The sequence below is a fragment of the Aquimarina litoralis genome, from assembly GCF_019295435.1.
Classification (GTDB): Bacteria; Bacteroidota; Bacteroidia; order Flavobacteriales; family Flavobacteriaceae; genus Aquimarina; species Aquimarina litoralis_A.
In genome coordinates this window covers 1-53,344 of record NZ_WEKL01000033.1, presented here as the reverse complement: position 1 = coordinate 53,344, position 53,344 = coordinate 1, and the positions used below count along the sequence as shown (strand labels likewise).

Below are 53,344 nucleotides of genomic sequence, written 5' to 3'. Positions count from 1 at the left end.
CTCAATGAACTAACAAAACTTATCCCGTTTTGCGGGTGCAAACATACAACCCTTTTTCTTTTCAACAACAAAAAAAAACAACTTTTTTTTAACCTTTTTGTAAAACCCTCTAAACATTAACTTTACACATCAAAAAAAATTACAAAAGAATTCAAATAACCAAAACAGCATAAACAAAATCTAAAAAACCATTAGAAAATTTGTCAAATTATCCTCCGAATCTAAGTGGAGTTTTTTACGAAGTTTATGTCTATTTACATCAACACTCTGAGGACTAATACCTAAAAGAGGTGCTATTTCCTTTGAAGATAAGTTCATTTTAAGATAAGCACACAATCTTAGATCTTTTGAAGTTAAGCTTGGATACTCTTTAGAAAGCCTTTCATAAAATTCCTGATGCGACTTGTCAAAGTTAATTTTAAATATCCTACTTTCTTTATCTGTTATATAATACTCTACAAGTCTCCGGAGGTCCATATAGTTACCTTCATGTGATCTTGAATTTGATGGTGACTCCTGAATCTTTATAATCTTATCTCTAATCTTCTTTAAAATTTTATTTTTATTGAGATTCACATAAGCTACTTGAGTGAGCTCTCTACTTTTCGCCTTTATTTCATCTTCTAACTTAGAATTCTTGAGCTCAACAATTTTTCGTTCTTGCTCAATTTTCTGTGCTTTGTACTCCTCTTGTTGTTTCAGAAGTTTTTCTTCTTTCAACTTTAGTAGTTTATTTTTCTGCTTTTTCATTTTATACCTACTGATAGTGATCCCTATAAGAACCATACTTAGAAAAAGTAAAACATATAGTACATACGCTAATGATGTTCTATAAATCGGTGGATTAATTTTAAAGGAGAAAGAAGACTCTTTCGTAAGGTCGTCATATTTTGCTCTCACACTAAACTCATAATCTCCTTCAATTAAATTATACAATGTTCTTTCCTTTGACACTGTCCATTCACTCCAATCCTCATTATTAATTTTAGACTGATATAACACCTTTTTACCATATAGCGGTAATGCATATTTTACTTTAAGATCATTATCTTTAAAAGGAATTTCTGAATTTTTAGCATAAGAAACACCATTATTTACAGATTCAAAGTCTCTAATAATAACTTCATTTCTAGAATTTTTTACAGAAACTTCATTATTTCTAACATATGCCGAAAAACCGCTATATATTGGAATGATCTCCTTGTCTTTATCTAATTCAAAAATATTCAGGACATCTGGAACAAGTTGATTTTGGAGTTCTTCCAGATTTACCAACTCTTTTCCATTATCAAGAACTACGCTTTCATTATCAACATACCAAGTCTCTTCATCTCTCTCTATGATCTTAGGAGCATATCCTTTATCTAACCCTAATTCTTCTTTTGAAAAGGAATTATTTTTTGAATTATAGGTATATGAATAAAAACCAGATGTGATAACAATACCTTTACTTGTTTTTGATAATGACAATACAGCACCTTCAAAATCATTAAGTGGAAAAAAAGCTTGTTGGATCAAACTCTTATTTCCCAAATCTAGTTTGAATTTAAACACTCCCTCTGATCGTAACGCCAGCCATATATAACCCTGTTTATCAACTTCTAAATACCTGACCGATTTAGCAAACCCCTTTAACTTATATTCTTTCCAAGTATCAACTTCTTTTTGGTATAATGCAACTCCATTATAATTTGGTGACAATACAAACTCTTTTTCTTCGAATTCAAATTTCCTAAAATCCCAAGCTCCTTTCGTTACTCCTATTTTCAAAAGATCTCTATCTTTAACAAGATAAGCTCCGTTATCATGGCCTACCCATATCTCATCATCGATAGTCGATAAATTCCATACCTGTCCATTTAACAAAAGTTCAAAATCTTCTTCCTCCTCTGAAACCTCTTCTTCTAACAAGTATAATCCTTGATTAGTTCCTATATAATAGAAATCTTCATCTTTAACTGCGGCATATGTAGTTCCCAACAATCCATAGTAATCGTAGTAATACTTTAAAGAGGAATTAAGTTTAATATGATCAATACCATAATCTAATGCCAACCACAGATTATGCTCGTCATCTTGAAAAATGGAAAGTATCGTATTATTCTGAAGCCCTTTTAATTTATTAATATTCTCTACCTGTCCTGAATCCAGATCAACAATATATAATCCGTTAGTTACTGTACCCAATGCTATTCTACCGTCATCCAATTTTAGAAAGGAAAAAATCTGAGCTTTATTTATTTCAGTGGATCTAGAAAATTCGAGCAAAGTAGTTTCTCCATCTTTTAGAAGATATAAACCTTTTGTATCCGTAATAAGCACTAAACTATCTTTCCAATTAAAAACACCTATAATATTTCCATTCAATTCGTCATTATCATACACTTTAGAAAGACTGGTTTCCGAAAGCTTAAAAACACCTTCTTCATAGTCATTTACATACAGTTCTTTATCAACCATATAACTCCATCTAAAACAGCAGGGCGCAGGTATTTTAGTAATCACATTACCTTGATTAATATAGAAATTACTGAAGGTTTGGAAAATTATTTCATTATTCACTTCATGTATTCTCCAGTACTCTTCAGCTCCATCTGAGAGGGATTTATTAGTATTATTTAATAGGGAAATTTCAAACTTATCGTATCCATTATTTTCATTTTTCAACAATCCAAAACGACCATCTGCTCCGAAATAAATCGAATCCTTATTTTTAACAAATAGACTTCTATTTGCCATTGCATTATTTGTTTCAACAGAATTCCATTCACTTCCATCGTATATCAAAACCTGATTTTCATTAGCTATATAAATAATTCCATTTTCATCTTGTTCTATATCCCAAGATTGCGCTCCAAAACCTAGATTTTTGGTATCATAATGGGTGATTTGATACAAAATTTTGTTTTCAATTGATTGGGAGAACGAAAAAAAATGTAGTAAAAAAAATAAAATGCAAGTACGATTCATTAAACGCTGTATTTACGCTAAAAGGTAGTATCTCAAATATACTAAAAATCCTTGAAAAACCCTTTAAAAAACTATGATAATCGAGTATAAACTGATCTATTATTTTAATATATCAAAATCTAGAAAAAAAACCTGCAAATTATGGTAATTCACTTGCTAAAACCTTATTTTTAAATATACTGAAAACACAAGTTTTTTAAACGAATGAAAAGATCAAAAACTACCATTTTATGGTACCTAAGCTCATTGTTATTATTTCTAAATTGTGGACAACAAAAACAACAAAAATTATTTATACTCAAAGATCCGAATTATACCTCTGTAGACTTCTCAAATAAATTAACGAATACTTCAGAATGGAATGCTCTTAATTACTTGTATTTTTACATAGGAGCTGGAGTAACTAGTGCCGACTTTAACAATGATGGATTACAAGATTTATATTTTGTTGCCAATATGGAGAGTGATAAATTATATCTAAACAAAGGAAACTTCAAGTTCGATGACATTACAGAAATATCCAGAATAAGAAACAATGATGGCTGGTCATCTGGAGTCACTAATGTTGACATCAATAATGATGGATGGTTGGATATTTATGTTTCAAAGCTTGGGAAACATAGAAATAAAAAAGGTAAAAATCTTTTATTCGTAAACCAAGGAGTTGACAAAAATGGCATTCCAATCTTCAAAGAAGAAGCTAAAAAATACGGTCTGGATATTATTGGATTTTCTAACCAAGCAGCTTTTCTGGATTATGACCTTGACGGAGATCTTGATTTATATGTGTTACATTATTCCGTATATCCCAAAAGAACTTATGGTGATGCTAAAAAACGATTGGTAAAAGATTCTTTAGCTGGTGACAAATTTTTCATAAATGATAATGGTTTCTATAGAGATGCTACTACAGAGACTAATATTTTTAGCAGTATCATTGGCTATGGATTGGGTGTTGGTGTTAGTGATATCAATAATGATGGCTATCCAGATATTTATGTGGGTAATGATTTTTTTGAAAACGATTATCTATACATCAATCAAAAAAACGGAACTTTTAAAGATATTTTATCTCAAGACTTCAAAAAACTAGGACATACAACCAATTTTTCAATGGGTAATGATATCGCCGATTTTAATAATGATGGGCGAATGGATATCCTCTCTTTAGACATGCTTTCTGATGATTTGTTAAGTTTAAAAACTACTGAAAGTGATATGAACTATCAAAATTTCCATCAATATATGAGAAAAGGATATCACCCACAGTTTATCCGAAACACTTTACAAGTTAATATTGGAAATTTAAATTTTAGTGATATTTCATTTCAAGCAGGTATATCTGGAACAGAATGGTCTTGGGCCGGACTTTTTGCCGATTTGGACAATGATGGGCTTAAAGATATTTATGTAACCAACGGAATTTATGGTGCTACTAATGACAAAGATTTTGTAAGTTTTATTTCTAACGGGATTATTTCTAATCAGATTAGCACAAAAATGTCTGAAAATGATTTAAAGTTAGTAGACAAACTTCCTAAAAAACATACTGCTAACTATTTATTTAAAAATAAAGATGGTTTTAATTTTGAAAATGCTACAGAAGATTGGTTTGAAAAAAAACCATCTTACAGCAATGGAGCTGTATATGCGGATCTCGACAATGACGGAGATCTAGATTTAGTCACTAACAATGTTAATGAATCTGCTATGATTCTGGAAAATAAATCAGATGAGTTATATCCAGAACGCGCTTTCTTAACTCTTGAATTGAAAGGTTCAAAAAACAATAGATTTGGAATTGGCACTAAGGTAATTGCCTATGCTAAAAATCAAACAATCACTCAAGAATTGTATCCCTCTCGAGGATATATCTCTGGTGTAGCTCCTACTATGCATTTAGGTTTAGGCAATGCGACTTCGGTAGATTCGCTTTTTATTATTTGGCCTGGAGGAAATTTCCAGAAAATGCAAAATGTTGCTACCAACCAACATCTAAAAATAGATAAAAACCAATCGGGCGGAAACTTTTATAACTCGCACCTATCTCCTAATTCTAAATCTAATTTATCAAATTCTACTTTAAAAATTCCTTATCGCCACAATGACAATAACTATAATGAATTTAATCATGAAATTTTGATCCCGTATATGAATACCAATCAGGGACCAGAAATTACAGTCGGTGATATCAACAATGATTCGAAGGAAGATTTTTTTGTCGGAGCGGCAAAAGGGAAACCAGCCAAATTATTTATACAGGAAGACGATGGAACTTTTGTTTCTGCTACTATACCTGAAATTAATGGAACCTATGATTCTGAAAACACTGATAATATTTTTATAGATACTGATAATGATAATGACCTGGATCTAATTATTGTAAATGGTGGTAATGAGGTTGGTACATTGTCCAAAAATCTTTCAATTCTTTACTTTAAAAATAACAACGGAATTTTTGAAAAAGATAGGAATAGCTTTCAAAACATTTCGCTAAATGCTTCCGTTGTCAAATCTATTGATTTTGATGGTGATCAAGATCAAGATATTATTGTCGGATCGAATAGTATTCCAGGTGCATTTGGTATGAATCCTCAAAATTATGTATTTGAAAATGATGGCTTTGGTAATTATACTGATGTTACTAACACAGTAGCACCAGAATTTAAGTCAATTGGTTTGGTGCAGGATATTTCATGTTCAGATATTAACAATGACGGAACTCCAGATCTTATTGTCGCTGGATATTGGATGCCCATCCAAATATTTATTAATCAAAATAAAAGTTTCAAGTTAGATCCAAATTATACCATAAAAAACACCTTGGGTTTTTGGAATTCTGTGAAGACTAGTGATATTGACAAGGATGGAGATTTGGATATTATTGCTGGAAACTGGGGGCTTAACACTAGACTAACCGCTAGTCCAGAAGAACCTATAACTTTATTATTAAATGATTTTGACGATAATGGAAAAATGGATCCTATAATGACTCACTTTTATCAAGGAACAGAAACTGTTTTTAATAATAAAGATGAGCTTAGCAAGCAGATGCCGGTAATTAACAAAAAGCACTTGTCTTATACGAAGTTTGCAAAAGCAAAATTCTCAGAATATTTACCTCAACAAAAAATCAATACTGCCATCAAGAAAAGAGTTACTGAATTACAAAGTTGTTATTTCATTAATGATGGAAAAGGGAATTTTGAAAAGAAATACCTTCCCAAAGAAGCTCAAATTTCATGTATCAATACCATGTACATTGATGATTTTAATAATGACTCTTATCTGGACATATTGATATCAGGGAATAATTATGAGCTTAACACACAACTTTCCAGATTGGACGCTTTTCATGGTTTACTATTGATAAATGATCAAAAAGGAAATTTTGCACCAGACAAAAACAGCACATTTGAAATTCAAGGTCCAGCTAGAGATATAGAAAAAATTGTCATTAAAAATCAAGAGCATTATTTGACAACTATTAATAACGATAGCATCACCGTACTTACAAAGCACTAGAAATTCATCTCTATTGTTGATTTTTTCTAATTCAAAACATTTGATTTCTAAAACTTCAATTTCGTAAAACTCCTTTTTAGCATGAGTAAGATCTAGTATTAGGATCTCGTTACATTCTTCGAATGAATTAAAATCAAATGGAGAATGGAGTAATTGAAGTCTTCAAAATTTAATCAAAAAACAATTTTAAATTTATAAAAGCTTTTAAATAAAGGGAAGAAAAAATGCCGGAGGAATATAAAACATATTCTCTCCAGCATTTTAAAACAACTAATCTAATTTATTGAAACTCTTAACTTTTAAGTTTTATTGATATACTCTCACATAATCCACTTCCATTGTGGCTTCTGTAAAATCTGGTGAAACAGCACCTCCAAAGTCACCACCCATAGCTACATTAAGAATAAAGAAAAAGTCATCTCTAAATGGCAATCCATCTTCAATTGTGAATGTATTATATTCTACACCATCAACTTTAAAAACAATTTTATTGGTATCCCACTCTGCTCTAAAAATGTGAAACCCTTCATCAAGACCTTCAACATCCAAAAATCTGGAAGTTGTATTATCCGCACCAGTATTACCAGGAAAGAAAACATTAGAATACGTTCGTATTGGATTTCTTCCAACATATTCCATGATATCGATTTCTCCACAGGTCGGCCATCCCACCTCATCAATATTTGCACCAAGCATCCAAAAAGCTGGCCAAGTTCCTTGTCCTAAAGCTAATTTAATTCTAGCTTCCATGGTTCCGAATCTGAATTCGCGTTGTCCTTGAGTTTTAATTCTTGCCGAAGTATAGGCGTTTCCATCTAACTGCTCTGCTTTTGCAGTTATTTTAAGTAATCCATCTTCTACGACTAGGTTATCGCTTCTATCAGTATAACGTTGCAACTCATTATTTACTCCTAAATCACCAGTTTCATAAACCCAATTAGAGGTATTCAAACTAGTCCCTTCAAACTCATCTGACCAAACTAATGATTGCCCTGGAAGTGGACCCGAAATTATAAGATCTCCATCGGTTGTTTCCTCTTCTTTAAAAACACTCACACTTCTAGTGTTTTCAGAAATTCCTCCAGAAGCGGCAATGGCTTCCACTCTAATATCATTTTGATTTACACCAACTGCGTCAAAAGTATGAGTATATTTCCCATCTAATGTAGAAGCTCTTCTTGTATTATTAATGTAAAAATCATATTTCACAGCTCCTGAAGCAGTTGCCGTAATATTTACTATTCCAGATCCATCACCATCGGGCATCTCTGTGGTCTGACCAACCACCTCAATAGTCACGGATAAACTGCTAGGACCTGTTACCTGAAAAACTTCATTATCTTCATTGCAAGACACAAAGGATAATGAAATCCAAACGAATATATAATTTACAACTTTTTTCATATTTAATTTTTTATGCAATTTTTTAATTAGGTAATGTAATTCCGCAGTCGGTAGCATCTTCTACCGCTCTAAATCTTAAATACCAAGCGTTTTCCCTGTTCTCATCATCATCAAAAAAGAATATCCTTAGTGCAACTAGATTGCAGTCTATGGATAATATTTCGTATCTACGTGCTGCGTTTCCAATATACAATCCCATAAAACCATCTCCTCCAAGTTCGATTGCCTTATCTGTAGTAAATTCGGGTAACAATTCAGAGTTTGCATTTACGATTGCGGCAGAAATAGCAGGAGGCATATTCTCTATACATTCAGCAGTATCACTTCCGCCAGGAATTCCTGGTGTATAATCATCATGATACCAAGTATCTCCCATACTGTCGGTAGACATGGATAACGTAAAGTTTTCTAAATTGAAGTGAAAGGTTAATTCATCATTAAACAAGCAATCTTCATTGAAATCTGCAGATGTTGGTGCCCACCAAAATACCAGATCACCTTCGTTTACAGGAACATTACTACCACCAGGTCCAACTCCGTAAAATCCAGGTTCATCACCTGCATCTAACTTCCAAACTTTAGAAGAATCAGCAGTGGTACTTCCTGCCAACAATCCAAAAATAGCTTTGGTGGTATCATCTAAATCCGTAAAAACAGTTACTTCTCCGGTTGTGGAAGAAGTAGTTCCAGCAATTCCGACAGCAATTATCGTATAGGTATATGTATTAATTCCTGGTGCAGCATAATTAATCATTGCTTGTGAATTTCCATCAAATCTGAAAGTTTCAGATCTTCCATCTCCAGTATATACGATATACGTTATAATATCTTCCCCTTGCAAATCAAAAAACACATTTCCCGTTCCATAATCTGGATCTCCCTGACTCGCTACATTCGCAGTAACTGAGTTAATTTTAGGAGCGCTTAACTCTCCAAATTCAAATTCCTCTTCTTGACAACTCCAAATGGTAAAAAGAAGTGAAAGGACACCAATGCTATATATATATTTAAAATTTTTCATTTTCATAAATTGCATTAAAATTATTGTCTGATATTATCAAAGTAGAACACCTCTCCCATTCCGGCTGTTCCGAAATCAAAGAATAAGTCCACTTGTGTATACTCTATAGAACTATTAAAACCTGGAGCATTATTTAAATCATATGTTAAGGTATGCCAAGTATTCGCGGCTGTTGTCATTACGGATATTTCAGCAGCATCTCCAGCAGCATTTTCTACTTTAAACAATACAGGAATTCCTGCTCTAGGAGACCATACATCTACACTTATCAATGTAGAACTCGAAAAATCAATGGAATAATTATCTCTTAAAGGTATTGCTACTCCAGACCATACTTCTGATCCAACAGGCTTGTTCAAAGAGGCTACTCTCGAAGAAGTATTGATACCTGACATATCTGGATTATCTATAACTTGACCAACAGCATCTTCGGTGGGAGAACCTCCAAATCCAAATAGATTAAATGTACCTGCACTACTCTCAAAATCCATTGGTAAAATAGGCAATACTACATCCAAGGATTGATCTCCTTGTATGATATTATCAATAAAGTAAGTAATATCACCTCCATCAGTTCCAAAATTGGGAAATATCACTAAATTATTTGCAGGATTATTGGCAAACTGCGTTGCATAATCTGTAGCTGCAAAATCGTATGTTAGAACTTCCCAGGCATTTGTTGTAGTTGTAAAAGCATCTAACTCAACAGCAAGATTGGCATCATCCAGACTTTCTATTTTAATCCTAAAAGGAATTCCTGCATTTGGAGACCAAACTTTCATAGTAAAGATGGTACCTTCTCCAAAATTTATGCTATTCTCGAGACTCATCGCTGCTCCTGCCCATACTTCGCTTGGGCTTCCATCAATCCACTGTACAGCTTTCGGGCTTAGATTACCTACCACATCAGGATTATCTATTACTGTTACTGTTTGGTTTCCTCCAAAAGTATTAAAGGTGTACATACCATTAGGATCATCAAAAGTAATTTCTAATTCTTGAGGAGCAAAAACATCGATAGTTCCCATATCTTGCGTAATAGCTGCTCCTCCGCTATACGCTATAATAGTTAAGTTGTAAGACCCTTCTGCTTGGTAGGTATAAGTAGCAGTATCTCCTGGAGCTATTTGGATAAATTCATTGGTAAATTCTCCAAAATACACTTCTATATATGTTGCAAAGTCTGCATTTGCTTGTACGGAATAGGTAAGAAAATCCGTATTATCCGGAATTACCTGGAAAGTAAGATTCTCTGGTGCTCTAAAAAACACATCTAGACTCTCCTTATATTCCGTGATTTGCCCTATTGTATTGTATGCCAAAACTGTTATTTCATATGTTCCTTCGGTATACGTATGTTTTGCACTTTCACCATTGGTAAGAAATACAGAGTTCGTATCATCATCTCCAAAAAACAATTCAAAAGATGTTACATTAGACCCCAAAGGAGTAATTGTTACTTCACCAGAATTATCATCTGCAATAGAAAACAACACGTCAGAAACTGAAGCTTCTTCCGCATTTTCTATAAATGCGGTGTTACTATCATCTTGCTGACAACTAATAAACAAGGTCAACAACATAAGGGCTAAAACTAATTTATTTTTTTTCATTTTCATTTCTTAATTAATTTATTACCAACCAGGATTTTGTCCCCAATTTCCTTGAGAGAATAGAATTTCATCTTCTGGTATCGGAAATAACTCATGCTTTCCTGTTTCAAAACCTGGAAGCCTACTGGTCGCTTGTCCTGTTCTCACTAAATCATAGAATCTATCTCCTTCTCCAGCAAATTCCAATCTTCTTTCTTCCCAAATTCTTTCTGTAAGTTGTACTCCTGATTCTGGAATACTTACTACTCCACTTCCATGTGCTCTATCCACCACCTGACGAAGAAAACTTTTAGCTAAATTCTCATTTGACGTAGCACTTCTATTATGTGCTTCGGCTAACATCAATAATACATCTGCATATCGTATATATCTATGATTGTAAGGAGATCTTGCGAATTGATTACCTCCATCTATCTCACCAGTTCTTGGAATAATTTTATTATAATACACTCCTGTATCTGTCCCACAACCAGGCGTATATTCCACAGCGCTATCAATAAGTTCTTGTTCAGTGGTTACTCCTAAATATTCAAATAGATTCAAAATAGTTGCTGATTTTCTGGTATCGGTAAGCTCATAAAGATCTACAAGATCAGCTTGAGGAATATTAAAACTAAAGCCTGCATCATATATCGGATCACCACTTAATCGAGGTCCTGAAAAGAATGCTGCTATATTCCCTTCGCTTTGTGCATTTTCTTGCCAATTGTTCCAATTACCAGCTTCGGCATTAGAGTATTGTATTTCAAAAACTGATTCTACGCCATTCTCTCCTTCTGTGGTAAAAACATCTCCAAAATTAGGTAAGAGTGCAAATCCCATTGAAGTAACTGGAGTTAGTGCTTCAATAGCTCCATCCCAGTCTTCTTGATATAATTTTACTTTTCCTAATAAAGCCATGGCTCCTGCTTTCGTCACTCGACCTATTTCTGCTTGTGACATTGGCAAATCTGGAATAGCTGCATTTAAATCATTTTCAATAAAATCATAAGTCTCTTCGATAGAACTTCTAGGGATTGAAGTTTCGTCACCTGGCAAAAAACGGGATTCTTTTAAAGGTACGCCTCCAAAATTACGTACTAACTCAAAATAAAAAAGGGCTCTTAAAAAACGTGCTTCGGCAATAAAAACATCTTTATTCTCAAATTCTCTCGTCTGTGCATTATCAAGAAAAAAAGAAGCTCTAAAGACTCCACCAAAAAGAGAATCCCATAATCTTGCTACGGCAATATTTGTGGTTGTAAACGTTAAGGTACCTAACCTTTGAAACTCAGGTATATCTTGGCAGCCATCCTCTCCAGCAACTATGGAGTTATCCGACATAAATTCTCCAAAAAGTTGAGTTTGCCAACTAAAAGATAATGGGTCGTAGGCACTTATTAGTAGTTCGAAAAAGGCTTCATCTTCGAGAAAAAATTCATCTACACCAACTTCAAATTCTTGTTCGACATTTGTAAAATCTTCACTACAAGATAATGGTATCAGGGCAAAGCCAATGAACAAAGTCAAAGCTAAATATGTGTTTCTTGTTTTCTTTATAGTTATCATTTGCTACTCTTTTTTTTTAAAAATTAACATTAAGGCCCATCGTATAAGTACTTACCGCTGGATAAAAACCATTATCGACTCCTCTTGTTATAATGTTTCCTGATTGTGCTGCTGGATCGTACCCACGATACTCAGTAAAAGTAAATGGATTGGTAGCTAACACATATATTCTTAATTTTTCTAAATTGATTGCCTTAAAACTGTCTACTGGAATACTATAGCCTAATTGAATATTGTTTATTCTAAAATAAGAAGCATCTTCTACGAAAAAGGTCGATAGCAATCCATTATTAGTGGTCTCTGTTGTTAATCTTGGTATTTCATTACTAGTTCCTGGACCTGTCCATCTACCTAGTACATAATCCAGTTGGTTTACGAATGGATTATCTCTTTCATATGATCTTAATAACTCATTCCCTTGAGATCCGAATCCTCGTATAGAAAAGTCAATTCCTTTGTAGTTCAAAGACAAATTAAGACCATAGGTAAAATCTCCCAGTGGATCTCCCAAATATGTTCTATCATCATTATCTACTACTCCATCGTTATTAGTGTCAACAAAAATCAAATCTCCTGGAGCAGGAGTTGCTCCTAAGTTATATGTAGCGTGGTTATCAATTTCTTCTTGGGTTTGAAATATTCCTGCGGTTTGCAATCCATAAAATGAACCTACTGGCAATCCTTCTTGAAATCTTGCAGCTGCTTGTCCAAGTCTAAAACCATTTTGTTCAATAAATTCTCCTCCGATTACTCTAGTAACTTCATTTTCGATGATAGTAAGATTTCCTCCTAATCCAATTTCTAAATTTCCAATATTGAATGAATAATCTGCCGAGAATTCAAAACCTTCGTTACGAATGTCCCCTACATTTTGGGGTGCAACAACCGCTCCTGCCGTACCACCACCTAAAATACCAGAAACATCAACATCTACAATTTGATTTTCTGTATCCTTGATAAAATAATCGAATATGAAATTAAACTTACCGTCTAAAAGTTGCAGATCAAAACCTACATCAAACTGTTTTGCTACTTCCCATTTTAGAAAAGGATTTCCAAGAGATCCTGGAGCTGCACCTCTTATAATCGTGTTACCACCATTTATTGGAAACTCTCCTTCACCTTGTAAGTCAAAGTTAAAAACTCCTTGTCTTGTTTCTAACGCTTTATCATTTCCTAACTCTCCATAACTTCCTCTAAGTTTTAAAAGAGTAACACCTGTATTTTCCATAAACGGTTCATCAGAAACCACCCATCCTGCAGTAACACCAAAGAAATCTGCGGACTCAAAACCTGGAGCAAATAAGGAAGACCTATCGTTTCTGAATACTGCAGATACTAAATATCTATCTTTGAAACCGTATTGAAACCTTCCGAATAATGAAGAACGTGTATTTGCATATTCAAATCTCCCGAATAAATTATCTGGATTAGGACGCTCATCATCTTCTATAGATGGAGAAAAAGGACGTCCATTACTTAGGATTGCAAACTCAAATGAATTAAAAGGAATATCAAATGCTACTCCATTAAACCCAAATCCCCAGAAGCGTTGGGCACTTCCTCCTGCAGTTAATGTAACATCATGATCCTCAAAAAATGTATTGCTATAGGTAGCAAAATAATCAAACACATAATTATTATTAGTATCTACTTGTTCAAAAACAGTATTTTCTTGAGGATCTACATTGGCAGTCTTTCCTGGACCGTAGAAAAATGAAGGCGTAAAAGATCGTTGCTTTCCAGATTGATTGGTAATATTTAATCTTCCTACAACCTCTAGATTATCTAAAACTTTGTACTCTAAATTAAGGAAACCGGAAAAACGATTTTGGCTGAATTCATTAAATGTATTTTCAATCTGTGTTAATGGATTATATACTTCGTTAGAACTTTCTGCTGATCCTAAACTAAGTACACCATTTTGATCTCTTACAGGAATTGTGGGTTCAGAATTTAATGCATTAAAGGTTACAGAACCTAAACCGTTTGCAAAAATCCCTCCATTCTCAGTATACAAATAATTAATATCAGTACTCACTTTAAATCTATCCGAAAAAAACAGATCAGATTTTAAACGTACATTATCTCTTTGATATCTTGCTTTATCTCCACCAACTGCTCCTTCTTGTTCTAAATGAGCACCACTTAAAAGATAGGTATACTTATCACCGCCGCCTCTAACACTCAATGAATGATTAAAAACAGCCGCAGTATTAAAAATCTCTTCTTGCCAATCCGTTCCTCTTCCTAAAGCTGCGACATTTGGAAATCTTATCGGATCACCACCATTCACAAATTTTTCATTTTGAACTAAAGCGTACTCTGTTGCATTGAGCACATTGATTTTTTTGGTTACTTGTTGAAATCCATAGTAATTACTGTAGGAAACTTTGGGCTTCTGACCTCTCCTTCCTGCTTTTGTAGTGATAAGAATTACACCATTTGCAGCAGTACTACCATAGATTGCTGCTTGCGCATCTTTGAGTACCGTAAAAGTTTCTATATCATCTGGATTGATATTATTAAAATCTGTCAATGCTCCATCAACATAGATATCTGGTCTATTGTTACTGTTAGATGAGATACCCCTGATATTAATATTAAAAGCAGCTCCAGGATTTCCTCCTTGTTGAGATACTTCAACTCCAGCTACAGTACCTCTTAATGCTTCTGTAGCTATTTGGGGTTGTAGTTCACTAACTACATCATCCCCAACAATACTTACTGCACCTGTTATCTCCTTCTTTCTTTGAGATCCATAACCAATCACAACAACCGATTCTAGCTCGGCAACATCTTCTTCCATTTGAATATCCAAAGTTGCTGTATCACTAACTACTATCGTTATTGTTTTAAAACCTATCGAGGTGAACTCTAGTGTTTCTCCTTTCTCTGCTTCAATAGAAAAAACACCATCGAAATCGGAAGTTGTTCCGGTGTTTTTTGATTTATTGATAATGTTTACAAAAGGCAATGGTGTTCCAGTCCTTGAATCTACAGTTTTTCCCGACACTGTATTTTCCTGTGCAATGGACAATTGTGTAAAAAAAATTAATACAAAAAATAAAATATTCCTCATTAGGTTAAAACTATTAGCTGAAAAGACAAATAAATATTTAATCGTTTTTTCACATTTATTTTGTCAAAGCTACAATAAACTTAACCTTAATTTAGCGATTTATCAATCTTAACTTTATATATACAAACGAGATATTATTCTTAAATTTTCAAAAATCCAAAAAAAATCAAAACACTGATAACCAATAAATTAAACTACAATCTTTATCCGTAAACACCTTAAATACTCATACAAACACTTTAACTACGCATTATAGATTTTTTCAATACATATATCATGTTAAATATTATTTTTTCTTAACGTTTTTTAGCAAAAAAATACTTTTAATGGATTTTTTAATACAACGTTTTCGTAAGTATTAATTTTAATATGGAGAATATTCCCCTAAACTAAGTTTTGCTGTGTCAATTATTGGCAATTGACTATTAGAGGAGTGGAAGAACAAGAATTAGCTTTAATAATTCATCAAAAATATCTCAAAATCTTATTTTGGTGTAATTATGAGGCCATGGAAAGATTACATTACGTTATGTTTATTATATCCATCATAACAGTATTATTCACAAAATGCATGTAAAAGCCTAGTATATTGAAGAATATTTTGATTTGATCTTGTAGTAAATAATCTAAGATTTTATTTCTAAAAACTTAAATACATTAGAGAAAGAAGTTCCATACTAAACCGAAACGAATCACAGCATCTCTTGGAGCATATCCAGGCGCAGAAAACTCATTATTCTGCTGAAAGGCTTCACCAAAGTTTTCCACTTTGAAATAAATCCTTGTCTGTCTTATTCTAGCGTTGAAAAAGATATCAAATTGGGGAAAACCACCAAAAGTCTGCGCAGTGTCTCCTGCAGCATCACTTTTATCTGTGTCATCAAAAAATCGAATCTCATTAGGACTTTGTACATAAAACTCTGAAAGTACTGGATCGTATCCATCTGCGTCATATTCAGAATAATATTTAAAAGTAACTCCTGTTTGCAAGTACAATGCTCTTTTAAACCAATAATCCTGATAGTACAAAGAATTTCTAGTTACAATATTAGGCACATTATAAACCTCAAAAGTTCTTTGTGTGCCTGCACCAGTAATATCATCTACCACATTTGTAGCATTACTCACATTTTGATAAACAATAGAGTTATCTAAACCTAACCAACCGAAGAAACTCAAGCTGTTACTCAGTTTAAGTTTTAGAAGATTCAAATTCCCATTGTATTGCTCAGGAATTGTAATAGAATCATTGTTTTTAGTGAAATAGGTATAATTATTAATTGTAGAATAACTTGCGTCTAAGTTTGCCCAATTTTTGATTTGGACGTTAGCATGAATTTTTTGTGTTTCTACATTCTTAAAATTGTTAGTTTCATTGGCATTATTGTAATTCTGCCAATTATAACTAACATAATCGCTTTGGTATAATAGAAAATTATAATTTGGAGCAGAAGAACTAGAACTTAGTCCTAGTCTCAATCCATAATCACCAAGTTGATATCCAGCAGAAGCATTCAGGTAATTGCCATCAAAATCCCCTGATAGGATTGACCTTGCATCAGCAGCTAGCTGAAAACCTTTATAGTTTTTCTGATAGGATCCTCCAACAGAAAACATATTCCCTTTAATTCTATTGGTAATATCTGTACCATCTTCTAAAGTAAGGATAGTATTATATCCGTAATTATAGTCAGAGAAACCTGCATTTACCGTTAAACTACCCAACCAATTATTGGTAACATTTACAAATAACTGATTACTAAAATCTTCTAAAGCTGCTTTATCCACTAAAGCACCAGAATCATACGATTCTCCAAAGAGATCACTCGGAGCAGCTTGATCAAACTGAAAAGATTTATCAGTAATATCTAAAATATGTCCAACATCAACACTTGTATTTGTACTATCTGTCTTTTTTATAAGAGCATATTTGTGATTCAGATAAAATCTTTTGCCCAATAAGATACTTTCTGCATTTTCAAAATTAACCTCTATGGATGCTCTATCGGCAAATTCATCAGCTTCATTTGCAAATTCTGTAGTATTATTTAGGTATTGATTTAAACCTCTTGCAGAAAGTCCTCCATTTTCTTCGTTTAACAGGTCTTGTGAAACAAAATGTGTTCTTATGCTATATCTATCATTCTTTGTTCTGTAATTTGCTGTAGCTCTAAAATTACCGGTACTAGTCAACGCATGCTGATACTTTCCTAATGATCTATTTCCTTTGTAAGCAATTGAAAGATTGAGTCTAGGAGAAGTATTTACGGTTAGAAATGCATCCAATTGTTGTCCTTGCTCAAAAGTAGTTTTAAAATACAACTCAGTTAGTGGAGTCGGAACATTATAGTACATAATATCTTCTGCTTCCATGAAGTTAAAATGCCTTGCTCTCGCTCCAAAAAGAGGTAGTAAATGATCTCTTTCTTCTACTTTAATTAAACTATTGTAGGTTTGACCAACATTATTGATTGGTTGCAAACCAAAATCATCTCTTCTTAAATAATTGAAGTTATAATCTCTTTGTATGGTTAAGGTAGTATCTACAAAAGTTGTATCGTTCTTGATACTTATAATCTTATAATCTGTAATAGGTGGTTTACTTTTTGCTTTATTAGCAGCGAAGGACTTCCTGTTTTTTGGGGCAACATCAGAGGATTGCAGTGTATTTGCTCCTTCTTTATCTAACTTTTTTCCATTTCCTTCTTGAGCAAATGCTGTGGATCCAATAAGAAGTATGATTATAAATACTAAATTCTTTTTCATCTATATCGTAAACTGTTGGCAAAAATATACTTTTTTAACGAAAGTCAATGGTAATGAATTGTTCGTTTTACTACTAAGTTTTTTTCCGGATTCTTAAAAATAGTTTTTTGATGTTCTGTTCTTACATTATCTTCGTAACATGCTCAAATTAAAATTAAAACCTGAACTCATTGAATGTGGTACAGACGAAGCTGGACGTGGCTGCCTTGCAGGACCTGTAACCGCCGCAGCAATTATTTTACCAGATGATTTCAGTAATTCCGTCTTAAACGATTCTAAACAGCTTAGCGAAGCCAAACGAAAACAGTTAAGACCACTATTAGAAGACTGTTCTATTACCTATGGTGTGACACATATTTATATGGAAGAGATTGATAAGATCAATATTTTAAATGCATCTATACTGGGAATGCAAAGATCTATTGCTCAATTAACACCTCAACCCGAACATATTTCTGTAGATGGAAATAAATTCAAACCGTATCATAATATACCTCATACATGCGTTATTAAAGGAGATGGTAAATATTTAAATATTGCTGCTGCATCTGTTCTGGCAAAAACGTATAGAGATGAATATATGGAGAAGATACATGAAGAATTTCCCATGTATAATTGGAAAAAAAATAAAGGATATCCGACCGCGGAGCATAGAGAAGCAATCCGAAAATATGGGGTTACAAAATACCACAGAAAAAGTTTTAGATTATTACCTGAACAACTATCACTAGAGTTCAAATAATTATCTTTGACACCAAAATACAATTAGTTAGGCTACACAGAAACAACCAAACTGTTATAAACCAAGAACAAAAAAAGGAAAACAAACACATGAAAAAAATAGTTGTAATTCTACTATCCACAATTGTTTTAGCTTGTAATACTACTACCGAAAAACCAAACACACTTATTGATTACATCMCTAAAGATGCGCAGGTAATTATAAAAATCAATGATCTAGAGCAAACAAAAAACATGCTGAGGGATAATGATTTTTTCAAAAAGAACAAAAATCTTGATTTGTTTACCTATTTTAAGAAGTTACCAATTTTAGACCAAATTAATGAATCCAAAGGTTTATTATGTTTTTCTCCTATTGGTAAAAATGATTTTGAATACACCTTTATTTCTAAGTACGATCCAACGATTATAAACAAGGACTCATTAGCTAACAAAACAATAGAAAACATTAGTTATTCCAATAAGACTATACACAAAGTCACTTCTGGAAATGATACCTTTTTTGCTACCAAACAAGATAGTTTACTAATTGCCTCATCTTCTCAAATACTTGTTGAAAATGCGATTCGACAACAAGAAAATAAAATTCCGGTTAGTGATGACCTTATAAAGGCTTATGATGTTTCTGACGCTAAAAATCCTGTCTCGGTTCTAGCCAATGGAAAACAATTAAAAGAAATTCATAATTCTTTACTACCAAACAAAGACTTGACCGCACTTTCAAATTTTAGTGGATGGATTTCTGTAGATACCAAACTGGATCAAAATGCATTGTACATTGATGGAATTGCTATAGAAAAGGATTCTCTATCTACTACTATTGGTATTTTTGACAACACTATTGCCCAAGAAAACCGCATTGCTAATATCACACCAACTACTGCTAGTGGTTTTGTTTCATATACATATGATGATTTTTACACCCTAAAAAAGAATCTAGCTTTAGCACAGGAACGAGAAATAGAAAATATTCCAGATGATTTAGATGAGCTCTTCTCTGGAATCTCTGAAATTGGAATGATCTTTTTAGAAAATGATCAAGTGCTAACTTTTACTTCGTTAGCACCAGAAAATACTTTAGAACAATTAGCGGGTAGTCCTTCTGGAACTTATAGAGATATAAACATATTCAGTTATGAAGAAAGCACCACATTTTCAGGCTTATTAAAACCTTTAATACCTGAATTCGATCCTAAATTTTATTTTGTATCCGAAAACCAATTTGTCTTTGGTTCATCTAAAAATGCACTACAAACGATTATTGCCAATATCCTTAATAAGACTGTATTACAAGAACAACCCTATTATTCAAATACACTGGAAAAACTTTCTGATGAGTCTTCAATATTATTAGTCGGAACTGTTAAGCACTTAAAAGAATATATTAGCTTGAATGCAGAAGAGTCGAAACAGAAACAATGGAATGAATCAAAAACTAAAGGATATCAAATTGGTGCGTTACAACTGATCAAAGAAAATAATTTCGCACATATTCATGGTGTTTTACAGAAAAACATTTCTAAAGGATCCGCTACTTCGGTAACGCAATCCACATCAACTACTTTAGAAAATAAAATTCTGAACACGCCAATTTTAGTTAAAAATCATCGAACTAAAGGAATGGATATTGCTGTTCAGGATGTGGACAACAACCTATATTTAATTTCTGACAAAGGAAGTATTTTCTGGAAAAAGCAGATTAACGGAGCTATAATGGGTGACATTCAACAAATTGATATTTATAAAAATGGAAGGTATCAATTATTGTTTAACACAGAAACAACCTTGTATTTAGTTGATAGAGACGGTAAAGATGTAACCTCACACCCTAAAAAGTTTGAAGAAGCCATTACACAACCTATTTCTTTATTTGATTACGATAAAAACAAACGTTATCGCATTGTAGTTACGCAAGGAAACAAAGTTAGTATGCTGGATGCAGAAGGAAAAGTAGTAACTGGCTTTGGGTTTAAAGGAACTGAAAGTAATTTGATATTACCACCAAAACATATTAGAATAGGCAGCAAGGATTATATTATAATTTCTGAAGAAAATGGAAAAATCAATATTTTAGATCGTTTAGGAAGAACTCGTGTGGATGTAAAGCAAAACATCGATTTTTCTCAAAATCAGTGGCAGCAGTATCAAAATAAATTTACATCCACCACTAAAGATGGAAAATTAATTCAGATTCAATCAGATGGCTCAGTTACTATTATTGATAAAGAGCTGAATGCTGATTGCTCATTAGTATCTACCAATAAAACTTTGGTTACTTTTTCAGAGAATAAATTATCTATTAAAGAGAATACGTTAGAGCTTGATTATGGAGTTTATACAAAACCACAAATATTTTACATTAATAATAAGATTTATGTAGCCATAACGGATGTTCAGTCTAAAAAAGTGTATTTATATGATAGCAATGCTGAACTATTCCCTAATTTCCCAGTATATGGGAACTCTATTATTAGTCTAGGAAATATGGATAAAGATCAAAATCTGGAATTTGCTGTACAAGGTGAAGAAAATAGCATTCTAATTTATCAAATCAATTAAACAACTAGTTTTTTCGCCGTTTTCATGTTTACTTTTTAATTATAGGTTACACTAAAATGTGAAACCAAGTAATTAAAATATCATGAAAACTCTGAAAACTCTGAAAATTTTATCGGTATTATCGCTCTCCTTGTTGTTGTGCGGTTGTCCGGACGACTCCATTGAGAATGAAAAAATAGATCCTGAAGCAACGAGTATTACATTCTCTATTGTAAAAGATGACGATTTTACTGGGACTGCTACGATCACAGGAACGATCACTAATATTGGAGATGCCTCTTTTAGCTCATCTTCTGGACAACAAGCGTTACGTTTATACCAAAGAAATCTTGGAGCGCCAGCACCTGGAGAATTAGTTGGCACAGTAGGTTTCAGAATCCTCTCTCCTGGCGAAACTATAACTATTAGTTATTCCAGGCCTTGGAATTCATCATCCCCTGCAGAAGGTGAATTTCCACCAGATTATAGTATTGTTATAGATTATGATCCTGATATTTTTATAGATGGTAATGATGCTAATAACGATGAAGATTTAACAAATAATAGCCTAACGGTTAGCGGATCAGAAATCAACGACCTTTTCGATAATTAAAAAACAACCTCAACCTATTTGATTTGTTTAGTTTTTAGTCATTAAAAACCAAGGTATAGTACTATGTCTTGGTTTTTAAAATATCATTTCCTTTTACTTTAATTCACTTTTAATGGATTCATAGATATCGTCGATAGACTTGTTTCCGTCAATTTCAATAGTTTCAATTCCAGAATCTCTCATAAAATTTATTGCTGGAACCGTTGAATTACCAAATTCATTAATTCGGGTTATTACAATTTCACTATCTCTATCATCATTTCTATTTTCGTCTTCGGCTCTTTTTATTGCTCTTTTTAAAAGTTCTTCTTTTGGTACTTTTAAAAATATAACCTTATCAATTTTACCTCCATCACCTTCAATTACATTCATCAGATGTTTAGCTTGATCAATATTTCTTGGGTATCCATCGAATAATATCCCCTTATTAGATTTGTTATTGTGATAGAATTTTTCAACAATTTCTGCCACTAAATCATCAGGTGCTAATAACCCTTTACTACTATATTCAGAAGCTTTTATTCCTAATTCTGTTTTTTGAGATTTTTCTGCTCGAAGTACATCTCCTGTAGAGAGGTGAGTTAGTCCAAAATCTTTAATAATTCTTTTACTTTGGGTTCCTTTACCAGCAAGAGGAGGACCAAAAATAATAATGTACATCTTTTTATTCTACTTTTTTATAATGAAAACCATTATATTCATTTTACCTATCAAATGGAACGACACATAACTTATTAAGAAGTATCAACCTTAATTAATTACCTTAGATAGTCAGCCTCAAATAAGGCTTTAAAATGCTTTAATAATTTTTCTTTTACTTCTAAAACATCCACTTTTTCAACTCCTAATTCAACATGTAAAGAAGTTACCGCTTTGTCATTAATACCACAAGGAATAATATTATCAAAGTATCCTAAATCGGAATTGACATTAAGAGCAAACCCATGCATGGTTACCCATCTGCTTGCTCTAACGCCCATGGCGCAAATTTTACGTGCAAATGGAGTCCCTACATCTAGCCAAACTCCAGTTTCTCCATCACTACGTACTCCTTTGATTCCATATTCATCTAAAGTAAGAATCACCATTTCTTCCAAAAATCGAAGATATTTGTGGATATCGGTAAAAAAATTATCCAAATCCAAAATTGGGTAGCCTACGATTTGTCCTGGTCCATGATAAGTAATATCGCCACCGCGATTTATCTTATAAAAAGTAGCTCCTTTTTGTTGTAGTTGTTCTTCGTTTAACAACAAATTACTAATATCCCCACTCTTACCTAACGTATATACATGTGGATGCTCTACAAAAAGAAAGTAGTTGTTCGTTTCTAGATTAGCTTCTTCTCTTCGGTTCTTTATTTTAGTATCTAGAATACCTTTAAAAAGTTTTTCTTGATAATCCCAGGTTTCTTTAAAATCTTTTAAACCYAGTTCTTGTATTTCTATCTTCTTATTCATTCTATTCATCTACAACAGTCTCCTACAAGAAGGCTTTCTATTTTTCTAATTCTACTTCAACATCAAGTATCTTAGGATTTTCCATATAGTCAATAAAACCAACTTCTAATGTAAAACTTTTCCCATCTTGGCTAAACAGTGCTTCTTTAGAAGATATCTTCTTTATTTTTCTCGGGAAATGATACTTGATTTTATATTTAGAACTAGCTAAAAACATTTTCATCTGTTCTAAACTATCTAACCCTTGTTTCAATTGTTTTTCATCAAGAATTTCAGTTACCCTCTTGAATTTATTATCCTTAAAAGTATAAGAAACTCTAGTCGGATCGTCTCCTTCTGTACTGGATAATGGATCTTTTGGTGCTCCAACAGCACTATTTGCATTTTTACTACCTAATGAAGAGGCTGTTTTAAAATCATTAAAAATATTCCCTAAATCAGATACATTTTTAAATTCAGAATACAAATCAAATTTCATTTCCATTGTTTTCGGATCCATAAACATATGCATTCTGAAATCTTCTAATTTTTTCAAACGATCCTGTTCTGCTTGCGGTAATTGAGCAATACTATCCTTTTTTTCTTCAAGGAAATCCTTAAAAACCATCAAAGTATCTATGACCTTCTCTTCTTTACCTTCTTTTCCTTCTTCTCCTAAACCTTCTCCTAGCTTATCTCCAGCCATTTTTAGTAACTCAGAACCATCAAAGTTGAATGATATTTTTCCACTTCCATCTTCGTTGATATGTAAATCTTCAGAAAACTGGCATCCAACTAAAAGAATTGCCATTAAAAATACTTGTACCAATAGGGATACCTTTTTCATATAGTCATTTTTCAATTTGGTGAATGGCAACTAACTATTTATTAGGATTATTTATAATCACCAGTGCTGCAATTACACCAGGAACCCATCCACACAAGGTTAATAAAAGTACGATTATAATTGATCCACAACCTTTGTCTAAAACAGCAAGTGGTGGAAAAAAAATCGATAATAAAACTCTCCAAATACTCATAAGCAAAAATAGATTAAATAATATAATTATAGGTAGTCTTATCTCTTATTATGTTACACCACAATCTTAAAATTATTTTTATCTTCGACTAGTTTCTAATACACTGAATATTTTCTATGAAATGGATACGTGGTATTTTATGGATCTTCCTGATAACTTTCTTTCCTGAAGTTTATGGTCAATATGAATTTTCTGGATATGTTGATCATGAAAACACGGAGAGCAATATATACTTATCGCTTATAGAAGATTATAGAAAAATGTCTGGTATTTATCCAGAACAGATCATTCAAAAAGTTCGTCCGGACTCTACAGGGTATTTTGTTTTTACAGAAAATAATTTACCCATACAAAATCGGATGTACCGTATTCATACGGATAATTGTTCTGATGAAGACGCTACAGTTCATTTTAATGGGATTTGCTTGAATAGTCAGGAAATTCTATTCATTGCTAAAAATGATGATCATATTTCCTTACCGTTTACAAAAGAACAAGAAGCATTCTGTGAAATCATTTCTACAAACGAACGAAGTAACACTTTTCTAAAAGTAGACTCTATTATTGAAAACATGAGATATGCATTTAGTTCATACAGAAGTGAGGCCAATCGAAAAGTAAATTCCATCAAGTGGTTCAAAACCCTTCAGGAATTTGGAAAAAACCAGCAAGAACCTCTTACAGAATTATACATTTACGCCTTCCTATCTAATAAGTCCAATAATTTATATGCTTATTATCTTCAGGACTTAAAACAAAATGAGTATTATGACAATTTATTAGAAAGATTACAAAAACAATATCCTAATAGTCCATATACCAACCAATATTCAACTGAATTAGCTGCGGATAAATTTTCTGTAGCTATCAAAAAAGAAACTACATCTTATTGGACATGGATCATAGCACTGCTATTAGTTTTATCAGGAACAGTAAACATTCTACTGTTTATGAAATTAAAGAAACAGCAAAAACCCAGTACTTCTTTCGAGAAAAGACTTACACAACAGGAGAAAAAAATTTTAGACCTTATCCTGCAGGAGAAAACCAATAAAGAGATTGCATCTTTATTATTTTTGAGTGTAAGCACCATTAAAACCCATATCAATAATCTCTACAAAAAAATTGAAGTTGATAGTCGGGAAGAAGTAAAAGCTTTATATAAAAAAAGGTGATTTAACTACCAATTCTAAAATTCCAACGGGGGTCTAGTCCCCATTTCCACCCTAATTTCATAGGATTTTAGCGCATATGTCTAGAGTTTTGATTCGAAATCATAATTCAAATAATAATCCATTAAAATTATTTAAGACATGAAAATTAAAATTACCACCTTAATAACCTTATCGCTGCTTTGCATTACGATAACTTCTTGTTCTACTTCATCCAAAAATAATGTTGACAATACAATAGCGATGAAAGCGGAAGTAAATACAACAACAAGCAAAGCTGTTCCTATGATGAGTTTTACAGAAACTGAGTTTGATTTCGGAACCGTTAATGAAGGAGATATACTAACACACAATTTCACCTTTACGAATACTGGAAATGCACCATTAGTAATTGTAAACGCAAAAGGAAGTTGCGGCTGTACTGTTTCTAACTGGTCTAAAGAACCGATTGCTCCAGGAGCAACAAGTGAAATGCTCGTAAGCTTCAATACTAATGGAAAACCGAATCTACAAAACAAGCAAGTCACAATTACTACAAATACCGATAAAGGGAAACATATTTTAAAGGTAAAAGCTATGGTAACGCCAAAGATCAAAAATTCTGTTAGCGGAATTCCTTTAAGCAAATAATCTAAACACCTAGGTTTTATAAAATTTCAAATAAACCATTATAGAACCTAGGCATTTTTTGGTATCACTTTCAACCATACCTAACATCATCAATCTTATGAAAACAACTATACAGTTATTATTTATAGTATTACTCGGATCTTCTTGCTATTCGCAAACATTTAATCAAGAAACAGTAAACGAAAAAGGCGTACAAAATCTTACTGGAAAGATCAATTTCGAAAGATTAAACAGTTCGCCTTATAACACCTGGTTTTCGGCCAATTATGAATCTTACACTCCAAATGAAAAGGTATTGCAAACCGTAAAAAAGAATTTACATGAATACACTATAAAGATCTTTATGGGAACGTGGTGTGGAGATAGTAAAAGAGAAGTGCCACGATTTTACAAGATCTTAAATACTGTAGATTTCCCATTAGATCGATTGACTTGTGTTGCAGTACAATCAGATCGTGAGCACTATAAACAAAGTATTGGAGGCGAACATGAAGGGCTAAATATCCATAGAGTACCGACTTTTATTTTTTACAAAGACGGAAAAGAAATAAATAGAATCGTAGAAGAACCTAAAAACACTTTGGAAGAAGATATTAAAGCAATTATATCGGATAAGTATACTCCAAACTATTCGAGTGTCAGTAAAATACACGCTCTGCTATCTACTGAAGGATCGGATGCCTTATCTAAAAACCAAAAAAAACTGATTCGTGAACTTAGTAAAATCACCGAAAGTATGTATGAATTAAACACTTTTGCTAATGTTCTATTTTTTGATGGAAAACAAAAAGAAGCTATCTCAGTGCTAAAACTTAATACCCTATTATTTCCAAAAGAAGCAAACACTTATGTTAGTCTTGCAAACAAATTCTTAATAATGAACAATATTACGGAAGCTATCGATTATTACGAACGTTCTATAGCCTTAAAAAAGAATACAGAAATAAGTAATAAAATTATGGAATTAAAGAAATCTCTTTAGCAGCTTCTCCTTTAAAAATGAATTTATAAATATAAAAGTCAAAGCGAATAAGTTTCGCTTTGACTTTCTTTTTACTAACTGTACTTTTTTCTAATTACTATTTTCTAGCCAAAAAATAACTAATTTATAATCAATAACTAAGCGTTTCATTTAGAATGATGAAATTTCTTCGGAAATAGGTTTTAATTCCATGTGTCTTTTGATTTTACTCTTTATTTCTGGCACATACTGTTTGTATTGTTCCAAAGAAATCATCTGTCTAAAACCATAGATATCGTCTCCTCCTTTTCCGCCATCTCTATTACTAGCAAAATATCCCATTTTATTTTTTTCATCAATGATAAAAGTAAAATCATCTTTTGCACTATTGATAGGTTTTCCCATATTATATACCTTCCAACCTGAATTTTTATTTGGCAATACCATAAAAATATCCAATCCACCATATCCTAAATGCCCATCACTTGCAAAGAACAGCTTTCCTTTATCACTTATATACGGAAAAGTTTCACGACCTTCAGAATTTATTAGACTGCCTAAATTTTCCGGATCTCCATAACTTCCATCTTCATGTATTTCAACTACATAAATATCAGATTGTCCATAGCTTCCTGGCATATCACTTGCAAAATACAAGAACTTCCCATCTGGAGATAATGCTGGATGCGCAGTGGAGTATTCATCACTATTAAATGGTAATTCCTCTACATTTTTCCATTTCCCATTCTCATTTGTTGCCTTATATATTTTTAGCAATACACAGCCTTTTACATTACTCTTAATTTTCCTCTTAGAATAATTATTTCTGGTAAAGTAAACCGTTTTCCCATCAGGGCTAAACACAGCAGAAGATTCATGAAATTTAGTATTTATAGCACCTTTTAATCGAGTTATTCCTTTATCCGGAATATTCTTATTGGTTCGATATAAATCTAAAAAAGGTTCATTGGTATGTTCCTGAATAATTCTAGATACCGATTTTGTGTTTCTAGAAGAAGCAAATACGACTTCTCCTATGTAAAAACTTGGTGCATAATCTGAGTTTACAGAATTAAATGGCAAGGTTTTTACTTCAAAATTAGAGGAAGGAACCTTCGRACTACGAATACTTAACGAAAAATCATCATTCGAAAATGATTCCTGATCTTCTTTACTAACTAAAGAAGAATTACTACTTAGATTGGCTGTTTCTACAAAAGTATCACCTCCATATTTGTAAATTATAGATGTTAATCGCTTTTGTTGAGAAAATGTTGAATTCATTAAACAGAAAAAAACCAGCCCCAAAAGGTTTTTTTGCAATGTCATTAAATTACTTTTTTGTTGGTTATGTACAACCTTATACCCTAATTATTATAAAATAAGTGGTACCTTAAAAAATCTTAGCTCATCTAAGAATAATAAAGGAATGATTCGTTTTTATAAGAATATGGTGCTGCTATCCCCATAGCATTAAGTTGCACACACTATGTGTTACTCACAGCAATGTACTGATACTTAACAAAATAAACTATTAAAAAAAGAAGAAAAATGAAATTACACCTATAATTTAACAGGTGTAGGAAATTACTTTTTACAATAATTTATGAGACTCGCAAGGGGTAAAATACCTGTTTTTTAGATCCAGGATTACCAAAATGAAAGAAATTTTTCTCTTTTCTATTATAACCAACATACAAACAAAATTGCACTTTCTTTTCCTAAGAATACTGAGTACCATAATCCTCAAAAATCAATTGAAAGATTATATCATACTTTGTATCTTTGCAGGCTTAAAACGGCAGCATTATGCAATTATCAGAACAAGAACTTGTAAGAAGAGAAAAATTAAAATCTCTACGTGATTTAGGTATCAATCCATATCCTGCAGCATTATTTCCTGTGGATCATACTTCAGAAGATATAAAACAGAAGTTTGAAGAAGGGAAAAAAGTTATCGTTGCTGGAAGATTAATGTCTAGACGTATACAAGGGAAAGCTTCTTTTGCAGAGCTCCAAGATTCTAATGGTAGAATTCAGGTGTATTTCAATAGAGATGAAATATGTACTGGAGAAGATAAAACCAAGTATAATGATATCTATAAAAGATTATTAGATATCGGAGACTTTATAGGTATCGAAGGAGAGTTATTCACCACACAGGTTGGTGAAAAAACCGTGATGGTTAAAGATTTCAAATTATTAAGCAAAACTTTAAAGCCATTACCTCAGCCTAGAACTGATGCTGATGGAAAAGTATATGATGCTTTTACAGATCCTGAATTAAGATATCGCCAGCGTTATGTAGATCTAGTAGTAAACCCTCATGTTAAAGACGTTTTTATAAAAAGAACAAAACTCTTTAGTGCTATGCGAGAGTTTTTTAATTCTAAAGGATATTTTGAAGTAGAAACTCCAATATTACAGCCAATTCCTGGTGGTGCTTCTGCACGTCCTTTTATAACACATCATAATTCTTTAGATATTCCTTTATATATGCGTATTGCTAATGAGCTATATCTAAAGCGACTAATTGTTGGTGGTTTTGAAGGTGTATACGAGTTTTCTAAAAACTTTAGAAATGAAGGAATGGATCGTACGCATAATCCTGAGTTTACGGCTATGGAAATTTATGTAGCTTATAAAGACTACAATTGGATGATGGAGTTTACTGAAAATTTAGTAGAGCATTGTGCAATCGCAGTGAACGGTACTACAGATGCTACTTTTGGAGAACACAAAATAAACTTCAAAACTCCGTATGCTCGAGTTACGATGACTGATTCTATCAAACATTTTACAGGATTTGATATTACAGGAAAAACTGAGGAAGAAATTCGAGAAGCTGCTAAAGGTATGGGTATCGAGGTAGATGATACGATGGGTAAAGGGAAATTGATTGATGAGATTTTTGGTGAAAAATGTGAAGGAAACTATATCCAACCAACATTTATTACAGATTATCCAAAAGAAATGAGTCCACTATGTAAAGAGCATAGAGATAATCCTGATCTTACAGAACGTTTTGAACTAATGGTTTGTGGTAAAGAAATTGCGAATGCGTATTCTGAGCTTAATGATCCTATTGATCAACGTGAACGTTTTGAAGCGCAACTAAAACTTAGTGAAAAAGGAGATGATGAAGCTATGTTTATCGATAACGACTTTATCAGAGCTTTAGAATATGGAATGCCTCCAACTTCTGGAATGGGAATAGGAATGGACAGATTGATTATGTATTTAACAAACAATCAATCCATACAAGAAGTACTATTCTTCCCGCAAATGAAACCAGAAAAAAAGGCTATTCCTCTGACCGATGAAGAAAAGGCAGTATTAGCCATTTTAAAAGATACTTCTCCTATTGATTTGAGCGAATTAAAATCAAAATCAGGATTAAGTAATAAAAAATGGGATAAAACCATTAAGGGATTAACGAAAAACAAGTTAGCTAGTGTAGACAAAACCGAAGAAGGATTAGTTGTCGAGCTACTATAGATAATCCTTTCTAGAATAAAGTAAAATATAGCTTTGGTGTTCTCGTATCAAAGCTATTTTTATTTTTTAGTAGATACTAAAACATCTGCTTCCCAAACACCTTCTTCTGTAAGCTTACCTTCGTTATCAAATAATTTCCCTTTACCATTTCTGGAATTATTTTTCCATTTTCCACTATACTTGGTACCATCTGCCCAATACATGGTTCCTTTACCATGTCGCATATTATTTTTGAAAGATCCTTCATACCGATCGCCGTTTGGCCAGGTATATGTTCCTCTTCCATAAATTTTATCATTTCTAAAACTCCCAGAATAGGTAGCTTCATCAAACCAAGTGATATTACCCTTCACCAAATATCCTTGAAGAATTTCTACATCATAATATGCGCCTGCACTAATAAATTTGTGCCAACCATCTGGCAACTTACTGTTTGCAACTGGATAATTTAATTCTTGTGCTTTACCAGCAAATACGACTGTAAGGAATAATCCTATTACTATTAATTTTCTTCCCATTTGTATTTTCTTTTTAAAATGGGTCGATAGATATAGGACTCTACTTACAATAATGAGCCTATTTTTTTTATGGTTTAACCCTACTAAAAAGAAAAACTATCTAAAAACAAAACTGGAGATAGCTTGATTATAGAAGTTATTGAATAAACTCTAACTGATTGTAATTTTATACCTACCATTTGTCAATCATATTTGTATAAAACTCTAAATAGCACTACTTTCCTTATTAAATTTAAAACCCAACTATTTTAAATTCTTTATATCAATTTGAATTATGAAAAAAATAGTAATAGTATTACTTCTTTTTTCCATTACAACTGTAACTTCACAAAAAGGAAACGTTAAAGTATATTTTAAAAATGGAGAAGTAGCGATAGGAAAAGGAAAGTTAAAAGGAGATAAATACATCAATTTTAAAGAAAAGTCTTCAAAAAAAAGTAAGAAATTAAATTTTGAAGAATTAAATAAGGTAGAAATGACATTAAAAGATAGTGTTGTTATGACCTTCAAGCTTCATCCTATAATTAAGAAAAATAAAACCAGAAAAAAACCTGTTGTTATAGGGAAACTGGTTTCTGGAAAAGTGAATTTATACATAAAAGGAGACATTAATGCAGTAAGAAATTCTGAAGTATATCATAATGGACAGGATTTTACTTATACTGGTGTTAGGGCAACGGGACTCATACATTATTTTATGAAAAAAGAAGGAGAAATAGATGCTATTCATTTAAACTCCAATCAATATACCCTCAAATATCTATTAAAATTTACCGGTAAAACTTTTGATGCATGTCCGGATTTATTTTCCAAATTATACAAAAATCTAACATATGAAGATACGTTAGAGGATTTCATCAAGCAGTATAATTCTCAATGTAAATAGAAAAAAACGCAACCTATTTATTTAGGTCGCGTTTTAAATTCTAATAAGTAAAAACTAGTTATACGAAACTGTCTCCCCAACAGTAACCGTATAATTTTCCTGGGCAATGGTATTTATAAAATTCCATTCCGCTTGGCTACTACCTGCGGTAAAGGTCACTTTTAAGAAACCTCTTTGCGTAGCATCCATATATTGTAAATCATCGATTAATATTTGTAAAGCTTGTTGAAAACCAACCGCTTGATTTGCATCTACTCCCAAAAACCCTTCAAATCCAGGAGAAGTAACTGAAGATGTAGCAAACTCTACTCCTATTTCTTTTCCAGTTGCATCTTTTAATTCACTATACCAAGCATTATGAGTATCTCCTGCTAAACAAACCGTTTTCTTATCTCCTAATATTGCAAAAAGTTGTTCTCTTTCCATAAAATATCCATCCCAAGCATCCAAGTTATAGGGAACAACTGTTTGAACTCTTGCAATTTCTGCTGCAGTAAGCGTAGTATCTCCCGCTAATAATCTGGATTTAATAGCAATTAACTCACTTAGAGAAGTCTGAAACGCTGCAGCAGTTTCTGGTGTAGCGCTTCCTAAAGCTCCTATTTCTGCTACAAGAGTACCAATAAGTATTAGCAATTCTGCTGGCATAAACATTTTCCCCATTAACACCTGCTGGCCTAATACTTGCCAACTAGCACTACTTGCTGAAACAGCTCCTGACAACCAACTTAATTGTTCAGCACCTAATAAAGCTCTACTTGGATCTTGCAATGCTGTCTGAAACGCCACTGCATCAAGTCCAGTAGTGGGATCAAAGAAATCATTATACGACAATTGCTTATCTCTTCCAATAATTCGAGTATCCAGCATATGCAAACTCAAAATGCTCCCAAAATCAAACGTTCTATAGATTTTTGCTGGATCAGTAGATCTAAGTGGTAAAAACTCACTGTACACCTGAATAGCTATTTGTTTTCTAGTCTCATAGGACCCTTCGGAATCCTGATGGTTTTCTGCTCCATCCATGTAGGCATCATTTGTGATTTCATGATCATCCCAGACACAAATAAAAGGCTTTTTTTGATGAGCTAATTGTAGTTGTGCGTCACTTCTATATTGCTTGTACCGAGCTCTATAATCATTTAGAGATACAATTTCATTTGCAGGACTATGAACTCTATCTAGAGCTACTGTATTTTCATTAGTTCCATATTCTCCTTCTCCATATTCATAGATATAATCACCTAAATGCACAATAACATCCACATCAGAGTTAGCCATAGCACCGTATACATTAAACAAACCGGCAGCAAAATTAGCACAAGAGCAAGCTGCTAACTTTATATCACTTACCGCATCCCCTACTTTGGGCAATGTTATTGTTTCTCCAATTACCGAAGATGTTTGCGTTTCTAAATCAAAAAAACGGTAATAGAATTTACTATTTGAAGGCAACTCCTGAACATCAATAGCAATAGTATAATCTCGATCTTCTCCCGTAATAAACTCTCCATTACGCAGCACATTTTCAAAATTCTGATCTGTGGCTACTTGCCAATTAATAGTCACATTTGCTACTCCAGAATCTGGTGTAAATCGTGTCCATATGATAACTTTAGAATCTGTAGGATCGAAGCTGGCTACTCCTTCAAAAAAGTTGTCTGTACTAAGATCTGGAATACTAATATCCATATCGTCGTCATTGTTACAACTTATATACATAGGAGCGATCATAAAACCTCCTGCAGCTAACAAAGATTTTTCAAAAAAGTTTCTTCTATTCATTGTGTCTATTTTCTTTCAAAAATATTTTACCACAATAAACCTGATGTTATCCCTTCTTTAAAAAAAGATCAAAACAATTAGACATTACTAGAAGAATAGTAATCTTAAGATAACATGAAATTGAAACCTTATAGAAACCAATATTTTACTCTACCCAAGGACAGTAACAGGCATATTTCTTTTCTCTACATGAAAAGTCAATTCCTAATGTAATTTGATGAAAACCTCCATTATTAAAAGTAACTGGATTAGACTGATAAGAGTATGTGTATGCAAACATATACTTTCCAAAATTCACACCGATAAAAGGAGTTACGAAATTTAGCGTTTGACTTCTTATTTCATTCCCTTCCACAAAATCTATAGAATCAAAACTTCTTCTATAAGACAATCCTCCCCAAAGTTTTCCAAAATTGAGATCACTATACACTTTCATGTTGAAATCTATAGTCGATTGGGAAACTCCCTCTCTATGCGAAAACAAAATTGAAGGTTCATACGAGAATGTTTTTCCAGGGCGATCAATTACATATCCGACAGATACCAAATAATTCCTCAAGTTATTGGTTATCTGCAAATCGTTATTCACTCCTGAATTTTTCAAAAGATTTTTGACCGTTACGTGGGTATAAAAATTATATAGATTATAGGAAAATCCAGCATCTATATTAAATTCACTTTCGCTAATAGATCCAGGTCCTACCAAGGGGTCAGTAGGATCAAATCTTGTTTGATCTAATCTATATTGTATAATACCTGCACTTAATCCAAAAGATAATTGATTAAGATCTACTTCACTTCTAGAAAACATCAAATGATGGGCATATGTTACATACCCACCTGTTTGAGAAGAAAATCCGTTTTTATCGTTATATACAATCGCTCCGATACCCGATTGAGATTCTCCAATTCTACCATTATAAGCTGCCGTGTACAATCCTGGACTATCTTCTTCTCCTAGCCAATTTCTACGTCCTGTTAATCGAACCTGCGAACAATTTGCTGCTCCTGCCATAGATGGATGTATCAGATAATAATTATCTGTAAGATAATCTGAATATATGGATAACCCTTCCTGAGCTATTCCAAACTTCATAAACAATAAAAGTACGGTTACTAAATATATCTTTGTAAGTTTCATTTTTTTATTTTGAAATAGGATAAGCTCCTGTTATCGTTTTAATGTAAAGTGTCTTCTAAAGGTTGCCGAGCCATCTCTAAACTCTGCAACAAACCAATAATCCGTAGCTGGTAATGGCCTTCCTGCATAAGTTCCATCCCATTGATTATCCTTATTTAATTGTTGGAGAAGTCTTCCGAATCGATCAAAAATATAGATATCCATCTCTGGAGTATCAGCATTACCAATAACTCCCCATTGATCATTTATTCCGTCATTATTTGGTGTAAAGAAGGTCGGAAAACCTACTACAAAAATTGAAGCTGTTATAGCCCCACATCCATTAACATCTATTGCAGTTACCTCATGTAATCCTGGAAAAACATTTGTAAACACATTACTACTTTGTGGACTTCCATTATCTAAAATATATTCATAGGTACTATCTCCTTCAACTATAGCGGTAATATTCGTATTATCTGAAAAATTGCCTGCAGATAGTTGTAAATCTAGACTTTGAGGATCATTTATCCCTGTTATTACTATTTCTGTAGTATCAGTACACATGGATACTACATCTGTATAGGTTACGGTATATGTTCCTGCTTGAGTAGCTTCATATGCTGAGTCGGTAGCTCCAGGAATTATTGCCCCCTCAAAACTCCATTCAAATGAAAAATCAAGATCACTTAATTCTGTATCTATAAAAAATGGAGTGAATGTAATCGGACCTGCACAAATAATCCCAGGTTCTAATTCTAATTGTTCAAGATCAACGATTTCTACAAAGAATGCTACTTCATTTTCACAGCCATTGCTATCTACTTCTCTTAAGAAGATGGTTTGACTTTGTTGTATCACATCTCCAGCATTCAGCTGTGTTCCACTTCCTGTACTTCCAGTATAATAAGCCTGACCACTTTGTAATGCTGGCAACACATAACTATCACAAAAACGATCTCCAGCATTTACAGGAGCAATTGGATTTGGTAATGGGTTTATGGTGATATCCAATACTTCCTCATCAAAACAATTTGGAGTAGTTGCTGTTTCTGCATAAACATAGATTACTTGACTTGTTGTAATAACATCTCCAGCAGTAAGCTGTGTTCCTCCTCCATTCATTGCTGTAAAATAATTTCCAACAGTTAACGATGGTAACTCGTAAGATTCACAAGCATTAACAGGATCGATAGGATCTATTACAGGAATATCAAGAATTACAAAGGACACCTCAATTTGACTACTTACACAATTTTCTGCAATATCTAATGCTTCTACACGATAGATATAATTTCCTGCAGCAGTATCTGTTGGTGTATAGGTTGTACTATTAGTAATTAAAGGATTTCCATTTGTATCATACCAATTAGCAGTTTGACCTGCTAATACATCCACAGATAATATTGGAGCTGGAGAACCTACACATATAGTTTCATTTGTTGGATTGGTTGGCTCGGTAATTGTTGGACAGCTACAATCTGGAGCTGTAACGACTAAGGTTTCTTCGCAAGCAGTATTTGCTGGATTCATTGCAATAATTATCAGATCAACTCCTGCGGTTACACCTGTGATCATTGAATTAGCCTCATCGACTACTCCTTCATTAGGTGGATCCGTAGAAATATCCCAAGTACCGTTAGTAGTAAATGAAATATTGTACGTAGCTCTATCAGCAGCACATATTGTTGTTCCTAATGCCAATGTAGGCACTTCACTTATCGTTACTGTAACGATCGCGGTATCTGTACACCCATTACTGGATACCGTATAGGTATAATCTCCTGCAATATTAGTATCTGCAGATATAGTTCCTCCAGGAATTACTGTTGCCATTGGATCCGTCCAAACACCTCCAGTATCTTCTCCTGTTAATTCATCAAATAAATTGATTACAGTAGTATCTCCTTCACATAATGCCACTGGTACTGGTGGCATGTCATTAGGTTCGCCAGCTTCAGGAGGAGCAGTAACCGTGATTATAACGTCTACAAGATCACTAGTACACATAGCTACCGGTTCATAGGCCTCTACTCTAAATGTATTATCTCCTATAACTAATTCTGCTTGTTCCGGAGTAAAGGTATCTGTATTTTGAGCTCTAGCAATCGGAGTTCCATCTGCTAAATACCATCTTCCTTCCAAACCAGGGCCAAGTGTTACCGTCACTGATGGTAAAGGAGTAGCATCAATACAGGTAATTATTGGAGTTGTAGGTACGATAGGCTCATCTATATCCGGACATTGACAAGAACTATCAATAGTAACGTCAATCAAATATCGTACTGGCGGACAACTTGCGGATAATACTGGAAGCGTATATATGTAAACTCCATCCAAAATACCCGCAATTGTCGGATCTAGAGTTCCTAAATGTCCTCCTGTTAATGCAGTTCCAGTAGCTGGAACACTCCAAGTTCCTGTAGTTAAAGTTCCAGCAGGCAATTCATCAAACAAATTTGTTGGATCACAAACGGTTATTGCTAAACTTCCTACATCTACATCTCCGATTTCTTCTCTCCAATCTCTTTCATCTGTTAGTGGATTATGATTATTTGGGAAATCGGCAGGAACTGTACCTCCATTACTGGGGTTCGTCTCTGCTGTCAATCTATCCAAAACTACGGTATCAAAAACATCATCTAATCCATCACCATCACCATCAGATCCACCAGGAACTACATCTGAAACCCCATCTTGATCAATATCATAAGCTTCAATAAGATCTTCCAAACAATCTCCTGTTACAGGATCCGAATTTGTATCTATATAATCAGGATCTGCTGTAGTATTCGTATTAACCGGTATATTCACTGTTCCATTGGTATCATAGCTATCATCCACACCGTTAAAATCTCCATCGACACCACTAGGAGCTATATAAGAAGCTGTTAGCTGTGCTTCGATATTATCAATAATACCATCTCCATCTGAATCGATATCTAAAAAGTTCTGATTAGCATCGCTATCGGAATTAATGACATTATGAACGACCGTTGTTGAAGCTCCATTAGCATTGATAGGACCATCAAAACGACCATCTCCATTAGCATCTGCTGCTGCATTGCCAGTTTCTACAATATCATAGATTCCATCATTATCAGCATCCAAATCTTGAGAATTCGGAATACCATCTCTATCAAAATCACAACCTGTTGTAGACAGGAAAATATTATCAATACCTATATCATTCCCATTTCCATCAGTTCCCTGTCTATTGATTACTCGAATAGTCACTACGTTTACGGTAGGATCTGGTATAAATGAATTTTGTACTAAAATCCAGTTATCTGTTCCATTGGGTATTTCTCCAGAATCCTGAGAAAAAATAGCCGTCCCAGTAACTTGATCTACAACCTCTATAGTAAGATTCGCTGGTAATTCACCTACATTGTTATTTAAACCAGCGATAGACATACTAAAATCATATTCAATTCCTGGAGTAACTGGAAGGTTTTCTGCAACAAAAACTGGCCGATCAGCAAACACACTTGATCTCATATTAATTGCGAGATATCTTCCATCCACATCTCCATTAGCATCTACTTCCCCAATAAGATCTGTGGAGAGAAACGTAGCATCAAAACCTCCAGCAGTTCTAAGGTAGGTAGAAGTAGCTACATTATATTCTCCATCATTGCTAATATCTTGGGGTAGGTTTGGATTATAAGTCAAACCTAACCCTTCAGAATACCTACTCCTTGTTGGGCCTCCGAAACCAAAATCTTCTTCTAGAATAAAAATGGGAGTCGTTGTAGTGGCAGTACAGAATCCATCCTCGACAGTATCCGGAATTCCGTCATTATCATCATCATCATCAGTAGGATTAGGAATTCCATCATTATCTGCATCATTATCTCCACAAGGTCTTACAGTGATAATAGCACTAACAGCCGGACAAGCACCACCATTATCTATAGTATATGTAAAAGATCCTCCATTAGGATCTGCCGTATCATAGGTACCCGTACCATTACTCCAAGTACCTCCTGGATCAGGACCGCCATCCAATTCATCAAAAAGATTAATAATTCCGGTTCTTCCACATAAAAACATGGTAGTATTAAGACCTGGATTAGGAACATCTTCTACAGTAACAACCACATTAGCTGTTACAGTACCACTAGGTCCTCCATTTACTCTAACCGTATATGTAGTCGTGACTTGTGGAGTATCTCTATGAAATGAACAAGAGCCATCAGCACTAGGAAATGGACAGTTTTTAATAAATGTTGGATTGGTACTTTTTTCCCATTGAACATTATAAGTACTACCTCCTCCTGATGGTGTTGGAGGGTCAATTTCTAAATTTAGCTGTAATTCGGTCCCTTGGCATATCGTTTGAGCGGTTAAGCCAGCATCCGTTTGAAAAGTTACTGTCTGAGCGTAACTAAACACACATAAAAAAAGCGCTACACCATTAAAAAGTAGCTTACGTATCATAATTGAAGGCATTTATTGAGTTGGTTAGAATAAAAGCATCATTAACCAATACGTTTCGTAATCCACAATAAATGTTATTCCTAAAAAGTATAGCAATAGTATTGAAAAACACTAAAAGGTCTATATGTAAATATATCCTTGTATTCACGTTGGTTAAGTTTAATATATAGCAAATATGACTGTATTCTATTTTCGACTTAGGGTGGGTGGATTGTAAAAATAGAATACCGAAAAAAGGATAACGCTTCAATACTTATAATATTTCCAGATTTTACAAGTATTCGATATGATGTAATTAAATATCGGTATGCGCATCATAAACTTAAAAATTACACTTTCTTTAAAAGAAAAAATCTTACAGTTTTGACAAGTTTCAACGAAATTTTTATCGATCATTTTCTTTGTTTACGCGAGCTACGCTCTATTTCAAACGCATGTAACATAAACTGCTGATTACGGTTTATCAGTAATTTAATTTTTGGATAAAACAATAAACACCTATATTTGAAGACATTAAAACCACGACTCATGCCTTATATCAGTGATGATGAACTACTAGACTTTCAGGTTCAGATAGACGATGCTAAAGAAGAAAAAAGAGTAACTAACTTTGCTCATACTAAAGCCCTTAGAGAAGAACAGGAGAATACCCGAAAGTTCAAAATTGCCACTATAATCCTAGGAATTGTAGCGCTTTTAGGAGTAGCTGGAACTATTTATTTTATGAAGTTCAATACTTCTGATAACGTTATTGCCAAAAGCGAAGCAAAAGCGCAAACAGATATTCTTAATAATAAAATCTCTGAATTGGAAGAAACCATTAAAAATCTTTCGATGGATCAAGAGATCAATGGTTCAGAAAATATTTCTGATGATCAAGAGGTGCAGGAAAAGGCTTCATTAAAAGATCAATTGGTATATGCTGTTCAAATTGGCGCTTTTGAACAAAAAGATCTATCGATGTATTCGGATAAGTTTGTAAATTTCAGAGAAATAAAAGCAGGTAACTTTAATAAGTATGCCCTTGGTAATTTTGCTTCCTTATCTGAGGCTAAGAAGTTTAGACGAGAATTAGTTCGTCTAGGTTTTAGAGGAGCATTTATTGCTTCATACCAAAATGGTGAACGTATTAAAATTGAAGAAGCTTGGTAATAAAAAAACCTTGAGGTTTCATACAAAACCCCAAGGAATTTTACTTAACTAAACTAACCAACTCAACTTCTCTAACTTACTATACGTTTACTACTACATAGTTCCTACCGGTTCTTTTGTAGTATACACCTTTGTATTTATAATATTTTACACCTCTTACTTTTACCACTCTATACCCAGTAGGTAATGTTTTTACTCTTACACCAACAGGAGCAGCAACGGTAACAAATCTTCTATTCTTTTTTATATACCAAACACCACCACTTCTGTAATACTTTACATTTCTATGAACCACAACTCTTGGGTTATGTACTTTGGTTACTACTACTTTGTTTGCCGGACGTACTCGTACAGTTGTTGCGCAAGATGTTGTGAATACCGATAATAAAAGCCCTAATACCAATGTTTTTAATAATGTCTTCATAGTTCTCTACTTTTTTGTTTTCAATACTATGACTACCATTCTGTAAAAAGGTTTAATTACTTCTAAAAAAATTATTTTTCTACATACTCCTGAATAGGAATATCATTTATGTACACATCTTTAAGAACAGCTTGATCTTCTTTTACATAAACCAATGCATATACATTGGCAGGTAGACTATCCCTATTTGCTTCAGTATAGGCAACTTCTGCATCATACGCTTTTGTTTCTTCCATATAGAAGGTGTTAAAAGGCAAATAAAAATTCACTTTATTATTATAATAATAACTCACTCTTGCAGTAACATAGTCATTGGATATTTCTAAAGGCTCTTTGCTAATCTGTGAAATTTCGGCAAAACCTTGTTCATCATTTTTAAGATAGATATAGATTTCCTCACCTACTGCATATGTTGAATCTTTTGTTACAAAATGATCCATTTCATATTGTAGTGTAATGTACTTACCTCTAAATGGATCTGTAGGATCGATAGGTCTCGTCTTAAATTTATAAGCAACGCCCGATACTAATGTATCTTCTTTGTCCACAATCATATGCAGAGGTACAAAGATCTGAGCCAATGCTACTATTATAAATAGTATAAATAAATAAATGATTTTCATGTGTTTAAATTTTAAAATTGTTATGTAAAACACACCAAGACTACATCAACATCTTTTCTAAAGTGTATTTCACGAAATCTTAGTTTATATAATTTGTTTTCTACGTTGTTTTTTGAACATGATGTAATTCGTAAAGAAAAAACCAGCTCCTACGATCACAAATAATAATCCTCTAACCACAAAACTCATATCAGTGTCGAAGAATCTGCAGATAATAAGGATCGAAACAATTAGTAATCCGTAGTTTAGAATACCAAAATTCAACTTATCTGATCCGATTTTTATGGCAGTTATTCCTAAGGTAAATACCAAAACATTAGCACATATCATCGCTATAAAAGGATTCACTGCCACCAAAAAGAATAAGACCCAAAACAGTATAAATGATACTTGAAAGAGATTTATAGACTTGATTCCATTTTTACCAACACGATATAATAAAGCTGAAATTGCTATTACCCCAAATACACAAGAGATGTAGAATTCTTGAGAATGATATACCCATTTATCAAAAAGCTCTTCCCAAGGCCATTTAAATGTAAATATCATTAATAGAATTGTTGTTCCTAAAGATCCTAAGATTAAAAATCCGTTTCTAAGGGTTCTTATTTTTTCAAAAACCGGAAGTTTCCCAATATTATAGTATACTCCGAATAAGGTGATATACATAATAAACCCTAATTCACTACTATCAAGGATAAATCCTCCCAAACCAACAGCAATACTTGCAGGCAAAATCCAATTAAGAATAGTTGTGGTATTGGCTGAAATATGTTCTTTAACCTGTAACCAATAATGAGGCAAAAGAGCAGCCACAAAAAGAATATAAAACCATGGTGTATTATTGCTTCTATAACTCCATATACCAACTTCTGCAGCGTAGTACGTTCCAACAAGAATTGATAATAATGCAACTGCGTTAGATCTAAGTAGATATACTAACGGAATGCAAAGCAATGTCCAGGTTTTCAAAAAATCTCCTAAGTCTCCAGAAATATTATATATCTGACTTACTAGCGATATACTTGCTCCTACAGCAAAAAACAAAAAAGTTCCAGAAGCTTCTTTCCACACACGGCTTTTATCTTTTAGAAGTGAATATCCAGCCACAATTTGTCCTATTATTAGCGGTACAAATGCCAATATCGTTTTAGTCATTCTGGAAAAATCATCCCAATTATGAGCAAGCATCAGGATAATCCCTGCTCCTATTAATAAGGAACCAAAGATTCCAAATATGGTCATTAATTTATTAGGTTGCTTTTGTTTTTTCAAATCGTAATATGCTGATATCTTATTCGATATTTCTTCAGAAATTACCTGATCTGCAACCAATAGTTGTAATTCTTTTTGAAATTTTAGACTCATGATTATTAGTTATTATGATATTGTAAAATTGCTTTTATCCTATGTTGATTATTTTGGTAAAAACTGTTTTGGCAAAGAATATGAACCGGAAGATGCTTTAAAATTCTTTACTTCCAATTCATCACTTCTTTTCTTGTAAAAATGTAATAAGACATATAAACCCATAGCCGCCAAAATATGCTTTAATGAATGACCACTTATAAATCCTAAAAATTCATAAACTTCACTATCGAAATGTTCTAAAATTTTAGCAGCTATATAAAAGGCTAACAACATCCAATATTCCAAACCACTGGTATATTTAGATGTAAAAAAAATAAGAATGATTGGAATTGCTACCATTGGATAAAACTGAACTAAACCGTAAAGTCTTAAATCACCTGATTCTCCATAAACCCAATAAAGTACAGAACTTAAACCTATTAGAATCAGAGGCAATAGCATTAATCTCCCAAGTTTTACCGATATAAACTCCCTAACTATTATTGAAAATAGTGTCATAAACACTATAGTCATCGGTAATCTATCCCAAATTAATGAATGTGAACTTGGAAATAAATGATAATAACCTGAACCAATTGCTACCAATATCACTCCCAAAAAAAGCAACAAATAAGACATTTGTAACTTGTTATTTCTAGTAAAATAAATAACACCTAAACCTCCAACAATCACAAAAGGATAATTAGAAATTACATTCCAACAATTAGGAATATTCATAAAACTTCTTCTATCACTAAACGTGTGATACGCTTCATTCTGCGAAATAGGATCAATATAAAATAGTACTACAGCTGCTATTACTCCTAATGCAAATAATAAAACAGTCCCTATATTTTCTTTCTTCAAAATAGTTTGATTTTGTGGTTAGGTAGAAAATTTCATATTGTTCCTTTTATTTTACGTTTACTCATCAAAGGAACATATGCGTTATATTCTGTTATTATTATCACCAAAACAGAAACCTACGATGTCTTTTAGTTCGTATTAAAGTTCCGTTTTTATCATAATATTTAAACTCTCCGACTTTCTTTCCTTTTTTATAGTTTCCTTCTTCTTTTATAATATGATTTGGATAATATTCTTTCCAATATCCATTTTTTACACTTTTGTAACTAGATTCTCCACCAATATTAATATAGTAAAACCCACCTTTATGTTTTTCAACATAACAATTTCTGTGCATCTCATTTTTGGGTGCGTATAATGGCATACAGCAATTCTTTTCAAAATCGATAAACATGCGATTTCTAATAGGATTTAACAGAATCAGCTTTATTAGTCGGTTTTCAATTTCAATATGTTCGATTGGATAATTATTGTCCGTTGATAGCCTAGTAACTAAAAATGAAGTATAATCATTTTGAATAATCCAATAGTTTTTTCCGTTAGTTGAAGTAAGTTTTGAATTTGGATAACTTTTATAAATATCTTTAACTGTTGTTTTTCCTAATTCGATTTTTGTTAAATCATCAATTTTACCCTTAAATGGAAAATACAAACGGATTTGTCTTATTAATTCATCATTATAATTTCCCTGAAAAACTATTCCCAATTTCTTTATATAAATAGAATTCATTTTGCCATAAGCTTTCCCACATTTATCGGTATGTGGACAACTATAAGTTATAGTATCAGTAATAGTTTCAGAAGCATATTTTTCCTTCACATCTACGAGAGTTGAATATCCAAATTCTATTTCATCAAAAGATTTTCCAGTTTCAATCAAGTGTTCTTGACCAAAACAGATTAAGGGAAGATTAAATAAGATTATAGTAAAGAATTTCATTGATTTAGTCAAATTACAATTAATATTTTAGTAAAAAAGGCAGCCACAGCTTCGTAGCTGCCTTCTCTAATCATCAAAACAAGGAACCACATGAAAGTGATCCCTCCTTTTGATTGAATTTCCAATTATAACTCCCTGTTTTCTATGAATTTCTTATCTCGTGTATTCTTTTGCACTGCGATCGCAGCAAACAAACTTAGGGTAAATGACATTCCATAGAATCCCTTTTCACTAAGATCTAAATCTGCATTCCACAACCCAATAATTAATAATACAATCGAAGCCAAAGCAGCAAACCAACTGATTCCATAATAAATTTCAGTTACCTGTACTCCCTCTAACTTATCTCGTACGTTTTTCTGTACCGATACTGCAGAGAACAGACCAAATAGTAGGATTGTAAAGTAGTATCCTTTTTCGTTAAGCATCATTTCTGCATTCCACAGGCCAGTGCAAAAAGATACCATTCCCGCCAATAAAGCTGTCCATGAAGCTCCAATAAAAGCAGGAGTCGGTTTTTGGTCATATACTTTTGTTTCGTTCTTTTCGATGTTTTCGTTTACAATTTCTTCTGTTACATCGTTACTAAACTTGTAGTCCATAATAATTGATTTTGATGATTAATTATTTTCAATTGTTTGTTTTGAACAGGACAAATTTGCAACGACTTTCTCAACTTCTCAATTCAATTTTCACAAAAAACTTACGATATATTTGTGATTTTTAAGTAAAAAAATCAATATTTACAATATTTTTACATCATTATTACTTACGATATAATGAATACATTATCCTCTATAATTGCAACATTATCCAAAGAAGACAAGCATAGTTTTGTCAACCATCTTAAAAATAAAAACAAGAGAAACGACACTAAAAACATCCAATTATTCAAACTACTGGATAAAGAAGCTGATCAAAAAGATTTAGATGTGCAGTTATATGGTAAAAGTGCTAAAGGTGCTTTTCATGCACTTTGCAAAAGATTGCATGACAATTTGATCGACTTTATCGCCTCAAAGAGTTTCGAAAGTGAAACTTCTGAAGAGATGGAAATTTTTAAACTTGTATTAGCGAGTAGAATTTTTTTTGAACAGAAACAATACAAAATTGCTCTAAAAACTATCAAAAAAGCAGAATTAAAGGCACGAACTTTTGATCTTTTTAGCTTTTTGCATGAGATTTATTATACTAAAATCCAGTATGCTCATCTAGATCCTACTATTTCTCTAGAGAATTTGATTCAAGATTTTAGAAAGAACCAAACACTACTTAGACAAGAAGAAAATCTAAACCTTTTTTATGCAGACATACAAAATAAACTTTTGACGAATACGATTAACATATCCCAAGAAATACATAAATCGTTAGATAAATTTGACATTTCTATTACGTCAGATATCACATTTAGATCTTTATACAAGCTTCTAGAGATCATTAATCAAGCGGCAAATCTTACTCGTAATTTTCATTCTGTTCTTTCTTTTGTGGAAAAAACATATCAGCAAATCCAATCAAAAGAGCAGCTTACGGATAAACATCTATTCTATCACATACAAATAGTATATTATGTTGCTAATTCTTACTTTAGAAATAAAAACTTTTCTAGTTCTGAAGAGTATTTGCAGCAGATGGAACAACAGATGCTCAAACAGAAAAAGAAATATTTCAAAAGGTTTCTTCCACAGTTACTGCTACTTAAAACCTTAAACTATAATTACACAGGGAAAGCCACCAAGGCAATTGAAATATTAGAAAATTTCAACTTTCAACTATTCAAAGATCAAACCGCCTATATTTTAGATCTAAGATTAACTCAAATTGTTTTTTATTTTCAACAATCAAAATTCAAAGAGTCGCTAAGGTTACTAAACAAATTACATCATAGCGACATTTGGTATACTGAAAAAGCAGGCATTATTTGGGTCATAAAAAAGAATCTTACTGAAATATTATTGCATATAGAACTTGATCATATGGATTTGGTAGAATCTAGAACCAAAAGTTTTCGAAAAAAACATCGATCTTACCTAGTTAAGAATAATGAAACTCGTGCTTTGGAGTTTTTATCTCTGGCAACTAATTTTTATTTCAATCCTAAAAACATGGATACCAAAGAGTTATTATTCAAAATAGAACATACTTTGATTAAAAACAGCCCAGAACAGGAAGATATTTTTGCTATGAGTTTTTATGCTTGGCTAAAAGCAAGAGTACTAAAATTAGATTTATATGAAACCACTTTACAAGTTGTCCATCAATCTTAAAATCAGCTATCCAAAACGCTATTTTTCTGTTTAGACTTTATGAAATTATTCAGCAATAGAATAAATAATACAGGTAACATCCATTCATGATATATCAAATACCGAGGGATACTATGTTGCACAATACAAATTAGCAATATATTACTAAAGGTTAGCAGCATACAGATAAAAGCAAACAGTGCTAATTTATCTTTATATGAATTCCAGATATATAAAGACCCTATAAGAACTAATAATGATAACCATATCATATAAAAACCTCCAAAAGCGTGTGCTACATTTTTATAAAACAAATCCAAACATTTCCAGAAATTATCTAATACAAGAGGCAACCACATACTCACCAACATTTTATCATTTGCAATCAACGCTTCATGTGAGTTAGGATCAGATGGCATTAAAAATTGCCTGCCTTCTTTAGAAAACACCCCAAATGAGATATTTACAAAATTATAGTCAAAATGATGAAATACATTATCATTTAACGGAACATAAAAGTCATCTAAAAGTCTACGATCATAAGCAATCGCATACATTTTCTTATAATACTCCTGAGTTTGCACATCTTCATATAGCTGATAATCTTCCTGATCCGCAACAAAAAACGGCATAATCATTATCTGAAGGCCTGTACTTGAAATATTAATGTACTTCCCTTGGACTACATAGTTAAAAGTCTTTTGAGACAAGGAAATAAAAAATGGCATACTCAACAAAATAAGGATTACCAGTGCGTATTGCTTAAAGTTTCTTGTTTGATACCATTCATACACGAGTATGATCAATAAAATAGGAATAACAAAGAAGAATTGTGTTCGAATCAACAATATCAAGAAAATACTAATCAATAAAAACACCAGCGTATTTTTACTTTTTGTAAAAAGATATCGAATTAACAATGCCGTTATCACAAGAAAAAAAGGATATGCTAAGCCTTGAGTTACTATTCTATTAACGGTTAAAAACTCTGGGATCACTATTGGAGCTAATAAAATAACATCTAGCAATACAACCAATCTCTTATCTAGTTCAAAAAACTTTGCGATTGTTTTTATTAAATATATACAAGCGCCAAAACCTATAACCAATTGAATACCAACAATAATTGGAAAGTAATTTTCCTCACCAAATATTTTTCTAAAAACAAAAAGGAAAGTCCCATAACCTGGTGGTGTTATCAAGGAAAGCGCAACATAACTTCCAGTATCTGGCTCGACTACTACTCCAACCCACATCACATATACACATACGAGTATATAAAGTAATACTCTTAAAGCAAAATTGGAAAATATATGTAGTATAGAATTGATCATAATTCGGGATTAAAAGTAATGTAAATATTCTAGTTCGCACAACTGAGCATATATCCAACTTAATACCAAAAGAATACTAAAAAAATCATGTTTTATTAAAAAACAAAAAATCTTACATATTCAAAGTAAATAGTTTACGGTTTTTCTATAAGGGGTAAATTCCCTTAAAACGTATATTTGAAGTAATAGTATTTTAACATTTTTAACAAATACCGTTAATCCTATTTTTATGCGTTTCGTCGATAAATAATAGCATTTCATATGGAATTAACATGTTAAAAACATGGTCATTTTCTAATTTAGAAAATCATCGTCATAATAGCCATAGAATGAAAAAAAACTACTTCTTCCTACTATTTTTCCTAACTAGTTATATCCATATAACTGCTCAATTGAGTAAYGTTCATTATTTACCTCCTTTAAAGCAAGGAGGAAATAACCAAGCCATTCGACAACAAGCATTTTATCTATCTACACCAGAAACTACAGCTTTCGATGTAAACGTATTCCAAGGAACCAATACTACTGCAATTACCACATTAACCATATCTAACGCTGCTCCAGGAAAATACAATATCGCCGATGGTGATAATAATATCACACTTGTAACTAATACAAATACAGGTATCGTACTTAATAATAGTGGGCTACGTTTTGAATCTGTTGGCGGAGAAGAGTTTTATGTAAATTATAGAGGAAGATCCAACGCCCAAGCGACTTCATTAACATCAAAAGGAAGGCAAGCTATAGGGACCTTATTCAAATGGGGAGGTAGACCTAATTTTGGCAACGGTCAAACGAGCCTTAATGCTACTTTGGGTATCATGGCCACCGAACCTGGAACCACCATAATAAATATTTATGATTATGGGACGGATTGTGAATTTCGATTACAGAATGACAACGATGGGATTACGGATGATACCTTAACTATAACCTTAACACAAGGACAAACTTATGTCTTAGAAGCTTTACGAAATGCCACAGTAGCGAATATAGATTGTTGGCTAGGAGCTACTATCCAATCCGATAAAAAAATTGCTATTTCTAATGGAAATTTAAATGGCGCTCCTCGTGTAGGTTCTAATAATAGAGATGCATTAATTGATCAGCCTGTACCGGAAAATGTACTAGGAAGAGAGTATATATTCATAAGAGGTAATGGTGTAAATGATGTGGAAACTCCTATCATTATAGGAACCCAAAATGGGACAGACATTTCTGTAGGAGGAGTATATCAAGCAACCATCAATACTGGAGAATATTATGTAATAAATGGCAGCAATTATAGTCCTGCTTCTGTAGGTGGTAATATGTATGTTGAAACTTCTAAAGAGACTTATGCCTATCAGCATTTATCTGGATCTAGCAGTGTATTTACTGGAGGATTGAATTTTATTGCTCCAGTAAATTGTTTACTACCGGATAATTTAAGTAACATCTCCGATATCAGGGATGTGGATGGATTAAATTTCAATGGAGGAATTACTATAGTTGCTGCATCGATAACTCCAAATGCCAATATTATTGTAACGGATGATACTGGAACTATAGCACTTGCAAATGAACAAGCCGTTATAGGAACAAGTGACTGGAAAACCTTCTATATCCCTAATCTTACAGGAAATGTTTCCGTACAATCCTCTGGTCCTATAGCCGTTGGATTTTTGGGAGTAAGTGGTGCTGCAGGAATTGCAGGGTATTTTTCTGGATTCGATACGGTTCCAGTTGTAGAACTCGATATAACGGGTGGTGGCTGTTTACCAGGTTCTGATGTTTTTGAAATCACTGGAAATTTTGACGCCTATCAATGGTTTCAGAATGGAGCAGAAATCATGGGTGCTACTACAAGTATCTTTACACCAACTGAACCTGGAGATTTTTTTGTTAGAGTAACTCGAGGAACTTGCACCTACAACTCTGCAATTTTATCTGCTTACAACTGCATTCCTGAAATAGTAATTTCCAAAACCGTAGATAATTCTCCTGTCATTGAAGGAGATACGGTTACGTTCACTGTTACCGTAGAAAGTCTAGGACAAGATCCTGTGAGCAACCTTGTCATTAACGATCTATTACCTGCTGAATTAAGTTTTGGAACTGTTACTCCTAGTTTTGGTACTTGGTCAGCGCCTAATTGGACTATCGGAGATATGTTTGCTGGTGAAGTTCATACCCTTACAATAGAAGCCACTGTAAACGAAGTTTCTGCAGATGTGACTGTCACAAATACCATAAGCAATACTCAAACAGAAGTAGATACCAATGCTTTGCCCGATGACCCAACAGAAGACGTAACGATCATAAATAATGAATTAGAAATTACTAAAACAGACAGAACTGCTCCAGATGGTAGTTATGATACCGTTGGCGAAATCATAACATATGACTTTACAGTAACCAACACAGGTAGCCAAATAATTCCAAGTGTCACAATTTCTGATCCTAACATAGATATAGGGAGTTTATCTCCTGCTTCTGTTTCTAATTTAGGAATTGGAGCTACAGCAAATTTCACAGCAACTCATACAATTACTCAAGCGGATATTGAAGCAGATCAAGTGGTAAATACAGCAACTGCCGAAGGTACTTTATCAAATGGTTTTGTTATTACTGATATCTCTGATGATCCAGATGATCCAACAACATCAACCAGTGATCCTACTATTACTCCTATAGAACAGATTGGTGCCTTGGTATTAGAAAAAATTGCACAACCGGCTCCTGATGGCTTGTATGATACATTAGGAGAACTAATTACGTATGAATTTACAGTGATCAATACCGGAAATGTGAGTTTGGATAATGTAACTATAACTGATGCAAATATTGATGTAGGCAGTTTAAGTCCAACTTCAGTAGCTAACTTACCTGCTGGAGAATCAGCTGTTTTTACAGCTACTCATGAAATTGTACAGTTAGATTTCGACAATGGTAACACAACGAATATGGCTACTGCAACGGGTACAGAACCAGTGGAAGGAGCTGTTGTGAGTGATATGTCAGATGACCCTACGACGCTAGCWCCTAATGATGCTACCGTGGTAAGTATTCCGCAGTTTGGTCAATTAGATGTCACAAAAGTGGATGATGCACCAACAAATGGCCCATATAATACAATAGGACAAACCATAACCTATACTATTATTGCCACAAGTGTGGGTAATGTAACATTGACCGATGTAAATGTAGTAGATCCCAATGCAGATACTATTACTCTTATTAGTACTACTGGAACTGATACGGGAACTGATAATATAGTAGATAGTATGGCTCCAATGGAAATTGCAACCTTTGAGGCAACGCATGTAATTACGCAAGAAGATCTTGATGCAAATCAGGTTGTAAACACAGCAACCGTAGGAGCTCAAGATCCTGGATTAGGTAGTATTACTGATTTATCAGACGATCCTGATGATCCGACAACCTCAACGAATGATCCTACTATCGTTTCTTTAATATCAACTCCAAGTATTTCAGTCACAAAACTAGCCGATGATAATAGTAATGTTGCGGAAGGACAAATAGTAACGTATACCTATACCGTTTCTAATACTGGAAATGTGACCTTTGATGAAGTAAGTCTTTCTGATATCCATTCTGGTACTGGTTCTCTTGGAACAATAACACTTCAAAGCACAACCGGTATAGATGATGGAATCGATAATGATGTGGATGAATTAGGTCCAGGAACTAATGCTGTCTGGATAGCAACGTATATTATTACAACTACAGATATTACAAATCAAAGTGATATAACTAATACGGTTACTGCTAGCGCTACACCAAGAACAGGTAGTATTGCAGATCCTGCAGATCTTACTGCAACTGAAGTAGTAACTGTAAATCCTATAGAAACTATTTGCGGTGGAGAGACTTTATCACATGATCTAACAATGGATGTAGATCCAAGTATCGTTTCTTTTAGCTGGTTTACTACAGATAATCCATTGATTTCTGGAGAAACAACTACCACTTCTACTGATACAAGTATTACAGATACTTTAATAAATATTGGCACTACAGATCAAGAAGTAATATATACGATCACTGGATTTGATTCTGGAGGAATCGCTCAGGATACATATACTTACACAGTGACTGTTCAACGTGCACCACAAGTTTTAAACACTTCCAGAACAGTTGACATTTGCACAGGAGATTCTTTAAATCAAGGTTTGATATCACAAGTAGATAATTACAATGATGGAGTAACTTTTTCCTGGTCAGCAGTCGACAACCCAAATATAACTGGAGAAACAACTACAACCTCAACAGACGGAAATATACAAGATACACTTATCAATACATCAACCGCACCTCAAGATGTTGTCTATACCATTACCCCAACAGATAATTCCAATGGATGCGTTGGAACTATTTATACAATAACAGTAACGGTGGAACCTCCATTGGTAGTTCCGCCAAATGACTCTGCAACGGTAGAATGTATTGCTGATGCCACACAACCTGCGGCTCCTGTAGTTACCGATAGTAATGGAACACCCATTACTCCAGTAATCACTGAAAACACAGATCCTACTTGTGAAGGTGATAAAATTTACACCTATACCTATACCGATTGTGCAGGAAATGCTTCTGTGTATACATTTACTTATACCATCGATCTAACTACACTTCCTGTTGTACCTGCTAATGGAACAGCAACCATAGAATGTATTGCCGATGCTACGCAACCAGCTTCGCCAACAGTAACAGATGTTTGTGGAAATGATATCACGCCTGTAATTACTGAAAATACAGATCCTACTTGTGAAGGAGATAAAATTTACACCTACACTTATACCGATTGTGCWGGAAATACATCTGTGTATACATTTACCTATACWATYGATGTAACTACATTGCCTGTTATACCAGCYAATGGAACMGCAACMGTAGAATGTATYGCKGATGCYACACAACCAACTGCACCAACAGTWACAGATGTCTGTGGAAATGATATCACGCCTGTAATTACTGAAAATACAGATCCTACCTGTGAAGGTGATAAAATTTACACCTACACTTATACCGATTGTGCAGGAAATACATCTGTGTATACATTTACCTATACTATCGATGTAACTACATT

35 protein-coding genes are annotated in these 53,344 nt (G+C 33.2%); 12 read left to right on the top strand and 23 right to left on the bottom strand.

The features are described 5' to 3' along the window. Window positions 1-180: 180 nt before the first annotated feature. The gene (locus tag GBO31_RS16525; RefSeq protein ID WP_219009467.1) at window positions 181-2,898 is read right to left on the bottom strand and encodes a helix-turn-helix and ligand-binding sensor domain-containing protein; all 2,718 of its coding nucleotides are present in this window, start codon (window positions 2,896-2,898) and stop codon (window positions 181-183) included. 276 nt (window positions 2,899-3,174) lie between these two features. Between GBO31_RS16525 and GBO31_RS16520 the strand changes: the two genes are divergently transcribed. Then, window positions 3,175-6,495, top strand: coding sequence for a VCBS repeat-containing protein (locus GBO31_RS16520; protein ID WP_219009466.1), 3,321 nt, complete (start codon window positions 3,175-3,177; stop codon window positions 6,493-6,495). Between the two features lie 306 nt (window positions 6,496-6,801). Here the strand turns inward: GBO31_RS16520 and GBO31_RS16515 are convergent, their stop codons facing one another. The 6 genes from GBO31_RS16515 to GBO31_RS16490 all read right to left on the bottom strand — a co-directional run bounded on the left by GBO31_RS16515 (window position 6,802) and on the right by GBO31_RS16490 (window position 17,929). After that, the gene (locus tag GBO31_RS16515; protein WP_219009465.1) at window positions 6,802-7,899 is read right to left on the bottom strand and encodes a glycoside hydrolase family 16 protein; all 1,098 of its coding nucleotides are present in this window, start codon (window positions 7,897-7,899) and stop codon (window positions 6,802-6,804) included. Between the two features lie 22 nt (window positions 7,900-7,921). Beyond that, window positions 7,922-8,920 carry a hypothetical protein gene (locus GBO31_RS16510; RefSeq protein ID WP_219009464.1) on the bottom strand — a complete coding sequence of 333 codons (999 nt, stop codon included), beginning with the start codon at window positions 8,918-8,920 and terminating at the stop codon, window positions 7,922-7,924. A 20-nt stretch (window positions 8,921-8,940) separates the two neighbouring features. Further along, entirely contained in the window at window positions 8,941-10,533 is a 1,593-nt protein-coding gene (locus GBO31_RS16505; protein ID WP_219009463.1) for a hypothetical protein, read from the bottom strand. Window positions 10,534-10,554: 21 nt separating this feature from the next. Further along, the gene (locus GBO31_RS16500; protein ID WP_219009462.1) at window positions 10,555-12,081 is read right to left on the bottom strand and encodes a RagB/SusD family nutrient uptake outer membrane protein; all 1,527 of its coding nucleotides are present in this window, start codon (window positions 12,079-12,081) and stop codon (window positions 10,555-10,557) included. A 16-nt stretch (window positions 12,082-12,097) separates the two neighbouring features. Continuing rightward, on the bottom strand, window positions 12,098-15,163 hold the full coding sequence (locus tag GBO31_RS16495; RefSeq protein ID WP_219009461.1) for a SusC/RagA family TonB-linked outer membrane protein: 3,066 nt from the start codon (window positions 15,161-15,163) through the stop codon (window positions 12,098-12,100). A 657-nt stretch (window positions 15,164-15,820) separates the two neighbouring features. Next, on the bottom strand, window positions 15,821-17,929 hold the full coding sequence (locus GBO31_RS16490; RefSeq protein WP_219009460.1) for a putative porin: 2,109 nt from the start codon (window positions 17,927-17,929) through the stop codon (window positions 15,821-15,823). A 139-nt stretch (window positions 17,930-18,068) separates the two neighbouring features. On the opposite strand from GBO31_RS16490, the gene GBO31_RS16485 reads away from it, so the two are divergent. From GBO31_RS16485 to GBO31_RS16475, 3 genes are all read left to right on the top strand, one after another. Beyond that, window positions 18,069-18,671 carry a ribonuclease HII gene (locus GBO31_RS16485; protein WP_219009459.1) on the top strand — a complete coding sequence of 201 codons (603 nt, stop codon included), beginning with the start codon at window positions 18,069-18,071 and terminating at the stop codon, window positions 18,669-18,671. An 89-nt stretch (window positions 18,672-18,760) separates the two neighbouring features. Further along, window positions 18,761-21,229 (top strand): ribonuclease HII, encoded by a 2,469-nt coding sequence (locus GBO31_RS16480; protein ID WP_219009458.1) that lies wholly within the window; start codon window positions 18,761-18,763, stop codon window positions 21,227-21,229. Window positions 21,230-21,311: 82 nt separating this feature from the next. After that, complete coding sequence (locus GBO31_RS16475; RefSeq protein ID WP_219009457.1) at window positions 21,312-21,821, top strand: protease inhibitor I42 family protein; 510 nt, start codon at window positions 21,312-21,314, stop codon at window positions 21,819-21,821. A gap of 93 nt (window positions 21,822-21,914) precedes the next feature. Here the strand turns inward: GBO31_RS16475 and GBO31_RS16470 are convergent, their stop codons facing one another. The 4 genes from GBO31_RS16470 to GBO31_RS16455 all read right to left on the bottom strand — a co-directional run bounded on the left by GBO31_RS16470 (window position 21,915) and on the right by GBO31_RS16455 (window position 24,300). Beyond that, window positions 21,915-22,481 (bottom strand): adenylate kinase family protein, encoded by a 567-nt coding sequence (locus tag GBO31_RS16470; RefSeq protein ID WP_219009456.1) that lies wholly within the window; start codon window positions 22,479-22,481, stop codon window positions 21,915-21,917. A 98-nt stretch (window positions 22,482-22,579) separates the two neighbouring features. Then, window positions 22,580-23,281: a lipoyl(octanoyl) transferase LipB gene (gene lipB / locus GBO31_RS16465; protein ID WP_219009455.1), complete on the bottom strand. Its 702-nt coding sequence runs from the start codon at window positions 23,279-23,281 to the stop codon at window positions 22,580-22,582. A gap of 37 nt (window positions 23,282-23,318) precedes the next feature. Further along, on the bottom strand, window positions 23,319-24,107 hold the full coding sequence (locus GBO31_RS16460) for a hypothetical protein (RefSeq protein WP_219009454.1): 789 nt from the start codon (window positions 24,105-24,107) through the stop codon (window positions 23,319-23,321). A gap of 34 nt (window positions 24,108-24,141) precedes the next feature. After that, window positions 24,142-24,300 (bottom strand): YqaE/Pmp3 family membrane protein, encoded by a 159-nt coding sequence (locus GBO31_RS16455; protein WP_081415682.1) that lies wholly within the window; start codon window positions 24,298-24,300, stop codon window positions 24,142-24,144. A gap of 116 nt (window positions 24,301-24,416) precedes the next feature. Here GBO31_RS16455 and GBO31_RS16450 point away from each other — a divergent pair, with 116 nt between their 5' ends. The 3 genes from GBO31_RS16450 (at window position 24,417) to GBO31_RS16440 (ending at window position 27,084) form a co-directional block, all read left to right on the top strand. After that, window positions 24,417-25,475 carry a LuxR C-terminal-related transcriptional regulator gene (locus GBO31_RS16450; RefSeq protein ID WP_219009453.1) on the top strand — a complete coding sequence of 353 codons (1,059 nt, stop codon included), beginning with the start codon at window positions 24,417-24,419 and terminating at the stop codon, window positions 25,473-25,475. Window positions 25,476-25,613: 138 nt separating this feature from the next. Further along, window positions 25,614-26,102: a DUF1573 domain-containing protein gene (locus tag GBO31_RS16445; RefSeq protein ID WP_246615902.1), complete on the top strand. Its 489-nt coding sequence runs from the start codon at window positions 25,614-25,616 to the stop codon at window positions 26,100-26,102. A gap of 97 nt (window positions 26,103-26,199) precedes the next feature. Then, window positions 26,200-27,084, top strand: a complete 885-nt coding sequence (locus GBO31_RS16440; protein ID WP_219009452.1) for a thioredoxin domain-containing protein — start codon at window positions 26,200-26,202, stop codon at window positions 27,082-27,084. A 150-nt stretch (window positions 27,085-27,234) separates the two neighbouring features. On the opposite strand, the gene GBO31_RS16435 is transcribed toward GBO31_RS16440, so the two are convergent. After that, window positions 27,235-28,392 (bottom strand): TolB family protein, encoded by a 1,158-nt coding sequence (locus GBO31_RS16435; protein ID WP_219009451.1) that lies wholly within the window; start codon window positions 28,390-28,392, stop codon window positions 27,235-27,237. A 480-nt stretch (window positions 28,393-28,872) separates the two neighbouring features. On the opposite strand from GBO31_RS16435, the gene lysS reads away from it, so the two are divergent. Then, a complete protein-coding gene (gene lysS / locus GBO31_RS16430; RefSeq protein ID WP_219009450.1) occupies window positions 28,873-30,561 on the top strand; it encodes a lysine--tRNA ligase in 1,689 nt (562 codons plus the stop codon). A 59-nt stretch (window positions 30,562-30,620) separates the two neighbouring features. Here the strand turns inward: lysS and GBO31_RS16425 are convergent, their stop codons facing one another. Beyond that, window positions 30,621-31,079, bottom strand: coding sequence for a hypothetical protein (locus GBO31_RS16425; RefSeq protein ID WP_219009449.1), 459 nt, complete (start codon window positions 31,077-31,079; stop codon window positions 30,621-30,623). 274 nt (window positions 31,080-31,353) lie between these two features. Here GBO31_RS16425 and GBO31_RS16420 point away from each other — a divergent pair, with 274 nt between their 5' ends. Continuing rightward, window positions 31,354-31,965, top strand: coding sequence for a hypothetical protein (locus GBO31_RS16420; RefSeq protein ID WP_219009448.1), 612 nt, complete (start codon window positions 31,354-31,356; stop codon window positions 31,963-31,965). Between the two features lie 54 nt (window positions 31,966-32,019). Here the strand turns inward: GBO31_RS16420 and GBO31_RS16415 are convergent, their stop codons facing one another. The 3 genes from GBO31_RS16415 to GBO31_RS16405 form a co-directional block, all read right to left on the bottom strand. After that, entirely contained in the window at window positions 32,020-33,750 is a 1,731-nt protein-coding gene (locus GBO31_RS16415; protein ID WP_219009447.1) for an alkaline phosphatase D family protein, read from the bottom strand. A gap of 145 nt (window positions 33,751-33,895) precedes the next feature. Then, the gene (locus tag GBO31_RS16410; RefSeq protein WP_219009446.1) at window positions 33,896-34,891 is read right to left on the bottom strand and encodes a PorP/SprF family type IX secretion system membrane protein; all 996 of its coding nucleotides are present in this window, start codon (window positions 34,889-34,891) and stop codon (window positions 33,896-33,898) included. Between the two features lie 30 nt (window positions 34,892-34,921). Then, a complete protein-coding gene (locus GBO31_RS16405) occupies window positions 34,922-39,313 on the bottom strand; it encodes a T9SS type B sorting domain-containing protein (RefSeq protein ID WP_219009445.1) in 4,392 nt (1,463 codons plus the stop codon). A 504-nt stretch (window positions 39,314-39,817) separates the two neighbouring features. On the opposite strand from GBO31_RS16405, the gene GBO31_RS16400 reads away from it, so the two are divergent. Continuing rightward, window positions 39,818-40,465, top strand: a complete 648-nt coding sequence (locus GBO31_RS16400) for an SPOR domain-containing protein (RefSeq protein WP_219009444.1) — start codon at window positions 39,818-39,820, stop codon at window positions 40,463-40,465. Between the two features lie 79 nt (window positions 40,466-40,544). Here GBO31_RS16400 and GBO31_RS16395 read toward each other — a convergent pair whose 3' ends face one another. From GBO31_RS16395 to yiaA, 6 genes are all read right to left on the bottom strand, one after another. Then, window positions 40,545-40,889 carry a DUF6515 family protein gene (locus tag GBO31_RS16395; RefSeq protein ID WP_219009443.1) on the bottom strand — a complete coding sequence of 115 codons (345 nt, stop codon included), beginning with the start codon at window positions 40,887-40,889 and terminating at the stop codon, window positions 40,545-40,547. Between the two features lie 71 nt (window positions 40,890-40,960). Next, window positions 40,961-41,512 (bottom strand): GDYXXLXY domain-containing protein, encoded by a 552-nt coding sequence (locus tag GBO31_RS16390; RefSeq protein WP_219009442.1) that lies wholly within the window; start codon window positions 41,510-41,512, stop codon window positions 40,961-40,963. An 84-nt stretch (window positions 41,513-41,596) separates the two neighbouring features. Continuing rightward, a complete protein-coding gene (locus GBO31_RS16385) occupies window positions 41,597-42,880 on the bottom strand; it encodes a DUF2157 domain-containing protein (protein WP_219009441.1) in 1,284 nt (427 codons plus the stop codon). Window positions 42,881-42,928: 48 nt separating this feature from the next. Next, entirely contained in the window at window positions 42,929-43,729 is an 801-nt protein-coding gene (locus GBO31_RS16380) for a ceramidase domain-containing protein (protein ID WP_219009440.1), read from the bottom strand. Between the two features lie 100 nt (window positions 43,730-43,829). After that, window positions 43,830-44,669 (bottom strand): toxin-antitoxin system YwqK family antitoxin, encoded by an 840-nt coding sequence (locus tag GBO31_RS16375; RefSeq protein WP_219009439.1) that lies wholly within the window; start codon window positions 44,667-44,669, stop codon window positions 43,830-43,832. A 125-nt stretch (window positions 44,670-44,794) separates the two neighbouring features. After that, entirely contained in the window at window positions 44,795-45,271 is a 477-nt protein-coding gene (gene yiaA, locus GBO31_RS16370) for an inner membrane protein YiaA (RefSeq protein WP_219009438.1), read from the bottom strand. Between the two features lie 177 nt (window positions 45,272-45,448). Between yiaA and GBO31_RS16365 the strand changes: the two genes are divergently transcribed. After that, window positions 45,449-46,936, top strand: coding sequence for a hypothetical protein (locus tag GBO31_RS16365; protein WP_219009437.1), 1,488 nt, complete (start codon window positions 45,449-45,451; stop codon window positions 46,934-46,936). A gap of 2 nt (window positions 46,937-46,938) precedes the next feature. On the opposite strand, the gene GBO31_RS16360 is transcribed toward GBO31_RS16365, so the two are convergent. After that, window positions 46,939-48,249 (bottom strand): hypothetical protein, encoded by a 1,311-nt coding sequence (locus GBO31_RS16360; protein WP_219009436.1) that lies wholly within the window; start codon window positions 48,247-48,249, stop codon window positions 46,939-46,941. Window positions 48,250-48,578: 329 nt separating this feature from the next. On the opposite strand from GBO31_RS16360, the gene GBO31_RS16355 reads away from it, so the two are divergent. Continuing rightward, window positions 48,579-53,344: DUF7507 domain-containing protein (locus GBO31_RS16355; protein ID WP_219009435.1), on the top strand; the 4,766-nt coding region annotated here is incomplete at its 3' end.

Bases quoted from the DNA above. Each gene is read 5' to 3' on its own strand.
- GBO31_RS16520 (WP_219009466.1), top strand. From the start codon at position 3,175: ATGAAAAGATCAAAAACTACCATTTTATGGTACCTAAGCTCATTGTTA.
- GBO31_RS16515 (WP_219009465.1), bottom strand. From the start codon at position 7,899: ATGAAAAAAGTTGTAAATTATATATTCGTTTGGATTTCATTATCCTTT.
- GBO31_RS16510 (WP_219009464.1), bottom strand. From the start codon at position 8,920: ATGAAAAATTTTAAATATATATATAGCATTGGTGTCCTTTCACTTCTT.
- GBO31_RS16505 (WP_219009463.1), bottom strand. From the start codon at position 10,533: ATGAAAAAAAATAAATTAGTTTTAGCCCTTATGTTGTTGACCTTGTTT.
- GBO31_RS16500 (WP_219009462.1), bottom strand. From the start codon at position 12,081: ATGATAACTATAAAGAAAACAAGAAACACATATTTAGCTTTGACTTTG.
- GBO31_RS16495 (WP_219009461.1), bottom strand. From the start codon at position 15,163: ATGAGGAATATTTTATTTTTTGTATTAATTTTTTTTACACAATTGTCC.
- GBO31_RS16490 (WP_219009460.1), bottom strand. From the start codon at position 17,929: ATGAAAAAGAATTTAGTATTTATAATCATACTTCTTATTGGATCCACA.
- GBO31_RS16485 (WP_219009459.1), top strand. From the start codon at position 18,069: ATGCTCAAATTAAAATTAAAACCTGAACTCATTGAATGTGGTACAGAC.
- GBO31_RS16475 (WP_219009457.1), top strand. From the start codon at position 21,312: ATGAAAACTCTGAAAACTCTGAAAATTTTATCGGTATTATCGCTCTCC.
- GBO31_RS16470 (WP_219009456.1), bottom strand. From the start codon at position 22,481: ATGTACATTATTATTTTTGGTCCTCCTCTTGCTGGTAAAGGAACCCAA.
- GBO31_RS16460 (WP_219009454.1), bottom strand. From the start codon at position 24,107: ATGAAAAAGGTATCCCTATTGGTACAAGTATTTTTAATGGCAATTCTT.
- GBO31_RS16455 (WP_081415682.1), bottom strand. From the start codon at position 24,300: ATGAGTATTTGGAGAGTTTTATTATCGATTTTTTTTCCACCACTTGCT.
- GBO31_RS16450 (WP_219009453.1), top strand. From the start codon at position 24,417: ATGAAATGGATACGTGGTATTTTATGGATCTTCCTGATAACTTTCTTT.
- GBO31_RS16445 (WP_246615902.1), top strand. From the start codon at position 25,614: ATGAAAATTAAAATTACCACCTTAATAACCTTATCGCTGCTTTGCATT.
- GBO31_RS16440 (WP_219009452.1), top strand. From the start codon at position 26,200: ATGAAAACAACTATACAGTTATTATTTATAGTATTACTCGGATCTTCT.
- lysS (WP_219009450.1), top strand. From the start codon at position 28,873: ATGCAATTATCAGAACAAGAACTTGTAAGAAGAGAAAAATTAAAATCT.
- GBO31_RS16425 (WP_219009449.1), bottom strand. From the start codon at position 31,079: ATGGGAAGAAAATTAATAGTAATAGGATTATTCCTTACAGTCGTATTT.
- GBO31_RS16420 (WP_219009448.1), top strand. From the start codon at position 31,354: ATGAAAAAAATAGTAATAGTATTACTTCTTTTTTCCATTACAACTGTA.
- GBO31_RS16415 (WP_219009447.1), bottom strand. From the start codon at position 33,750: ATGAATAGAAGAAACTTTTTTGAAAAATCTTTGTTAGCTGCAGGAGGT.
- GBO31_RS16410 (WP_219009446.1), bottom strand. From the start codon at position 34,891: ATGAAACTTACAAAGATATATTTAGTAACCGTACTTTTATTGTTTATG.
- GBO31_RS16405 (WP_219009445.1), bottom strand. From the start codon at position 39,313: ATGATACGTAAGCTACTTTTTAATGGTGTAGCGCTTTTTTTATGTGTG.
- GBO31_RS16395 (WP_219009443.1), bottom strand. From the start codon at position 40,889: ATGAAGACATTATTAAAAACATTGGTATTAGGGCTTTTATTATCGGTA.
- GBO31_RS16390 (WP_219009442.1), bottom strand. From the start codon at position 41,512: ATGAAAATCATTTATTTATTTATACTATTTATAATAGTAGCATTGGCT.
- GBO31_RS16385 (WP_219009441.1), bottom strand. From the start codon at position 42,880: ATGAGTCTAAAATTTCAAAAAGAATTACAACTATTGGTTGCAGATCAG.
- GBO31_RS16375 (WP_219009439.1), bottom strand. From the start codon at position 44,669: ATGAAATTCTTTACTATAATCTTATTTAATCTTCCCTTAATCTGTTTT.
- yiaA (WP_219009438.1), bottom strand. From the start codon at position 45,271: ATGGACTACAAGTTTAGTAACGATGTAACAGAAGAAATTGTAAACGAA.
- GBO31_RS16365 (WP_219009437.1), top strand. From the start codon at position 45,449: ATGAATACATTATCCTCTATAATTGCAACATTATCCAAAGAAGACAAG.
- GBO31_RS16360 (WP_219009436.1), bottom strand. From the start codon at position 48,249: ATGATCAATTCTATACTACATATATTTTCCAATTTTGCTTTAAGAGTA.